General features: G+C 64.9%; 53 protein-coding genes (2 of these 53 cut by a window edge). 22 read left to right on the top strand and 31 right to left on the bottom strand.

The window, feature by feature from the left end; translation table 11 throughout:
• Positions 1-833: the 5' portion of a replicative DNA helicase gene (locus BJF92_RS08955; protein WP_075634417.1), read on the bottom strand. 667 nt of this gene lie to the left of the window's left edge; only the first 833 of its 1,500 coding nucleotides appear in the window; it begins with the start codon at positions 831-833; its stop codon lies beyond the left edge, outside the window.
• 595 nt (positions 834-1,428) lie between these two features.
• Between BJF92_RS08955 and BJF92_RS08950 the strand changes: the two genes are divergently transcribed.
• The 3 genes from BJF92_RS08950 (at position 1,429) to BJF92_RS08940 (ending at position 4,845) form a co-directional block, all read left to right on the top strand.
• Positions 1,429-1,935: a MarR family winged helix-turn-helix transcriptional regulator gene (locus BJF92_RS08950; RefSeq protein WP_075634416.1), complete on the top strand. Its 507-nt coding sequence runs from the start codon at positions 1,429-1,431 to the stop codon at positions 1,933-1,935.
• Positions 1,932-3,635 carry an MFS transporter gene (locus BJF92_RS08945; protein WP_075634415.1) on the top strand — a complete coding sequence of 568 codons (1,704 nt, stop codon included), beginning with the start codon at positions 1,932-1,934 and terminating at the stop codon, positions 3,633-3,635. Before BJF92_RS08950 ends, BJF92_RS08945 begins: the two co-directional genes overlap by 4 nt.
• 94 nt (positions 3,636-3,729) lie before the next feature.
• The gene (locus BJF92_RS08940; RefSeq protein ID WP_075634414.1) at positions 3,730-4,845 is read left to right on the top strand and encodes an HlyD family secretion protein; all 1,116 of its coding nucleotides are present in this window, start codon (positions 3,730-3,732) and stop codon (positions 4,843-4,845) included.
• 46 nt (positions 4,846-4,891) lie between these two features.
• On the opposite strand, the gene rplI is transcribed toward BJF92_RS08940, so the two are convergent.
• From rplI to BJF92_RS08915, 5 genes are all read right to left on the bottom strand, one after another.
• Positions 4,892-5,467, bottom strand: a complete 576-nt coding sequence (gene rplI, locus BJF92_RS08935; protein WP_075634413.1) for a 50S ribosomal protein L9 — start codon at positions 5,465-5,467, stop codon at positions 4,892-4,894.
• Positions 5,468-5,483: 16 nt separating this feature from the next.
• Entirely contained in the window at positions 5,484-6,452 is a 969-nt protein-coding gene (locus BJF92_RS08930; RefSeq protein ID WP_075634412.1) for a DUF2232 domain-containing protein, read from the bottom strand.
• Positions 6,453-6,613: 161 nt separating this feature from the next.
• Positions 6,614-6,862, bottom strand: coding sequence for a 30S ribosomal protein S18 (gene rpsR, locus BJF92_RS08925; protein ID WP_075634411.1), 249 nt, complete (start codon positions 6,860-6,862; stop codon positions 6,614-6,616).
• A gap of 15 nt (positions 6,863-6,877) precedes the next feature.
• The gene (rpsF, locus tag BJF92_RS08920) at positions 6,878-7,327 is read right to left on the bottom strand and encodes a 30S ribosomal protein S6 (protein WP_075634410.1); all 450 of its coding nucleotides are present in this window, start codon (positions 7,325-7,327) and stop codon (positions 6,878-6,880) included.
• Positions 7,328-7,738: 411 nt separating this feature from the next.
• Complete coding sequence (locus BJF92_RS08915; protein ID WP_075634409.1) at positions 7,739-8,782, bottom strand: aldo/keto reductase; 1,044 nt, start codon at positions 8,780-8,782, stop codon at positions 7,739-7,741.
• Between the two features lie 270 nt (positions 8,783-9,052).
• Here BJF92_RS08915 and fabD point away from each other — a divergent pair, with 270 nt between their 5' ends.
• The 4 genes from fabD (at position 9,053) to fabF (ending at position 12,831) form a co-directional block, all read left to right on the top strand.
• The gene (gene fabD / locus BJF92_RS08910; RefSeq protein WP_075634408.1) at positions 9,053-9,997 is read left to right on the top strand and encodes an ACP S-malonyltransferase; all 945 of its coding nucleotides are present in this window, start codon (positions 9,053-9,055) and stop codon (positions 9,995-9,997) included.
• 12 nt (positions 9,998-10,009) lie between these two features.
• Positions 10,010-10,747, top strand: coding sequence for a 3-oxoacyl-[acyl-carrier-protein] reductase (gene fabG, locus BJF92_RS08905; protein ID WP_075634407.1), 738 nt, complete (start codon positions 10,010-10,012; stop codon positions 10,745-10,747).
• Positions 10,748-11,057: 310 nt separating this feature from the next.
• Positions 11,058-11,294, top strand: a complete 237-nt coding sequence (locus BJF92_RS08900; RefSeq protein WP_075628971.1) for an acyl carrier protein — start codon at positions 11,058-11,060, stop codon at positions 11,292-11,294.
• 274 nt (positions 11,295-11,568) lie between these two features.
• Complete coding sequence (gene fabF, locus BJF92_RS08895) at positions 11,569-12,831, top strand: beta-ketoacyl-ACP synthase II (RefSeq protein WP_075634406.1); 1,263 nt, start codon at positions 11,569-11,571, stop codon at positions 12,829-12,831.
• A 199-nt stretch (positions 12,832-13,030) separates the two neighbouring features.
• Here fabF and BJF92_RS25110 read toward each other — a convergent pair whose 3' ends face one another.
• The gene (locus BJF92_RS25110; protein ID WP_143523980.1) at positions 13,031-13,243 is read right to left on the bottom strand and encodes a hypothetical protein; all 213 of its coding nucleotides are present in this window, start codon (positions 13,241-13,243) and stop codon (positions 13,031-13,033) included.
• 129 nt (positions 13,244-13,372) lie between these two features.
• Between BJF92_RS25110 and mltG the strand changes: the two genes are divergently transcribed.
• The 3 genes from mltG to gmk all read left to right on the top strand — a co-directional run bounded on the left by mltG (position 13,373) and on the right by gmk (position 16,453).
• Entirely contained in the window at positions 13,373-14,551 is a 1,179-nt protein-coding gene (mltG, locus tag BJF92_RS08890; RefSeq protein WP_075634405.1) for an endolytic transglycosylase MltG, read from the top strand.
• 337 nt (positions 14,552-14,888) lie between these two features.
• Positions 14,889-15,776, top strand: a complete 888-nt coding sequence (locus BJF92_RS08885) for a YicC/YloC family endoribonuclease (protein ID WP_075634404.1) — start codon at positions 14,889-14,891, stop codon at positions 15,774-15,776.
• Between the two features lie 2 nt (positions 15,777-15,778).
• A complete protein-coding gene (gmk, locus tag BJF92_RS08880) occupies positions 15,779-16,453 on the top strand; it encodes a guanylate kinase (RefSeq protein ID WP_075634403.1) in 675 nt (224 codons plus the stop codon).
• Between the two features lie 5 nt (positions 16,454-16,458).
• Here the strand turns inward: gmk and BJF92_RS08875 are convergent, their stop codons facing one another.
• The 8 genes from BJF92_RS08875 to BJF92_RS08840 form a co-directional block, all read right to left on the bottom strand.
• On the bottom strand, positions 16,459-17,355 hold the full coding sequence (locus tag BJF92_RS08875; RefSeq protein WP_143523979.1) for a hypothetical protein: 897 nt from the start codon (positions 17,353-17,355) through the stop codon (positions 16,459-16,461).
• A gap of 160 nt (positions 17,356-17,515) precedes the next feature.
• Complete coding sequence (gene rsmA, locus BJF92_RS08870; protein WP_075634401.1) at positions 17,516-18,349, bottom strand: 16S rRNA (adenine(1518)-N(6)/adenine(1519)-N(6))-dimethyltransferase RsmA; 834 nt, start codon at positions 18,347-18,349, stop codon at positions 17,516-17,518.
• Positions 18,349-19,392 (bottom strand): 4-hydroxythreonine-4-phosphate dehydrogenase PdxA, encoded by a 1,044-nt coding sequence (gene pdxA / locus BJF92_RS08865; protein ID WP_075634400.1) that lies wholly within the window; start codon positions 19,390-19,392, stop codon positions 18,349-18,351. Before pdxA ends, rsmA begins: the two co-directional genes overlap by 1 nt.
• A gap of 10 nt (positions 19,393-19,402) precedes the next feature.
• Positions 19,403-20,347 carry a SurA N-terminal domain-containing protein gene (locus tag BJF92_RS08860; RefSeq protein ID WP_075634399.1) on the bottom strand — a complete coding sequence of 315 codons (945 nt, stop codon included), beginning with the start codon at positions 20,345-20,347 and terminating at the stop codon, positions 19,403-19,405.
• 248 nt (positions 20,348-20,595) lie between these two features.
• Complete coding sequence (locus tag BJF92_RS08855; protein WP_075634481.1) at positions 20,596-22,890, bottom strand: LPS-assembly protein LptD; 2,295 nt, start codon at positions 22,888-22,890, stop codon at positions 20,596-20,598.
• Positions 22,891-22,919: 29 nt separating this feature from the next.
• The gene (lptG, locus tag BJF92_RS08850; RefSeq protein ID WP_075634398.1) at positions 22,920-24,002 is read right to left on the bottom strand and encodes an LPS export ABC transporter permease LptG; all 1,083 of its coding nucleotides are present in this window, start codon (positions 24,000-24,002) and stop codon (positions 22,920-22,922) included.
• Positions 23,999-25,168, bottom strand: a complete 1,170-nt coding sequence (gene lptF / locus BJF92_RS08845) for an LPS export ABC transporter permease LptF (protein ID WP_075634397.1) — start codon at positions 25,166-25,168, stop codon at positions 23,999-24,001. The genes lptG and lptF overlap by 4 nt, the downstream gene beginning before the upstream one ends.
• A 195-nt stretch (positions 25,169-25,363) precedes the next feature.
• On the bottom strand, positions 25,364-26,140 hold the full coding sequence (locus tag BJF92_RS08840) for a phosphatase PAP2 family protein (RefSeq protein WP_075634396.1): 777 nt from the start codon (positions 26,138-26,140) through the stop codon (positions 25,364-25,366).
• A gap of 508 nt (positions 26,141-26,648) precedes the next feature.
• Between BJF92_RS08840 and BJF92_RS08835 the strand changes: the two genes are divergently transcribed.
• Entirely contained in the window at positions 26,649-28,148 is a 1,500-nt protein-coding gene (locus BJF92_RS08835; RefSeq protein ID WP_075634395.1) for a leucyl aminopeptidase, read from the top strand.
• Positions 28,149-28,197: 49 nt separating this feature from the next.
• Positions 28,198-28,647, top strand: coding sequence for a DNA polymerase III subunit chi (locus tag BJF92_RS08830; protein WP_075634394.1), 450 nt, complete (start codon positions 28,198-28,200; stop codon positions 28,645-28,647).
• An 89-nt stretch (positions 28,648-28,736) separates the two neighbouring features.
• Here BJF92_RS08830 and BJF92_RS08825 read toward each other — a convergent pair whose 3' ends face one another.
• Both BJF92_RS08825 and BJF92_RS08820 read right to left on the bottom strand, forming a co-directional pair.
• Positions 28,737-29,597, bottom strand: coding sequence for a M10 family metallopeptidase C-terminal domain-containing protein (locus tag BJF92_RS08825; protein WP_075634393.1), 861 nt, complete (start codon positions 29,595-29,597; stop codon positions 28,737-28,739).
• A 188-nt stretch (positions 29,598-29,785) separates the two neighbouring features.
• Positions 29,786-30,712 carry a Gfo/Idh/MocA family protein gene (locus BJF92_RS08820; protein ID WP_075634392.1) on the bottom strand — a complete coding sequence of 309 codons (927 nt, stop codon included), beginning with the start codon at positions 30,710-30,712 and terminating at the stop codon, positions 29,786-29,788.
• A gap of 245 nt (positions 30,713-30,957) precedes the next feature.
• Between BJF92_RS08820 and BJF92_RS08815 the strand changes: the two genes are divergently transcribed.
• Positions 30,958-31,800 carry a GNAT family N-acetyltransferase gene (locus BJF92_RS08815; protein WP_075634391.1) on the top strand — a complete coding sequence of 281 codons (843 nt, stop codon included), beginning with the start codon at positions 30,958-30,960 and terminating at the stop codon, positions 31,798-31,800.
• A gap of 114 nt (positions 31,801-31,914) precedes the next feature.
• Here the strand turns inward: BJF92_RS08815 and BJF92_RS08810 are convergent, their stop codons facing one another.
• The 3 genes from BJF92_RS08810 to BJF92_RS08800 all read right to left on the bottom strand — a co-directional run bounded on the left by BJF92_RS08810 (position 31,915) and on the right by BJF92_RS08800 (position 35,769).
• On the bottom strand, positions 31,915-33,771 hold the full coding sequence (locus BJF92_RS08810; protein ID WP_075634390.1) for an ABC-F family ATP-binding cassette domain-containing protein: 1,857 nt from the start codon (positions 33,769-33,771) through the stop codon (positions 31,915-31,917).
• Between the two features lie 206 nt (positions 33,772-33,977).
• Complete coding sequence (locus tag BJF92_RS08805; RefSeq protein WP_075634389.1) at positions 33,978-35,069, bottom strand: GGDEF domain-containing protein; 1,092 nt, start codon at positions 35,067-35,069, stop codon at positions 33,978-33,980.
• Between the two features lie 178 nt (positions 35,070-35,247).
• The gene (locus tag BJF92_RS08800; protein WP_075634480.1) at positions 35,248-35,769 is read right to left on the bottom strand and encodes a DinB family protein; all 522 of its coding nucleotides are present in this window, start codon (positions 35,767-35,769) and stop codon (positions 35,248-35,250) included.
• A gap of 150 nt (positions 35,770-35,919) precedes the next feature.
• Here BJF92_RS08800 and BJF92_RS08795 point away from each other — a divergent pair, with 150 nt between their 5' ends.
• Both BJF92_RS08795 and ndk read left to right on the top strand, forming a co-directional pair.
• Entirely contained in the window at positions 35,920-36,603 is a 684-nt protein-coding gene (locus tag BJF92_RS08795; protein WP_075634388.1) for a glutathione S-transferase family protein, read from the top strand.
• A 132-nt stretch (positions 36,604-36,735) separates the two neighbouring features.
• Positions 36,736-37,158, top strand: a complete 423-nt coding sequence (gene ndk, locus BJF92_RS08790) for a nucleoside-diphosphate kinase (protein WP_075634387.1) — start codon at positions 36,736-36,738, stop codon at positions 37,156-37,158.
• A 443-nt stretch (positions 37,159-37,601) separates the two neighbouring features.
• On the opposite strand, the gene BJF92_RS08785 is transcribed toward ndk, so the two are convergent.
• From BJF92_RS08785 to uvrC, 4 genes are all read right to left on the bottom strand, one after another.
• Positions 37,602-38,108 carry a molybdenum cofactor biosynthesis protein MoaE gene (locus BJF92_RS08785; RefSeq protein WP_075634386.1) on the bottom strand — a complete coding sequence of 169 codons (507 nt, stop codon included), beginning with the start codon at positions 38,106-38,108 and terminating at the stop codon, positions 37,602-37,604.
• Positions 38,109-38,114: 6 nt separating this feature from the next.
• The gene (gene moaD, locus BJF92_RS08780; RefSeq protein WP_075634385.1) at positions 38,115-38,375 is read right to left on the bottom strand and encodes a molybdopterin converting factor subunit 1; all 261 of its coding nucleotides are present in this window, start codon (positions 38,373-38,375) and stop codon (positions 38,115-38,117) included.
• Complete coding sequence (gene pgsA / locus BJF92_RS08775; RefSeq protein ID WP_075634384.1) at positions 38,372-38,992, bottom strand: CDP-diacylglycerol--glycerol-3-phosphate 3-phosphatidyltransferase; 621 nt, start codon at positions 38,990-38,992, stop codon at positions 38,372-38,374. Before pgsA ends, moaD begins: the two co-directional genes overlap by 4 nt.
• A 260-nt stretch (positions 38,993-39,252) precedes the next feature.
• Positions 39,253-41,298 (bottom strand): excinuclease ABC subunit UvrC, encoded by a 2,046-nt coding sequence (gene uvrC, locus BJF92_RS08770; protein WP_075634383.1) that lies wholly within the window; start codon positions 41,296-41,298, stop codon positions 39,253-39,255.
• A gap of 448 nt (positions 41,299-41,746) precedes the next feature.
• Here uvrC and BJF92_RS08765 point away from each other — a divergent pair, with 448 nt between their 5' ends.
• Positions 41,747-42,385: an outer membrane protein gene (locus BJF92_RS08765; protein WP_075634382.1), complete on the top strand. Its 639-nt coding sequence runs from the start codon at positions 41,747-41,749 to the stop codon at positions 42,383-42,385.
• Between the two features lie 96 nt (positions 42,386-42,481).
• On the opposite strand, the gene BJF92_RS08760 is transcribed toward BJF92_RS08765, so the two are convergent.
• The 4 genes from BJF92_RS08760 to BJF92_RS08745 all read right to left on the bottom strand — a co-directional run bounded on the left by BJF92_RS08760 (position 42,482) and on the right by BJF92_RS08745 (position 45,738).
• The gene (locus BJF92_RS08760; protein WP_075634381.1) at positions 42,482-43,072 is read right to left on the bottom strand and encodes a glutathione S-transferase; all 591 of its coding nucleotides are present in this window, start codon (positions 43,070-43,072) and stop codon (positions 42,482-42,484) included.
• Positions 43,073-43,392: 320 nt separating this feature from the next.
• The gene (locus tag BJF92_RS08755) at positions 43,393-44,169 is read right to left on the bottom strand and encodes a ribonuclease T2 family protein (RefSeq protein WP_078057939.1); all 777 of its coding nucleotides are present in this window, start codon (positions 44,167-44,169) and stop codon (positions 43,393-43,395) included.
• Positions 44,169-44,624, bottom strand: coding sequence for a hypothetical protein (locus tag BJF92_RS08750; protein ID WP_075634380.1), 456 nt, complete (start codon positions 44,622-44,624; stop codon positions 44,169-44,171). Before BJF92_RS08750 ends, BJF92_RS08755 begins: the two co-directional genes overlap by 1 nt.
• A gap of 223 nt (positions 44,625-44,847) precedes the next feature.
• Complete coding sequence (locus tag BJF92_RS08745) at positions 44,848-45,738, bottom strand: 23S rRNA (adenine(2030)-N(6))-methyltransferase RlmJ (protein ID WP_075634379.1); 891 nt, start codon at positions 45,736-45,738, stop codon at positions 44,848-44,850.
• A gap of 68 nt (positions 45,739-45,806) precedes the next feature.
• Here BJF92_RS08745 and BJF92_RS08740 point away from each other — a divergent pair, with 68 nt between their 5' ends.
• The 3 genes from BJF92_RS08740 to BJF92_RS08730 all read left to right on the top strand — a co-directional run bounded on the left by BJF92_RS08740 (position 45,807) and on the right by BJF92_RS08730 (position 49,551).
• Entirely contained in the window at positions 45,807-47,942 is a 2,136-nt protein-coding gene (locus tag BJF92_RS08740; RefSeq protein WP_075634378.1) for a molybdopterin-containing oxidoreductase family protein, read from the top strand.
• Between the two features lie 72 nt (positions 47,943-48,014).
• Entirely contained in the window at positions 48,015-48,611 is a 597-nt protein-coding gene (locus BJF92_RS08735; protein WP_075634377.1) for an NUDIX domain-containing protein, read from the top strand.
• A 118-nt stretch (positions 48,612-48,729) separates the two neighbouring features.
• Positions 48,730-49,551: an alpha/beta fold hydrolase gene (locus BJF92_RS08730; RefSeq protein ID WP_075634376.1), complete on the top strand. Its 822-nt coding sequence runs from the start codon at positions 48,730-48,732 to the stop codon at positions 49,549-49,551.
• A 121-nt stretch (positions 49,552-49,672) separates the two neighbouring features.
• On the opposite strand, the gene BJF92_RS08725 is transcribed toward BJF92_RS08730, so the two are convergent.
• The 3 genes from BJF92_RS08725 to purM all read right to left on the bottom strand — a co-directional run bounded on the left by BJF92_RS08725 (position 49,673) and on the right by purM (position 52,460).
• Positions 49,673-50,539, bottom strand: a complete 867-nt coding sequence (locus tag BJF92_RS08725; protein ID WP_075634375.1) for an omptin family outer membrane protease — start codon at positions 50,537-50,539, stop codon at positions 49,673-49,675.
• Between the two features lie 233 nt (positions 50,540-50,772).
• Complete coding sequence (gene purN, locus BJF92_RS08720; RefSeq protein ID WP_075634374.1) at positions 50,773-51,393, bottom strand: phosphoribosylglycinamide formyltransferase; 621 nt, start codon at positions 51,391-51,393, stop codon at positions 50,773-50,775.
• Entirely contained in the window at positions 51,390-52,460 is a 1,071-nt protein-coding gene (gene purM, locus BJF92_RS08715) for a phosphoribosylformylglycinamidine cyclo-ligase (protein WP_075634373.1), read from the bottom strand. Before purM ends, purN begins: the two co-directional genes overlap by 4 nt.
• Positions 52,461-52,775: 315 nt before the next feature.
• On the opposite strand from purM, the gene BJF92_RS08710 reads away from it, so the two are divergent.
• The 3 genes from BJF92_RS08710 to BJF92_RS08700 form a co-directional block, all read left to right on the top strand.
• Positions 52,776-53,936 carry an AI-2E family transporter gene (locus BJF92_RS08710; RefSeq protein ID WP_078057937.1) on the top strand — a complete coding sequence of 387 codons (1,161 nt, stop codon included), beginning with the start codon at positions 52,776-52,778 and terminating at the stop codon, positions 53,934-53,936.
• 188 nt (positions 53,937-54,124) lie between these two features.
• Positions 54,125-54,799: a DnaA regulatory inactivator HdaA gene (gene hdaA / locus BJF92_RS08705; RefSeq protein WP_075634372.1), complete on the top strand. Its 675-nt coding sequence runs from the start codon at positions 54,125-54,127 to the stop codon at positions 54,797-54,799.
• A 128-nt stretch (positions 54,800-54,927) separates the two neighbouring features.
• Positions 54,928-55,404: the start of an RNA degradosome polyphosphate kinase gene (locus BJF92_RS08700; RefSeq protein WP_075634371.1), read on the top strand. Its footprint extends 1,728 nt past the window's final position; 477 of the gene's 2,205 nt are visible here — the first part of the coding sequence; the start codon lies at positions 54,928-54,930; the stop codon falls past the right edge of the window.

Below are 55,404 nucleotides of genomic sequence, written 5' to 3'. Positions count from 1 at the left end.
GTGGCGAGCTGTTCCGACGACATTTCCAGCGAGTAGAAGCCGACGACGCCGCCATTGCGCGCCTTGTAGGAGCCGTCGGGCTGCACCTCGGGCTCATAGGATGCGGCGATGTTGTAGGCGATGTTGGTGGCGAGCGAGGTCTTGCCCATGCCGGGTCGGCCGGCCAGGATGATCAAGTCCGAGCGCTGCAGGCCGCCCATCTTGCTGTCGAGCGACATGATGCCGGTGGAGATGCCGGAGAGATGGCCGTCGCGCTCGAAGGCGGCGCCGGCCATGTCGATGGCGAGCGCCACCGCATCGTTGAAGGACTGGAAGCCGCCATCGTAGCGGCCGGTCTCGGCCAGTTCGAACAGGCGCCGTTCGGCATCCTCGATCTGGCTCTGCGGCGGCATGTCCAGCGGCGCGTCATAGGCGATGTTGACCATGTCCTCGCCGATGGTGATCAGCGAGCGGCGAAGAGCGAGATCATAGATCGCCCTTCCGTAATCCTCGGCATTGATGATCGACACCGCGCCGCCTGCTAGCCGCGCCATATATTCCGAGATGGTCAGTTCGCCGACCTTCTCGTCCTTGAGGAAGGTCTTGATCGTCACGGGATTGGCGATCTTGCCCATGCGGATGATGTCGCCGGCGACCTCGAAAATCTTGCGGTGCAGCGGCTCGTAGAGATGGACCGGCTTCAGGAAGTCCGAGACGCGGTAATAGGCATCGTTGTTGACGAGGATGGCGCCGAGCAGGGCCTGTTCGGCCTCGATATTGTTGGGCGCCTCGCGGTGCATCGGCGAGGCCTGCTCCTTGGCGACCGCCTGCAGGCGGCGGGTTGCTTCGTTCACGGTCTTGATCCTCCTCGCAAGGCGGCTACATCGGCCCAGGTCCCGCGCGGGAACCATGGGAATGTCGCGACATCATCGTCTGCCGGCTCGCGCCGGCGGAAACGGCAACCCTGCGCCCCGCGACCCATCGAAGGTCGCCTGGTCGCGCGGTCCCGTTTCGGCATCGAAAAAGGGTAGCGGCGGGACGGCAGCCCGGTCAAAGCCCGAATGGGCCCTTTGCCGGTCATGACCGCTCTCCACAGGGCGATCGCGCATCCTGTGTGGGAAAGCGCGTGGGTCCCGTCCTGCCTCTTGACCTCTTCATAGCCGAATCGCCGGGGAGGTTCACGCTCTTTCTGCCGTCCTCTCTGTCACGGCTCGTCTTGCGGGCGCGGGCGAAAGCGGTTTCCCGTCCGGTGCCGTCAATTCAGGCTTTTGTCCTGGCGTTTTTCCGACAGAAGCTTCGCGCTCCCCTGTCAGATGCTCCAGCCGCCCTGCGTCGGCATCGCGGCGGCCCTGCGGACGGCGCATGAGTCGACCAGAAATCAGGGCTTGAAATCGTCAGTAAAGCTTATAAATGTTGCTCATATGATTAGTAGCCTAATGATTTTGAGTCATGACCCAGAAGATGCTCGACCGCGCGCTGTTTGACGCGCTCTCCCTCGTCAATCGCAAGCTGCGCTCGGCCTTCGATGCCCGCGCCCGCGCCCGCGGGTTGACGCTGTCGCGCGCCCGCACCCTCTTCATCCTCTTCCTGCAGGACGGCCCGTCGCAGCGGGAACTTGCCGACGCGCTCGACGTTGAAACGCCGACTGTGGTGCGGCTTCTGGACGGGCTGGAAGGACAGGGATTGATCGAGCGGCGGGCGGATGAAGCCGACCGGCGCACCAAGCGCGTCTATCTAACGGCGCATGGCCGCGCGGTGGCCGAGGAGGTGGAGGAACTGGCGCGCGAGGTCCGCGCCCAGGTGCTCCACGGCCTTGGTCCGGCCGAGCAGCGGCAGGCTCTCAACCTCATCGGCCGCATGGCGGACAATCTCGGCGCCATGGAAGCGCGTGCGACCGGGGTAGAGCCGATGAAGGCGAGGATCCTGGAAGAAGCTGCCCTGGAGGCGAGCAAATGAACGTCTTGCCTGCCCCCAATTCCTCCGAGGCGTCTGCTACGTCCTCTCCGGGCAACGCCGTGCCGGTGACTGCGTCGCAGGCAGCTGAGGTTCCGCAAGCCTGGAGCGCGTTCCTGCTGGTGCCGCCGCGCAGGGCGGCCATCTATGTCTTCGCCTCGCTCTTGATGTTCCTGACGCAGGGCCTGGGCATGAACCTGCTCACGGCCAATATCTACCAGCTGCAGGGTTCCTTTTCGGCCACCACCACGGAACTCGCCTGGCTGCAGGCCGTCTATATGGCGCCCTATGCGTCCTTTTCGGTCGCGCTGTTCAAGATCCGCTCGCAGTTCGGCCTGCGCCGCTTCGCCGAGCTCGGCATTCTCTGTTTCGTGGTGGCCTCGGCCGCCAATCTCTTCGTCTCGGACTATCATTCGGCGCTGGTGGTGCGCTTCATCTCCGGCTGTGCCGCAGCACCCCTGTCGACCATCGGCATTCTCTTCATGCTCGAGCCCTTCGCGCCGCAGCGCAAGCTGACGCTGGGCCTCAGCCTTGCTTTGATGAACACGCTGCTGTCGGCCCCGCTCGCCCGGGTGATCTCGCCGCATCTGATGGATCTCGGCGGGTTCCATGCGCTCTACACGCTGGAAATGGGCCTGGCGCTGATCGCGCTGCCGTTCATCTATCTCCTGCCGATGACGCCGCCGCCGCGCGTGAAGGTCATCCAGCCGCTGGATGTGCTGAGCTATTTCATCCTGGCGACCGGGCTGGGCTGCCTCGCCGTCGTGCTGGCGCTCGGCCGCTTCTACTGGTGGCTGGAAGCCCCCTGGCTCGGGGTGACGCTCGCCGTCTCTATCGGCTGTCTGACCCTGTTCGGCGTGATCGAACTCAACCGCGCCTCGCCCTTTCTCGATCTGCGCTGGGTGTTCAGCCGGCAGAACATGATGCTGGCCGCCGTGCTGATCGTGTTCCGCACGGTCTCCTCCGAGCAGAGCACGACGGCCTCCGGCCTCCTACAGCAGATCGGCCTGCTCAACGATCAGACCATGACGCTCTATGCGCTGGTCATGGTGGGGTCCGTCATCGGCGGCCTTGCCTGCGCCGCGCTGATGACCACGCGCCATGCCGATATCGCCCATCTGATCGCGCTCGTCCTGATCGGCGCCGGCGCCTTTCTCGATAGTCAGTCGACCGCGCTGACACGGCCGGAGCAGATGTATCTGAGCCAGGCGCTGATCTCGGCCGGGGCGGCCATGTTCCTGCCGCCGGCCATGTCGCGCGGCATGACGGCCGCCTTTGCCCGCGGTGCACCCTTCCTGGTCAACTTCATCATCATCTTCCTGTTCACCCAGAGCATCGGCAGCCTGATGGCCTCGGCCGCGCTCGGCTCCTTCGTCACCATCCGCGAGAAGTTTCACTCCAACCACCTGGTGGAACATCTCGTCCTGTCCAATCCGCTGGTGGCCAACCGCGTCTCCCAGCTCTCGGCGACCTATGGCAAGGTGATCGGCGATCCCGCGATCCTGAAGGCCGAAGGGCTGCAGCTCCTCGGCCAGCAGGCGACGCGCGAGGCTTATGTGCTGGCCTATAACGACACCTTCTTCGTGATCTTCGTCGTCTGCCTGGTCTCGCTGGTGGTGCTCATCGCCCATATGGCGTTCCGCGCGCTGAAGGCGCGGCGCGCGCCACCATCCGCGCTGGCTGCGGCGCCGTCCTCCGCCTGACGGCCTCGGCCATCCGCTTTCACTGCCTTCATGTCATGCCGAACCCTCGCCCGGCTCCGCCGCCCGTGCCCCCTGCAACCTTCAAGTCTGTGTCATGTCCAAGCTGTTTCGTTCGCCTGTCACCCTTCTGACCCTCGTCGCCGGCATCGCCGGCATTCTGCTGGTGCTCTATGCCTGGCGCCTGCCTCCCTTCGTCACCTCGGTGGAGACCACCGACAACGCCTATGTGCGTGGCTATGTCACCATGATGAGCCCGCAGGTCAGCGGCTATGTCGTGGAGGTGCCGGTGCATGACTACCAGCTCGTGCGCAAGGGCGAGGTGCTCGCCCGCATCGACGACCGGATCTACCGGCAGAAGCTGGCACAGGCGCAGGCGACGCTGCAGGGGCAGGAGGCGGCGCTGGCCAATTCGCGCCAGCAGGAAGCCTCCGCCCGCGCCAGCATCACCTCGGCCGAGGCGCAGGTCTCCGGCGCGCAGGCGGCCGAGCGGCGTGCGGAACTCGCTTCGCAGCGGGCCGAGCAGCTCAATGCCCGCTCGATTGCCGCCACCAGCGAGGTGGAGCAGGCCGAGGCGACGCTGCAGCAGGCCCGCGCCGCCACTGCGCAGGCCGGCGCCGCCGTCGAGGTCGCCAGGCAGAATCTTGCCACCATCATCGTCAATCGCGGCTCGCTGGAAGCAGCGGTGGAGGGCGCCAAGGCCAGCGTGGAGCTTGCCCGCATCGATCTCGACAATACCCGTGTCACCGCGCCCGGCGATGGCCGCGTCAGCGAGGTCGGCGTGCGCCTCGGCCAATATGTCACGACAGGCACGCAGTTGATGGCCGTCGTGCCGCGCGATCTCTGGGTGATCGCCAATTTCAAGGAGACCCAGCTCGACGGCATGCGCATCGGCCAGCCCGTCACCTTCAGCGTCGATGCGCTGAAGGGCCGGGTCCTGTCAGGCCATATCGAGCGATTCTCGCCGGCAGCCGGCTCGGAATTCGCCGTGATCCGGCCTGACAATGCCACGGGCAATTTCACCAAGGTGGCCCAGCGCGTCGGCGTGCGCATCGCCATCGAGCCCGGCCAGGCGCAGGCCGACCGGTTGGCGCCCGGCCTCTCCGTCGTCGTGCGCGTGGACAAGGCCGCCACCCCCGACCCGGCTTTCGCCGAGGCCAACGAAAACGGCCCGGCCATCGTTTCCGATGGGGCCGGGCCGGTCAGGCGCTGATAAAGGATCGGGGCGGTAGCAATAAAGCCATTCCGCCCCATCCTGATTATTCCTCGTCGCCGTCGAATTCGGCTTCGGGGTTGAAGAAGTCTTCCGGACGCAGCGCGTCTTCGTCCACGCCGTAGATGGCGTCGGCCGAGGTGAGGCTTTCGCCCTGGGCCTGGCGCTCGGCTTCGTCGGCGGAGCGGGCGACGTTGATCGTTACCTTGACTTCGACTTCCGAATGCAGATGCACGACGACTTCGTGCAGGCCGATCGACTTGATCGGCTGGTTCAGGTCGACCTGGTTGCGGCCGATGGTGAAGCCTTCGGCACCGACGATCTCGGCGATGTCACGGGCAGCGACCGAACCGTAGAGCTGGCCGGTTTCGCCGGCCGAGCGAACGATGATGAAGCTCTTGCCATCAAGCTGTTCGGCAACGGCCTGGGCTTCGCTCTTGCGCTCCAGGTTGCGGGCTTCCAGCGTGGCGCGCTCGGCTTCGAAGCGGGCCTTGTTGGCGGCGTTGGCGCGCAGGGCCTTGCCGGTGGGCAGGAGGAAGTTGCGGGCAAAGCCGTCGCGAACCTTGACGGTTTCGCCCATCTGGCCAAGCTTGGCCACGCGTTCCAGCAGAATGACTTGCATGGGTCTATCCTTTCGATCAGTCGGTTTCTTTGGAAGGGGAGCCGGCGGGCGAAAGCGCGATGGCGCGCCGTGTATCGACCAGGCCGGAAACGAGGAAGAAGATCAGCGGCACCGTGAACAGCAGCACCGAGAGATAGGCGAAGAACAGCGCCGGCAGCCGCCAGGACTTGCCGCACGTGCGGAAATGGAAGGCGGCGAAGCCCGACAGCACGAAGCCCGCGCCGAAGGTGCCGCAGAGCAGGGCGCCGATGATCGCCGCCATGCCGCCGAGGAAGGTCATGGCCAGACCGGCCAGGAAGATGAAGATCGCATAGCGGTTCATGCGCAGCGCCGAGGGCATGTCCTCACGCGGGCGCAGGTTGCGGCCCGAGGTCTGGACGACGCGGCTGGCGAAATAATAGGCGGCAAACAGCATCAACACCCAGATCGCGCCCTGCACCAGCGGCAGCACCAGCGCGAACAGCGCCTTCATCTGCGCCAGCGCGTCGGGCTCCGGGGCATAGAGCGGATCGCTCTCCTTCAGCGTGTCGATCAGCATGTCGATCATGCGGTCGGACGCCGCGCCGTCATAGCCGATCACCATGCCGACGACGATCATGCCCAGCGTGACGAGAATGGCGAGCTGGGTGAGAATATCAGACAACGGATACCAGGCGAGCGCGCCGGCGGGACCGCCGATCTCCTCGGCCGGGCGGCCGAGATTGGCGAGATGGCTGAGCCAGGCGGCCGGCACCAGCGTCACGGCCAGGATGAGCAGCGAGAAGAGCGGCGAGACGGCGATGGCGCCGATTGCGGCAGCGGTCAGCACGGACAGAATGGCTGCGGCATTGCCCCAGCCAAGACCGGCGATCAGCACGGGCAGGGCGGACGCGGCATAGAGCACGATCGCGAATGCCGACGGCGAACTGGCGCCCAGCGACAGAAACGCTGCGGTCACGCCGGCCAGAAGGCCGACCAGAACGGATGTCCGGTTGAGGTTCGTCACGGGGTCGCTGTCCTGCGTCTTGCAGTTAGGGGATCGCTATCCCCAACATGGGATTTCAGGCCGAGTGGACTTGCCGGCGGCCTTGAGGGTTCCGATCCGCGCCCAACGCGGAAGGGGAGGATCCGGGCAGCGCCAAAGCGCCGCCCGGACCGGATCATGCTTTACGAAACGACGTAGGGCAGCAGGCCGAGGAAGCGGGCGCGCTTGATCGCCTGGGCGAGTTCGCGCTGCTTCTTCTGGGAAACGGCCGTGATGCGGGACGGAACGATCTTGCCGCGCTCGGAAATGTAGCGCTGCAGGAGGCGGATGTCCTTGTAGTCGATCCGCGGCGCATTGGCGCCCGAGAAGGGGCAGGTCTTGCGACGGCGGTGGAACGGACGGCGTGCCGGAGCGGAGGAAACGTCAGCCATAATCACTAAACTCCTTTATGCGCGGTCTTCGCGCGGACGGCGCGGACGGTCTTCGCGGTCACCATCGCGGTTGTCACGACGAGGACGGTCGCCGAAGCTGCGCTCCGGACGGTCGCCATCGCGGCGCGGACGGTCGTCACGGTCGCGCTTCTGCATCATGGCAGAGGCGCCTTCCTCGTGCTTCTCGACGGCGATCGTCATGTAGCGCAGGACGTCTTCGCTGATGCGCATCTGGCGCTCGACTTCATGAACGGCCGGCGCCGGAGCGTCGATGTCCATGAGCACGTAATGCGCCTTGCGGTTCTTCTTGATGCGGTAGGTCAGGGACTTGAGGCCCCAGTTCTCGACCCGGCCGACCTTGCCGCCATTGGCTTCGATCACACCCTTGTACTGCTCGACGAGGGCATCGACCTGCTGTGCGGAAATGTCCTGGCGGGCCAGGAACACGTGTTCATAAAGAGCCATTGAGGCTTGCCTTTCTTGCTTTGATCACACCCGGTTTCGGCGGCTAAGCCTCAACGACTGTTCTTAAGGGCTGCGTGAGCCGGCAAGAAAGAAGTTGGTATCGAGACGGTCGAGAGCGGAGACACGGGAGGCTCGGACCTTCTGGTCCCTGTCGACGGTGTCGGGGAAAGATCCCGGCGCCCATCGGCCCTCCGTTCAGCCACCAGCCAGAAGACCGGGTGTTTCGAACAGCGCGGCTTATACGCGCCTTTTGAGAAAAAGCAAGACCTCGCGGGCTTTCTGTTCCGCGAGGTCTGTCATTCATCCGTGCCGGGCTCTTCGATTTCCGGCGCTGATGCCTGCTTCTCTGCCTCACACTCTGTTCAAGAATTGCCATTTGCAGGCTGCCAACGGCGATTATTGGACAGACTGTTAGATCGGCATCGGATAGTCGCGGTGAATGGCGGCGATCCCGGCCAGCACATCGTCCGAGAGTGTGATGTCGGCGGCATCGATCGCCTTGGACAGATGCTCCATCGTCGTCGCGCCGATGATGGCCGAGGTCATGAAGGGGCGCGTCAGGCAGAAGGCGATGGCGAGCGTGGCCGGATCGATGCCATGCTTGCGGGCAAGTTCGACATAGGAGCGCACCGCCGGCTCCTGGCGCGGAGTGTAGCGCCCGCCGAGATCGCCATTGATCGACAGGCGGCTGCCCTCGGGCACGGCGCCATCGAGATATTTGCCCGTGAGCAGGCCGGCCGCGAGCGGCGAATAGGCCAAGAGGCCGACATCTTCATGGCGCGACAGCTCGGCGAAGTCGAGGTCGAAGGGGCGATAGAGCAGGTTGTACTCATTCTGCACCGTGGCGATGCGCGGCAGGTCGTGGCGCTCGGCCAGGGTCAGCATGGTCTGCGTGCCCCAGACCGTGTCATTGGACAGGCCGACGGCGCGAATGCGGCCGGCCTTCACATGGGCGTCGAGCGCCTCCAGATTTTCCAGCATCTCGTCGCGGGCCCGCGCGGCGCCGGGATCGGCGAAGGGGTCGTAGGTCCAGGCGCGGCGGAAATGATAATGCATGCGATTGGGCCAGTGCAGCTGGTAGAGATCGACATAGTCTGTCTTCAGCCGCTTCAGGCTTTCTTCCAGCGCGGCATTGATCGAGGCCGGGCTGATCGGCGCATTGTCGCGGATATAGTCGCGGCCCGGGCCTGCCACCTTCGTGGCCAGGATGATGTCCTCGCGCCGGCGTGTGGACAGCCAGTCGCCGATGATGCTTTCCGTGTCGCCATAGGTTTCCGGGCCGGGCGGCGTGGTGGGGTAGAGTTCGGCCGTGTCGAAGAAGTTGACGCCGCGCTCCAGCGCGTAATCCATCTGGCGGAAGGCTTCCTGCGGCGTGTTCTGCGTGCCCCAGGTCATGGTGCCGAGGCAGATTTCGGAGACGACCAGATCGGTGCGGCCAAGTCGGTGGGTTTTCATGAGGCGGGATTCCGGTTTTGGGACGGGCGGGCAGTGACCCTGGGAGAGGCGGGCCGAATTCAGGCCGCCAGAATTTAGGCCGGTTTGTGCGCAGCACAAGACGGCTTTCCGATATTCGCCGACAAGCGCATTCCTCATGCAGGGCGCGGGCAGAAGATCAGGCGGTCAACAGCGCGCCCGCATGCCGCTCCGGCGCGTGCCCGAGACGCTCTCCCCTTGACTCTCGGGCCGCGCATGTGAATTGACAGGAAAAACCAGGGAGACACGCCAATGGCACTTGCATTCACCTTTCCCGGCCAGGGCAGCCAGTCTGTCGGCATGGGTCGCGAGCTGGCGGAGGCCTTTCCCGAGGCGCGCGCCGTGTTCGAGGAAGTGGACGACGCGCTGGGGGAAAAGCTCTCCGACATCATCTGGAACGGCCCGGAAGATCAGCTGACGCTGACCGCCAATGCCCAGCCGGCACTGATGGCCGTGTCCATGGCCATCATCCGCGTGCTCGCCGCGCAGGGCTTCGATCTCTCCGACCGCGTTGCCTATGTCGCCGGCCATTCGCTCGGTGAATATTCGGCGCTGTGTGCCGCCGGCACCTTCTCGCTGGCCGATACCGCCCGCCTGTTGCGCATTCGCGGCAATGCCATGCAGGCCGCCGTGCCGGTCGGCACCGGCGCCATGGCTGCCGTGATCGGCCTTGAGGATGCGGCGCTTGCCGAGATCTGCGCCGAGGCGTCGGCCGAGGGCCCCTGCCAGATCGCCAATGACAATGGCGGCGGGCAGATCGTCATCTCCGGCGCCAAGCCGGCCATCGAGAAGGCTGCAGCGCTTGCCTCCGAGCGCGGCGCCAAGCGCGCCCTCCTGCTGCCCGTCTCCGCGCCCTTCCACTCCGCGCTGATGGCGCCGGCCGCTGACGCCATGCGCGCCGCGCTGGCCGAGGTCGAGCGCCATGATCCGGTGGTGCCGCTGATCGCCAATGTCCGCGCCGCGCCCGTGACGAGCGCCGACGCGATCGTCGACCTCCTGGTCGAGCAGGTGACCGGCCAGGTGCGCTGGCGCGAGAGTGTCGCCTGGCTCGCCGCCAACGGCGTGACCGAGCTTTATGAAGTCGGCGCCGGCAAGGTGCTGACCGGTCTGGCCAAGCGCATCGACAAGACGCTTGCGCCTAAGACCCTTTCCTCGCCCGCCGAGATCGAGGCGGCGCTCAACAGCCTGACTGCGTGAAGGAACAAGACCATGTTTGACCTGACCGGCCGCAAGGCCCTCGTCACCGGCGCGACCGGCGGCCTCGGCGAAGAGATTGCCCGCGCCTATCACCAGCTCGGCGCCACTGTCGGCCTGCATGGCACGCGCCAGGAAAAGCTCGAGGCGCTGGCCGCCGAGCTCGGCGAACGCGTCCATATTTTTCCGGCCGACCTGTCGAACCGCGATGCGGTCAAGGCGCTGGGCGAAAAGGCCGAGAGCGAGCTCGGCGGCGTGGATATCCTCGTCAACAATGCCGGCATCACCAAGGACGGACTGTTTGTGCGCATGAGCGATGCGGACTGGGATGCGGTCCTCGAGGTCAATCTCACCGCCGTCTTCCGGCTGACGCGCGAGCTGACCCATCCGATGATGCGCCGCCGCCATGGCCGCATCATCAACATCACCTCGGTCGTCGGCGTCACGGGCAATCCCGGCCAGGCCAATTATTGCGCCTCCAAGGCCGGCATGATCGGCTTTTCCAAGTCGCTCGCCCAGGAAATCGCCACGCGCAACGTCACCGTCAACTGCATCGCCCCCGGCTTCATCGAGAGCGCCATGACCGGCAAGCTCAACGACAAGCAGAAGGAAGCGATCCTGGGCGCCATCCCGATGAAGCGCATGGGCAAGGGCGGCGATATCGCCGCCGCCGCCGTCTATCTCGCCTCTGACGAGGCCGGCTATGTCACTGGCCAGACGCTGCATGTGAATGGCGGCATGGCGATGATCTGATAGACGCCGCCATGCCCTGCCGCATGCAGGGCATGGCGCGTCTCTGAGAAACTGCGCAAATTCAATGTTGAGCAAGCTCCAAACGTTGATTTTCCGGCTTTGCGCCGCAGTTAAACCGTGTTAAGCGGGCCGTGGTTGCCTTGGGTAGCCGAAGGAAGATGTGAAGTTTACGCCGCTTCGGCAGTTGCGTTTTTGCCGCTCTTCCGCGTGGAACGATTGTCTTGGGGACCATCCCGGTCCTTTGGGCGTTAACAGACTTGCGGTGATCTCCGATCGCCGACGAGAGAAACAAAGGTCGAGGAAATCCGACATGAGCGATATTGCAGAACGCGTGAAGAAAATTGTTGTTGATCATCTTGGCGTCGATGCTGAAAAGGTCACCGAAGGTGCCAGCTTCATCGATGATCTCGGCGCGGACTCGCTCGACACGGTCGAACTCGTCATGGCTTTTGAAGAAGAGTTCGGCGTTGAAATCCCCGATGATGCCGCTGACTCGATCCTGACCGTCGGCGACGCCGTCAAGTTCATCGAGAAGGCCCAGGCCTAACAGGCCGCCTTCCTTTGTCTCCTGATCGATGAAGGCGGGGACAGTGCGCTCCGCCTTCTCCTCTGCAGGGCTCCCGCCATTCCGTGCTACGGCAGGGGATGGAAGGCCGCTTCAAGCCGAACCTGTTCTGGTGCGCGCGCAAGTGTCGCTGTTCTCAGGGCCAAGCTTTGCGGGGATCGTCCTGCAGGCGAACGGCCAGCGGTCCGGCCCTCTCGCTTGAGCACCGGCTTTTCGGCTTCCGATCTTGATATGTTATGAAGGTGGATCGCGAAGAATGAGACGCGTCGTCATCACCGGGACCGGTATGGTGTCTCCCCTGGGTTGCGGCACCGAGGTGTCCTGGTCCCGCTTGCTGGCTGGCGGCAATGCCGCACGCAAGGTGACGGAATTCGAAGTCGAGGATCTTCCGGCCAAGATTGCCTGCCGCATTCCCTTCGGCGACGGCTCGGACGGCTCGTTCAATGCCGACGACTGGATGGAGCCGAAAGAACAGCGCAAGGTTGATCCCTTCATTCTCTACGGTGTGGCCGCCGCCGACATGGCGCTGGCCGATGCCGGCTGGCATCCCAAGACCGACGAGGACCAGATCGCCACCGGCGTTCTGATCGGTTCGGGCATTGGCGGCCTCGAAGGCATTGTCGATGCCGGTTACACGCTGCGCGACAAGGGTCCGCGCCGCATCTCTCCCTTTTTCATTCCCGGCCGCCTGATCAATCTCGTCTCGGGCCATGTGTCGATCCGCAACAAGCTGCGCGGTCCGAACCACTCCGTGGTCACCGCCTGCTCGACCGGCGCCCATGCCATCGGCGACGCGGCGCGGCTGATCATGCTCGGCGATGCCGATGTCATGGTGGCCGGCGGCGCCGAATCGCCGATCTGCCGTATCTCGCTCGCCGGCTTTGCTGCCTGCAAGGCCTTGTCGACGCAGCACAACGATGATCCGCAGAAGGCCTCGCGCCCCTATGACCGCGACCGCGACGGCTTCGTCATGGGCGAGGGCTCCGGCATCGTCGTGCTGGAGGAGCTCGAGCATGCCAAGGCGCGCGGCGCCAAGATCTATGCCGAAGTGGTCGGCTATGGTCTGTCGGGTGATGCCTTCCACATTACCGCGCCTTCCGAGGACGGGGATGGCGCCTATCGCTGCATGGCGATGGCGCTGAAACGAGCAGGCCTTGCGCCGTCCGACATCGATTACATCAATGCGCACGGCACCTCGACTATGGCCGACACGATCGAGCTTGGCGCGGTGGAGCGTCTGGTCGGCGATGCCGCCTCGAAGATCTCCATGTCCTCGACCAAGTCCGCCATCGGCCATCTTCTGGGCGCGGCTGGCGCCGTCGAGGCGATCTTCTCCGTCCTGGCGATTCGCGACAATGTTGCCCCGCCGACGCTCAATCTCGACAATCCCGATGTCGAGACGGCGATCGACCTGATTCCGCATCAGGCCCGCAAGCGCGAAGTCAATGTCGCTTTGTCGAATTCCTTCGGCTTTGGCGGCACCAATGCCTCGCTGGTCCTGCGCCGTTACGAAGGCTGACACCGCCACATCGAAAGAGGATCGGGCCGCCACGCTTGCTGTCGCGGCCCTTTTTGTTTTTGGCGTGGGGAGCATCGGTCCGGAAGCGGGAACCGATTTTCGGAAAAATCCGACGCGAAAACAGAGATTTGGAGCATGAGACTGGGGATGATTTTCGCTCCGATTCTCAGGCATTTTCTGCCGGCAGCGGGTTTCGTCATCAACGATTTGTAAAACACTGTTGCAAATGGGCATCGAAATGTGAATGCTCCCGCCGGCATCCTGCTTTTGCCGCATTGCTCGGATCAAGCTCGGCCAGGGGTGGTGACGCTTGCTGGCAACGGGCTGTCTTTTGCCCGGCGCGGCTGAAGCCGATGCCGGCCCGCAGGGCAGGGTGAAAAGCTAAAGCCGAAGCGCCCTTGTGCGCGTTCATGGCGCCGAATGCGCCTCTGTGAGGCGGCCGGCGGCTGCTTGCCGGCCACACCGCCGTCGTCCCGGACAGTTGGAGTTCGCATCGGGGCGCGGCTCAAGGAAGGATGCGAACTCCAGGGTCAGGATATCAGTGAGCGACGTGAACGAGACCAGCGCCGCCCCGGCAAGCCGGGAGACCGGGACGAGCCAGGGGCCGATCGTGCCGAAATCGCCGACCGAGGCCTTGCGCCCGGAAAAGGTGCCGCAGCCGCCCCGCCGCTCGAAGAACGCCAAGAGCCAGCTGGTCATCTTCCTCAACTTCCTGATGACCGTCATCGTTTTCGTCACGATCGCGGCGGCTGGCGCGCTTTATTATGCGATGTCGAGCTATGAGGCGCGCGGTCCGCTGCAGGCCAACACCAATTTCATCGTGCCCAACGGCGCCAGCATCGTGCAGATCGCCAACAGTCTCGAGCGCAACAGCATCGTCTCCGACGCCCGCGTCTTCCGCTTCATGTCCGAGGCCTATCTCGACAAGGAAACGCTGAAGGCCGGCGAATATGAGATCAAGGCGGGCGCCTCGATGCAGGAGGTGATGGAGCTTCTGAAGTCGGGCAAGTCGATCCTCTACTCGACCTCGCTGCCCGAAGGGCTGACCGTGCGGCAGATGTTCGACCGTCTGTCGGCCGATCCTGTGCTCGAAGGCGACCTGCCGCGCGAATTGCCGCCGGAAGGCTCGCTGCGGCCCGACACCTACAAGTTCTCCCGCGGCACCAAGCGCGCAGAGATCATCGCCCAGGCGCGCGCCGCGCAGGCGACGCTGGTCGAGCAGATCTGGGCCAAGCGCGACCCGAGCCTGCCGATCAAGTCGCGCGAGGATTTCGTCGTGCTCGCCTCGATCGTCGAAAAGGAAACCGGCATTGCCGACGAGCGCTCGCGCGTCGCCTCCGTCTTCCTCAACCGGCTGGAAAAGGGCATGCGGCTGCAGTCGGATCCCACGATCATCTATGGCATTTTCGGCGGCGCCGGAAAGCCGGCCGACCGGCCGATCCTCAAATCCGACCTGGACAAGAACACGCCTTACAACACCTATCTGATCAAGGGCCTGCCGCCGACGCCGATCGCCAATCCCGGCCGTGCGGCGCTTGAAGCCGTCGCCAATCCCTCGCGCACGAAGGACCTCTATTTCGTGGCCGACGGATCGGGCGGCCATGTCTTCGCCGCCACGCTGGACGAGCACAATGCCAATGTCCGGCGCTGGCGCAAGCTGGAGGCCCAGCGCAACCTGCCGGCCGATGCCAAGCCGGAAGGCACCGTTCCCGCGCAGTGAGCGGCGCCTGCGACATAGGCGGGGAGGGGCGCCAGTGCTCCCTCCCGGCCTCGCTCCCTCGCGGCGCGTCGGCGGCCGTCATCAGCTGAAGGCCGCTTGTGGTGTGCATCCCTCTCCGCTTCCTCTTTCGGCGAACGCCGCTGTGGAGTAAGAGCATGCCGGAAAGCCAGGCTGGCCATGCGCTGAGCGGACGGACAGGGGCGCGGCCTTTTGCACTCCCCATGTTCCGGCGGCGGATGCGACGCCCCCTTGCTAACCCCCGGGGCGCGGTCCTTGCCGCCCGATCTCTGCCGCGCCGAAGACCGACGCAGCCCGCCTGACAGCATGAGGAGACGACATGGCGCTACAATCCATGACAGGCTTTGCCCGCAGCGAAGGCACCAGCGGCCGCTTTCGCTGGGCCTGGGAAATGCGCTCGGTCAATGGCAAGGGGCTGGATCTGCGCCTGCGGCTGCCCGGCGGCGCCGAGCACCTGGAAGGTGACATCCGCCGCATGGCGGGCGAGGTGCTCTCGCGCGGCAATCTGCAGATCGGTCTGACGCTCGCTGCGCTGGAGCCGGGCGTCGAGCCTGTGATCAACCGCGAGGCGCTCGCGGCGATCGAGCGGCTGCGCGCCGAGCTCGGCGATCTCATCGATCCCGCACCCCTGCGGCTCGACACGATTCTCGGTCTGCGCGGTGTCGTCGAGTTTCGCGAGCGGCAGGACAGCGAAGAAGAGCGCGCGACGCGCGATCTCGCCGTGCTTGACGGCTTCGCCCATGCGCTGGGCGCGCTGACGGCCATGCGCGAAAGCGAGGGCGCCGCACTTCTGGCGGTGCTCTCCAGCCAGCTCGACCGCATCGGCACGCTCGTCGAAACGATCGAGGTCGACCCCTCCCGCTCCGTCGCCGGCATCTCCGCCCGGCTGATGCAGCAGCTTGCCCTTCTGAGCGACCATGCCGCTACGCTGGACGGCGATCGTCTGCATGCCGAAGTGGCGCTACTGGCGGCCAAGGCCGACATTCGCGAGGAGCTCGACCGTCTCACGGCCCATGTGGCGGCCGCGCGCGGGCTTCTTGCGGCCGGTGGCCCGGTCGGGCGCAAGCTGGACTTCCTTTGCCAGGAATTTAACCGGGAAGCGAATACCATCTGCTCGAAATCCTCCTCGGCCGCCGTCACCGCCGCCGGCGTGGAACTGAAGGTCGTCATCGACCAGTTCCGCGAGCAAGTTCAGAATCTGGAGTAGCCATGAGCCCTGCCGCCCCTTCCTCGACGCCCAAGGTCCAGATCCCGCGCCGCGGGCTGATGCTGGTGATTTCCTCGCCCTCCGGCGCCGGCAAGTCGACCATCGCGCGCAATCTCCTGGAGGATGATCCCGAGATGAGCATCTCGGTGAGCGTCACCACGCGCCAGCGCCGCCCGAGCGAGATCGAGGGCCGGCACTATTTCTTCAAGACGATCCGCGAGTTCGAGGGGCTGCGCCAGACCGACGCGCTGCTCGAATGGGCCGAGGTCCACGGCAATTTCTACGGCACCCCGCGCGAGCCGGTGGAACAGGCGATGGCCGAGGGACGCGACATGCTGTTCGACATCGACTGGCAGGGCGCCCAGCAGCTGCAGCAGAAGATGCCCGACGACATCGTCTCGATCTTCATCCTGCCGCCGACCATGGCGGAGCTGCAGTCACGCCTGCACCGGCGCGCCGAGGATACGGCCGAGGTGATCGCCACGCGGCTGGCCAATTCCCGCGCCGAGATCCAGCACTGGAAGGAATACGACTATATCGTCGTCAACGAGGATCTCGACCGCGCCTTCGCATCGGTCAAGGCGATCGTCGCCGCCGAGCGCATCCGCCGCATCCGCCGTCCCGGCCTCGTTCCCTTCGTGCAGGGGCTTTTGGACGAGGTTCCTGTCCTGGCCTGAGGGTGTCAGCGGTTCGTGCAGGCCTTCAGGCGCTCCGTTCCGCCCCAGGCAGCCAGCGCCGCCTCTCCGGCGATCCTGATGCGCTCGGCGGTATAGGGTGGCTTCATCGCGGCTTTTGGAAGAATGACGACCCCTGCATTGCGAACGGCATAACCATAGGTGTCCCGGCGGGACTTGGGGTCGTCGCTCCGCTTGAGGAGCGCTTTCGCCACGGCAATCGATCCTTCCGACAAACCCAGGCGGGGGCCTCTGTCGCCCACGATCGCATAGACCACCGTATCGTTCGTCGGATTGTAAAGAGCCGCGAGATCACCGACGCCCACGCCACGCTTCGTGAAGTTTTCAGCGCCGGGATAGATGATGAAGGGTACGGTGAGGGCATCCAGCCAGTGCGCGGGATCACAACGGTCCTTGCTCGGATCTGCTGCAAGCGCTGTCGTCGAAACGAAATAGCCGGCATGCGGGCCCGAGGAAATGGTGCAAGGCACGCCGCTGGCCTTCGTTGCAACTGCATAAAATTCGATCTTCGGTTTGCCGGGCTCAGTCCAGTGATCTTTGGCCTGGTTGAAGGCCGCAATAAGCTGGGAGCATTTCCGCCAGTCCAAAACTGTCCCGTCCGGCAGCTTTGCATTCGCACCATTGCAGATCGTGTTGATCGCCAACCCCTTGCCGCCCGCGGGATCATCCGGGTGATAAGACGTTGGCGCTCCGTCCGTGTTGACCGCCATCGGTGCCTTGAAGGCGATCGCAGTCTGGTCGCCATAGACCGGCGTCACATCGTCCCTTGTCTTATGATTGAAAGCCAGCGGAAGACTGCAATCCGCAGCAAATCCAGCGGTGGCAAGAAAATAAGCGCATGCAAAGCTCAATCGTTTTGCCAATGCCCGCATGATGATCTCCATCCGGGAAGGAAATGCGAAATCAGAATGCGTTAATCGGGACAGATTTGCAACTATAAGAAGTTTCAGATCGCTGGAATTTTCAATATTGCGATGAGCGGCAAGGCGTCATGGTGACAGCGCGCGCGAAATAACAGCCGGTACGCTGGTTTTTTCCAGATATTTACAAGGCGTTGGCCAGCGCGACGAATTCCTCGACCGACAGCGTCTCGGCGCGGCGCTGCGGGTCGATGCCGACTTTTGCGAGCAGGGTCTCGCCGCCGAGCGGCTTCAAGCTCTGGCGCAGCATCTTGCGGCGCTGGCCGAAGGCGGCGGCGGTCACGCGTTCGAGCGTTTCGGCGCGCGCCGCCATCGGCTCGGCAATCGGCGTCAGATGCACGACGCTTGATGTGACTTTCGGCGGTGGGCTGAAGGCCTGAGGCGGAACGTCGAAGGCCATGCGCGCCTCCGTCCGCCAGCCGCAGAGCACGCCCAGCCGGCCGTAATGATCGTCATCGGCCTCGGCCACGATCCGCAGGCCCACTTCCCGCTGGAACATCAGCGTCAGCGACTGCCAGAAGGGCGGCCAGGTGCGCGGCAGCAGCCAGTTGATCAGCAATTGCGTGCCGACATTGTAGGGCAGGTTGGCGATGATGCGCACGGGTCCATCGACCGTGGCCGTCAGGGCCTCGAAATCCGTCTTCAGCGCATCGCCCTCGATCACCTCGAGCCGGCCGGGATAGTGGTCGGCAATCTCGGCCAGCGCGGGCAGGCAGCGGGCGTCGCGCTCCACTGCGATCACCTTGGCGGCGCCGAGCGACAGGATCGCGCGGGTGAGGCCACCGGGGCCGGGGCCGACCTCGAACACGGTCACGCCCGCGAGCGGCCCGGCGGCGCGGGCGATCTTCTGTGTCAGGTTGAGGTCGAGCAGGAAGTTCTGGCCCAGCGCCTTCTTCGCGTCGAGCCCGTGGCGCGCGATCACGTCGCGCAGCGGCGGCAGTCCGTCGATGGCGGCCATCAGCGTTGCGCCCCGGACGGCGCTCGTCCCGCGGCATTGTCGGCCAGCTTGCGCGCGATCATCAGCGCCGCCATCAGGCTGTCCGGCCGCGCCGTGCCGGTTCCCGCCAGCGAGAAGGCCGTGCCGTGATCGGGCGAGGTGCGGATGAAAGGCAGGCCGAGCGTGGCATTGACACTGTCGTCGAAGCCCAGCGCCTTGGCCGGGATCAGCGCCTGATCGTGATACATGCAGATCGCCACGTCATAGGCCTCGCGCGCGCGGTCGTGGAACATCGTATCGGCCGGCAGCGGCCCCGAAATCGCCATGCCCTCTGCCAGGAGCTTTTCGATGACGGGGCGGATGATGGCATCGTCTTCCCGGCCGATCGTGCCATTCTCGCCGGCATGGGGGTTGAGCCCGGCAATGGCCAGGCGCGGGGCGGGCAGGGCGAAGCGGGTGACGAGGTCGCGCGCGGTAACACGGATGGTGCGCTCCAAAAGCTCCGGCGTCAGCGCGGCGGGCACGTCGGCAAGCGGAATGTGGATCGTCACCGGCACGGCCTTAAGCTTCGGCCCCGCCAGGAGCATCACCGGCAGGAGCGGCGCGCCCACGGCCTTCTCGCCGAGATCGGCCAGAAACTCCGTATGGCCGGGAAAGCCGAAGCCGGCGGCATAGAGCACGGATTTGGCGATCGGGTTGGTGACGACGGCGGCCGTCTCGCCCGCAAGCGTCAGCGCGACGGCCCGGCGGATCGCCTCGATCACCGGCTCGGCATTGGCGGAATCCGGATGGCCGGGCACCACAGGCTGCGGGCAGGGCAGCGGCAGCACCGGCAGGGCCTCGGCGAAGAGCGCGGCCGCCTCTCCCGGCCCAGCCGCGCGCACCGGCACGTCCAGCCGCAGCAAGGCCGCACGCTCAGCCAGAGCCTGTGGGTCGCCAAGGAACAGGAAGGCGGGAAGACCCAGAGAAGCGCGGCGCGTCCACAGTGCCAGCGTCAGGTCTAGACCGACGCCGGCGGGATCGCCCATGGTGAGGGCGAGCGGTGCCCCGGTCCTGACGGTCATGATCTGCCTGTTACTTGTTGACGATCTGCGCCTTCTTGCGCAGCTCTTCCACGAAGCGGACGCTGTTGGGGTCCTCGTCGCCCTTCTTCTTGGACTCGAGATCCTCGGCGCGGAACACGATCTCCGCCGCCGCATCGTCCGACACTTCGCGCTTCTTGCACACGGCGAGATATTCGACGCCCTTGTCGGTTACGAGCGTTGTCGTCACCTGGCCCTGTTCGGTCTTCTCGATCAGCGGCTTCCATTCCGCCGGCAGTTCCTGCGAGACCATGCGGCCGAGATCGCGCACGGAGACATCGAGCATGGTGGCGGCAAAGACCTTGGCCTGCTCGCAGCCCGGATATTTCGGGCGGGAGGCGTTCGCCTCGGCCTGGCGCTTGGAAAGGATCGCATTGCGCCGGGCTGCCGGCACGACGAAGATGATCTGCTGCAGATAATATTCGGTGGTCACCGGCTTCTTGCCGCCGTTTTCCTGCATGCGCTTGACGAGTTCCTCGTTCGACAGGCGCTTGCCGCCGCCATAGCGCGCATTGACCACGCGCGGCCAGCTCATGCTGACGGCGACATATTGCTTGAAATGGTCGAGGCCGACGCCGGCCTTGTCGAGGATCATGCTGAGCTGCGGCACGGTGAGCTTGTTGCCCGCGGCAAAGCGCTTGACGGCGCCATCCACATCATCGGTGGAGACGGACATGCCGACGCGCAGGATCTCCTGGCGCTTCAGCACTTCGTCGATGAGCTGCTGGCGGGCCGCGGCCTCGCCGCCCTGCGCCTTCTGCAGCCGCATGAAGGCGACCCGCTTGGCCACGTCGCCCGTGGTGATCGGCACGCCATTGACGACAACGGCAATGCCCGTGCCGCCAGCCGCCTGGGCCACGGGCACCGATGAAACCATCACCGCCGCCGCCAGGATGAGTGCCGAGCCGATGCGCATGACCCTGTTCATCGCGACCATGCCTACTCCTTGGATTTTTCCATGCCGGGCCATGCCCATGCTGCCTTTGCCGGCGCGCGCCTGCGATGGCGCTGCCTCTCCAGTCCCGGCTTTGCATAAACCATACGGCCGAATGATGACAAGGCCGCGCTTGAGCATCCACGCAAAACGGGCGCATCTGCGCCCGTAATGATGCTGCTTTCGTCCGAAAGGGCCGTTCTCTCGCTCGACAGGCGACGGCAGGACGATGGTCGAACCCTGCCCGCCGGTCAGTTCAGATCGGTAAAGGAGGTGTTGCCGACATTGATGTCGCCAAGCGTGCGGAAGGAGAGACGCGCGCCGATCGACCAGTCATTGGCGAGTTCCTTATCCGGATCGCGCACGTTCTTGTAGACGATGGAGAAGATCGTGTCCTGATCGTCATAGGTGATGCCGAAGCTGTCGCGGGTAATCACCTTGAAGTTGAGGTCATAGGTGACCGAGCCGAAGACCGACCAATAATCCTGAAACTTGTAGGAGGCCGCCGTCTTGATCTCGTCTTGATCGTAATTCGTGCCGTAAAGCGGCTGCGCCTGGATGCTGGTATAGGTCAGCGCCGTCTGCCAGCGAATGCCTTCGTAGCCGGCCGACAGGTCGGTGCGCTTCAGCGAGAAATCGTCCTTGTCGAAGCGGCCGGAGAGGCTGCCGGTAAAGCCCAGCGGGGCATCCACGCCGAACATGGCGACATAGTCGGAGCGCTTGGTTTCCAGGCCGGAATTGGCGCCGGCATTGACCAGGTCGTCCGTGGCGAAGGAATTCAGGCCGCCGAGCTGGTAGGACTGGCCGGCAATGGCTCTCAGGCCATAACCATTGCCGAGCGTGCCGGTGTAGCGAAAGCCGATATTGGCACGGGTGCCGCCTTCGATGCGGTCATAGCCGGAGAACTTGTCCCGGTCGAACAGGTTGCTGGCGTCGAAGACGAAGCTCTGGGCATCCTCGTTCGGCAGCCCGCCGGCATATTGCTCGTCCGGACGCACGAAGATCTGGGCGATCGGTTCGAGAATATGGCTGCTGTGCGGGGTGGTGAACAGCATGGGATAGCGGGCTTCGAGCCCTGCGGTGACCATGCCGCGCGTTACCGCATCCTCATTGGTGAAATCGCCGGAATAGCCGACCGGCCGATCGACATTGAGGCCGATGGCATCGCCGCGCGCCGCCAGAAGCGGGGTCAGAACCAGGCCGCCGGGCACAACCACCTGCCGCTTCCATTCCAGCTCGCCCGTCAGACGCTGGTCGCTGCCCTCAAGCCCGCGGAAGCGCGTGTCGCCGGCCACCGTATAGGCGTCCAGCCGGCTGCGCTTGACATTGGTCAGGTTGAGATTGGCCGTCAGCTCGCCGCCCATCACAGGATTGGGCGCCGTAGCGGAATAGTCGAGAACCTGCGGAATGGCCTGCTGGCGCTCGGCGGCGCTGCCGGGATCCGCATCCTGAATATTGAAGTAGAAGGCGCGCAGGTCGAAATAATTGCGCTCGCCCAGGCCGCTCAGATAGGCCTGGTTCGTCAGCGTGGTGCCGTCGAAGGTCGACAGATCGTAGGTCTTGGCGAAGTTGTTGTCGCTCTGCACCAGAACGTCCCAGCCGAAGGACCAGCGGGGATTGATCTGGAAATCGGCCTTGGAGGCGATCATGCCGCGCTCGGTCTTCAAGGCGTCTTCCGTGCCGGCGCTGAAGGCGCTGCGGTCGAGCTGGCTGATGCCGGCAAAGCGCAGGACGTGCTGGCCCATCTCGAAACGCTGGCGGTATTCTCCTTCCAGCAGAACGCCCTGCTGCGTCAGGCCGGTGGCCGTGACGGTGGCGTCCATATCCGGCGCGATCGCCCAGTAATAGGGAACCGACACACCGAAGCCGAGCTTCTGGGTGTAGCGGAAGCGCGGGGCCAGAAAGCCGCTCTGGCGCTTGACCGTCTGGTCGGGAACCTCGATCGCCGGCAGATAGACCAGCGGCTGGCCGAACATCTCAAAATGCGCATGCTCGAGACGGATCGTGTGAGTCGTCCCGTTCTGGATGATGCGCTCGGCCTTGATGTTCCACAGCGAGCGGTGATTCGGATTGGTCGCGCAGGGCGTGCAAGCGGTGTAGACGGCCTGGTTCAGGATGAACTCATTGCCGTTGCGCCGCTCGCCATTGACGGCGGCAAGCTTCGTCAGATCGGTCGTTTCCAGCCGCATCTGCTCGACAAAGCCGTCGGAAAACGTGTTGGTCAGGTCCATGTGATCGGCATAGACCTTGTTGCCCGAAGGCTCGATCAGCTCGATATCGCCCGTGGCGATGATGCGGCCTGACGTCTCGTTATACTCGACCTGACGGGCCACCATCTGGTAGCCGCCATAATTGATCTGCACGGCGCCGCGCACGATAACGCGGCTGGAGTCCCTGTTGTAGACCAGCTCATTGGCCTGCAGCAGCATCTTGGCGTCTTCGGGAACGGTCGCCGCGAGGCTCGCCGCATCGCTTCCGGCCTGCTGGGCAAGCGCGGGAACAGCCGTCACCAGACAGGTGCTGGACAGGAGAAGAATGGTCCACAGACGTTGAACTTTACGGGTGGCGCCCGGCACTAGCCATCCTCCTGATGCAGTAGAATCGTCGAACCCAGAGCCATCGCGACGACGACGGGCAGCCAGGCTGCGACGAAGGGAGGAACGATGCCGCTGCTCCCGAATGCTTTGACGAGCACGGTGACGACATAAAGCACGAAGCCTGCCGCTATGCCACCGAGAATCACCGACCGGCTTTGGTTAAACCGGCTAAATTTCAACGATACGCTCGCCGCGATCAGCGTCATGGCGACCAGCAGGAGCGGCAGCGCCATCATGGCATGGAGCTGGGTTAACATTCCATTGACGGGAAAGCCGAAGGATTTGGCGATCTCGATCTTCCGCGGCAGCTCGAAAAACGGAATGCTGTCCGGCTTCGCCAGGGTTTCACGCACGAATTCCGGTTTCAGGTCGGTTTCCAGCCGTGCGGCGGCCATGCGCTTCGGCAAGACGCCATTGCGCGTTTCCAGAACGTCGTTCAGCAACCAGTAACCATTTTCAAGTGTTGCCGTGCGCGCGTCCTGGCGGAAGGCGATTCGACCCTGTGGATCGAAATGGATCACCGTGACGATGGAGAGCTGCCGGCCTTCGTCCTGCACCGCGCGCGCGCCGATGATGACGTCTTCATTGTTGTGGATCTGGCGCAGCCAGGGGATCGAGCGCGCATTGCGCGAGGAGGAGGAGCCCCATTCGGCCTCCATCTGCTCGGCCTTGGCGGCGCCCCAGGCGGCCAGCGGATTGAGCGTCCCGACGCTGGCCAGCCCGAAGAGCAGCGAGCCGACGACGAAGGGGCGCAGGAACTGCCATACCGAAACGCCGGCCGCGCGGGTCACCACCAGCTCGTAGCGCCGGTTGAGCGCGATCAGCGCCGTCATCCCGGCAAAGAGCGCGATGAAGGGCACGGTCTGCTGCAGGATCGTCGGCAGGCGCAGCGCTGTCATCAACAGGGCGCCGCGCACCGTATACCCCGGCAGATTGGCCATGCGGTTCGACAGTTCGCTGAAATCGATGATGAAGACGAGCGAGATGATGCCCAGAAGAAACCAGGCGATGGTGGCGATGTAGCGCCGGAAGAAATAGCGCTGGAGGGTCTTGGGCATCATGCGCCGGGCTCCTGCGGCGTGCGGCTCACCCGGCCGCGCAGGCGGGCCATCAGGCCGGCGGACTTGTCCTGCCAGGTGCGCGGCATGGTCAGCCGCTTGTTGCTCATCAGCTGCCGGATGCACAGCGCCGCCGTCAAAAGCGGAATGATGTACATCAGCGGCACGAAATACAGCGTGTCCTCCGCGCCGTTCGCGCTGTAGAAGGTCATCCAGCGGAAGAGGAGCGCCAGCATCAGCACCGTGGCGGTCGGATGCAGGCGGGCCTCGCGATGCGAGCGGGCGTCGCTGGCCACGACCAGCGAGATCAGCGCGAAGATGATGGGAAAGCTCCACTCCGTCAGCCGCCGGTTCAGCTCTGCGGTGAAGGTCAGCGGCTTGCGCTGAAATTGCTCATCCTCGGGATCGGGATGCAGCAGGTAGAAGAGGTCGCGGTCCTGGGCGCGCAGCGTGGCATTGCCGGCCTTGCGCGTCATTTCCGTCAGGTCGAAGGCATAGGAATCGAACTTGATGATCGAGACGCCGCCATCCGGCAGCTTGCGATGCACCTCGCCATCCTTCATCACCAGGGCCGAGCTCTTCTCGTCCACCGCGCCTTCGCGGGCATAATAGATGAATTCGACATTGGGATCGCGCGAATCGGCCACGAAGATGCCCGTCAGCACCCCTCCGCCCCGCCTTCCGCCGATCTGGATGTAGAGATTGTCGCCCACCCGGCGGAACGAGTTTTCCTGCACGATCGAGCCGAGCAGGTCCGCATTCGCGCTGGCGATCATCTCGCGCACCTTGTGGCGCGAGATCGGCTCGATGACGTTGTCGACGAAGAAGGACACGGCGCAGAGTGCTGCAGCCAGCATCAGCACCGGCCGCATGACGATGCCACGGCTGCCGCCGCCGGCCTCGATCACCGTCAGTTCCGAATCATTGTTCATGGTCGCCAGCGTCTGGGTGACGCCGATGGCGAGCGCGAAAGGCAGGACGAGCGGGATCACCGTCGGCAGGATCAGCGTCGCCAATTGCAGGAAGGCGCCGATCGACTGGCCGGTATCCGTCACAAGATTGATTCGCTGCAGCGCCTGCGTCGTCCAGATGATCCCGAGCACCGGCAGGAGCGCGGTGAGAAACATCTGGAAGACGCGCCGCAGGATATAGCGTTCGAGAATCGACATTCCGGCCTTAAACTATATCTGCCCGCATCATGCACGCAGGCCCGTCGCCGAACCCCTGTCCGATGCGCCGGGCAATGCTCCCAATGATGAGAAGGACACTCCGCCCCGGCCTCACGGCGTCATCACATTGCAACGCTCTACCCCGGATCGGGCGTGCGCTGCAACGAAGCCAGGTCACTCGCTCCCCAATTTTCCTTATTGGTGGCTTTTTGGTGACGGATGGACGGCTGCCGGGAGAGGCAGGCTGCGCATGGCCAGGCGCAGCAGGGCGAAGACCACGAGGGTTAGCAGGAAGCCCAGCAGGGCATCGGACGGGAAGTGCCGGCCGAAGGCGACGCGCATCCCGCTGGTCAGGACAGCGATGGCGATGACCGGCCGGGTAAGCCTGCGCCGCAGCGGCTCCGGAAGCAGAACGAGCGCGCAGACGAGCCAGGCGGCGCCGGAGGCTTCGCCCGACAGGAAGGAGCAATTGTCCGTGCAGGCCCCGCCAAAGCTTCCGGCCGGCATGAAGCTCATATTGCCGCCGAACAGTTCGGTCTGCATCGGCCGCGGCCGGCCGGAATAGGCCTTGAGAATGCCGTTGACGATCAGCCCCGGCCCGATTGCCATGGTGGCCAGCACGGTGATGGTATCGCGCAGATCGGCGATCGCCAGACGTCCGGGCCGCGCCAGAGCCCAGACCAGCCGCGCGACGACCGCCGCGGTGAGGATAAAGGGCAGATAGAACAGGATCTTGCGCAGGCTCTGCAGGAGACCGATATCCCCGAGCGGAAAACTGCCGCAGACAAGGCCCGCTTGGCTTCCCGCAGGACAAGCGCCATGGCTGAAGAACAGACCCTGGATCCACAGATCGATGCCAGGCTCCGCATGAAACAGCTCCAGCACAGCGACCCACAGGCAGAGAAGCGCCAGCGCCAAGACCAGGTCGCGATCCAGCCGGCGCACGAGGCTTGTCTCTGGGGAAATCGGCATCGGGGGGTGCGGATGGGACATGGGTCCGGTAAGGTTCCAGGCAGGCAAGGGGTTGGTCCGTTTCGCCGTGGCGGCACGCGCTGGCAAGTGGGCCCGGGGCGTGACATTTTGACGGTGACTTTAAGGATCAGACCCTATGTGATTCTGATCGAATTTTTGTGAAATGGCCGTCGTCTTGCGGAGATTTTTCGTAAGTCCGACGGCAGCTCGACAGCTTGCCGATGACGGTGGCAGCACTGGTGCGGCCCATGCCCGTGGGCGCCCTCGTGTCGCCCGGGCGCCTTGCGCAGCCGGAGCGGGGATGAAAAGCCCGATGCCGTCATTGCGGCGCGGGATTGTCGAGAGATTTTGAGGCGGCGATATCGCGCTCTTTCGCAAAGCGCGTGTCGCGCAAAACCGGTCATCGGTCTTGCGATCACGATAGGCGGCAAAACAAGGACTTGAAGCGCGGAAAGCGAATCGGAACGATCGCGACGCGCCTCATGCAGCAGAAGGACAAGGAAGACAAATGGCCCAGACGTTCCAATTCAGCTTTGCCGACAAGGCCGAGATCGGCGGCGGCACCGTGGTGTGCCTGATGGCGGCGGGCGGTGCGGCGGCGGCGTCCGCGACGGTCGATCCGGCCGGTGTCCTGGCGCGGGCCGGCGAGGCCATGAAGTTCAAGGCGCGCGCGCTCTCGGTCCTCGACATCGTCGCGCCGCAGGGCCTGGCCGCCGACCGGCTGATCGTGTTCGGAATGGGCGAGGCAGAGAAACTGACCGCGCATGACTGGCTGAAGGCCGGCGGCGCCGCCGCGGCCAAGCTCAAGCGGGCCGAGACCGTCACCGTCTTCCTCGATGCGCCGGGCCTTGCCGTCAGCGCCGAGGCGGCGGCAGATTTCGCGCTGGGCATGCAGATGAATGCCTATCGCTTCGACCGCTACAAGACGAAGAAGAAGGAGGATGACGAGGCGGGCGAGCCGACGGCGCCGACGGCCGTCACCATCGTCACCGCGCAGGCCACGGCGGCGGCTGAGGCTGCGACGGTGGCAAAGTCGGTCGCCGAGGGCGTGTTCCTGGCGCGCGATCTCGTCAACCTGCCGCCCAACGTGCTCGGCCCTGTTGAGTTCGCCGCCCGCGCTAAGGAGCTGGTCTCGCTCGGCGTGGATGTGGAGATCCTGACGGAAGCGGAGATGGCTCCGCTCGGCATGGGCGCGCTGCTTGGCGTCGCCCAGGGCTCGGCCCGTCCGCCCCGCCTCGTGATCCTGCGCTGGAATGGCGGCTCCGAGGGCGAGGCCCCGGTGGCCTTCATCGGCAAGGGCGTGGTGTTCGATTCGGGCGGCATCTCGATCAAGCCCGGCGCGGGCATGGAAGACATGAAGGGCGATATGGGCGGCGCGGCCGCCGTAACCGGCCTGATGCATGTGCTCGCCGCCCGCAAGGCGCGCGTCAACGCCATCGGCATTCTCGGCCTCGTGGAAAACATGCCCGACGGCAATGCCCAGCGTCCCGGCGATATCGTCACCTCGATGTCCGGTCAGACGATCGAGATCATCAACACCGATGCCGAGGGCCGGCTCGTGCTGTGCGATGCGCTCTGGTACTGCAACGAGCGCTTCAAGCCGAAGCTGATGATCAACCTGGCGACGCTGACCGGCGCCGTGATGGTCGCGCTCGGCCATCATCATGCCGGCCTGTTCTCCAATGACGATGCCCTGGCCGATCAGCTGCTCGATGCCGGGCGCGCCTCGCAGGAAAAGCTGTGGCGCCTGCCGTTAGCTCCCGAATATGACAAGATGATCGACAGCAAGTTCGCCGATATGAAGAACACCGGCGGGCGCTTCGGCGGGTCGATCACGGCGGCACAGTTCCTCAAGCGTTTCGTCAAGGACACGCCCTGGGCCCATCTCGACATCGCCGGGACAGCCATGGGCTCGCCGACCGACGAGATCAACCAGTCCTGGGGCTCGGGCTTCGGCGTGCGGCTGCTCGATGCCTTCGTGCGCGCCTCCTGCGAGACCAAGGCCTGAGTCGGCTCTGCCGGCTTGAAGCGATGAAGGAAGGGCGGCGCGTTTTCCCGTGACAGAGATCCTGTTCTACCATCTGACGGAATCGAAACTGGAGGATGCGCTGCCGCCGCTTCTGGAGAAAAGCCTGGAGCGCGGCTGGAAGGTCGTGCTCCAGCTCGCGGAGCCGCAGGAGTGCGAGCGCCTTGATGAGCACCTGTGGACCTACCGCGCCGAGAGCTTTCTGCCGCATGGGCTGGAAGACGGGCCGATGCCCGCGGATCAGCCAATTCTGCTGACATCAGGCGCGGGCAATGGCAATGGCGCCGACGTTCGCTTCGTGGCCGGCGGCGCCGAGCCGCCCCCGCTGGAGGGCTATCAGCGCGTCGTCATCATGTTCGATGGCTATGATGCGGGTCAGCTCGAGCGCGCCCGGGGGCAGTGGAAGCGCCTGAAGGAGGAGGGGCACGCGCTGACCTATTGGCAGCAGAACGCCGATGGCCGCTGGGTGAAGAAGGCGTGAGCCGTCAGTCCGGGAAGCGGCTATAGGCAGCCGCTTCGATTTTCAGCCTTGGCCTGGTGGCCCCGACGGAGCATTCCTGCTGTCAGCCGTTACAGGATGAAGTCGTAGCCGTGCAGCTTCAGCGGATCGTCCAGGCGGATGGTCATGTCGGCTTTGCGGTCGCCGTTCACATCGGCATAGATGAAGGTGTCGCCATCGCGGGTGATGGCGCGCAGCTCGCCGGCGTGGCCGGTGAAGCTCTTGCTGCCGATCCAGGTGAAATCCTGACTGCCGGCCTTGCGACTGTTCGCATCGATCAGGCTGAGATCGATATGATCGACCCGGACCTGGAAATCCGTAATGCGGTCGGGCGCGGTGGTGGTCGATTCCAGCCGTGACTTGTAGAGGAACGTATCGGCGCCGCGCCCGCCGGACAGCATGTCCGACCCCAACCCGCCCGAAAGAATGTCGTCTCCCTGCTTGCCGAAGAGCTTGTCGTGTCCGCCGAAGCCGAAGAGTCGGTCCGCGCCGGCATCGCCTGCCACCGTCTCGCTCTTGTCGGTTCCCTTGACGGTCTCGACGACATCGCGCAGATCGAAATTGAAGTAGCTGCTCGAGGTCTCGTTGCCGGCCGCATCGCGCGCGACGATTTCCACCTCGTAATAGAGCCAGCCCTCGCGGGAATGACCATCGGTTTCGTAGTCGAAGACCTTCTTGGTCACCAGTTGGTCGCCGGAAATCGAAAAGCCGTTCTGGATTTCTGAGGTGCTTTCGCCCATGCCGGAATAATAGGCGAGAACACGCGCCTGGTACCGAATTTCATAGGTCAGTCCAAGCCCGCTCGTTCCACCTGGGATCGGCGTGCCATCCCCCGGCTTGATCGGCGTCAGGGTGGCGAGAACGGTGCCAGCAGGTGTTTCTTCCAAAAATGGATGTGTGTCCGTCAGCCCGACGATATATCCCTGCGCCATTCCAAGCCCTCCCGCGCCCTGCGCTTTGCTGTGGGAGAGCCTTCCGGCTCCGATGGCTTCTGTCGGCATGAAACGACAAGCAGCCATGACCGACTGCCTGTGTCGGTCATGGCTGATCCTTTCAGCCGCAGAGCCAGCCGTCCGGCCTCCTCATCAGGGGCCGGCGCACTCCCTTCAGCAGGCTACAGTCAATCGAGGAAGGAGTCAGTAATTTTTCTCTTACCCAGCATGAACGAGTCGGCCACCAGCCGCAGCGGAGCCAGGTCCACGTCGGATTGGCCCGCGCGCACCAGGCTGGCGAAGCGGGCATAGAGCGAGGGATATTCCGCTTCGGGACCATGGTCCTCCTCGCGGCCGTCAATGGCAAGCTTCGATCCGCCATGGGACAAAAGCATGTGGCCGGCATCGGTTTCGGCGGTGATGTTCCAGCTCTGCGGCCCGGTCTGGCGCCAGTCGAATTCGCCCAGCGCCTCGACGCCGTCGGCATTGGAGAAATGGATCTCGGCGCCGATTGGCGCGTCGCGATTCTCCGGAAATTCCAGCGTGGCCTGGGTGACGAACAGCGGCTTGGGCATGATGTGGGTGACGATCGACAGCGCATTGATGCCAGGGTCGAACACACCGAGCCCGCCGGCTTCCCAGATCCAGGCCTGTCCCGGATGCCAGTGGCGCACGTCTTCCTTCCACTCGATCTTGAGGCTGCGGATGCGGGTGGAGGCGAGGAAGCGCTTGGCCGCTTCCACCGCCGGTGCATAGCGCGAATGCCAGCTGGCGAAGAGGGACACGCCCTTCTGCTCGGCCAGGGCCTTAAGATCCTCGACCTCGCTCAGGGTCGCGCCCGGCGGCTTTTCCAGAAACACATGCTTGCCGGCCGAAAGCGCGGCAACGGCGGCGGAATAGCGCACCTGCGGCGGCATGCAGAGCGAGACCGCCTGCAGCGCGGGCACAGCCTCCAGCATCGCCTCGATCGACGGAAAATTGTCGATGCCGTCCACCTTGCCGTGCCGGCTCGCGGCGCAAATCAGCTGGAAATCCGGGTTCTTGGCAATCGCCGGCAGGTGCTGGTCGCGCACGATCTTGCCGACGCCAACCACGGCGAGGGTAATGGGATCCATCGAGCTCCTCCAAAAGTATGATGAATGACGCTGTTGTGGCCTGAAACGCTGCGGCGGGCAAGCGGTGGGCAGCGTGATTTTTTGGGTCATTTCTTGGGATGCGGGCGACGGCACGCGGGCGAAGACGCATCGCCTTTGGCCCGCGCCTCTCTTTGCCCGGCCTGGCTGGCGCGTTACATCTCTGTGTGAAGAGCCTGCCACAGCCGGCGCGCCTGCCGCCCGCCGTTTTGAACAAGGAAGACCCCATGGCGCCGATCCTGCGCAATGCCCGACGCGACGAACTTGACACGATCATCGACTGGGCGGCGCGGGAGGGATGGAATCCGGGCCTTGCCGATGCGCCGGCCTTCTGGGCGGCGGATCCGCAGGGCTTCTTCGTGGCGGAGGAGGCGGGCGTGATGGCGGCGGCGCTGTCGGTGGTGCGCTTCGGCGAGGCCTATGCCTTTCTCGGCTTCTACATGGCCCATCCCGATTTTCGCGGGCAGGGCATCGGCTATGCGCTGTGGAATTACGCGCTGGCCACCGTCGGCGGGCGCACGGTCGGCCTCGATGGCGTCGTTGCCCAGCAGGACAATTACCGCCGCTCCGGCTTCGCCTACGCCCATGCCAATATCCGCTATGGCGGCGAGGTTTCGCTTGCCGAGCCCTCGGCCAAGGAACTGACGGAGGTGGCGCCGGTGCTGATGTCGGCCATCATCGATTACGATCAGCGCATCTGCGGCGCCCGGCGGGAAACCTTCCTCAAGGAATGGCTGAAGCCGTCGGACCAGCGGCTGAGCTTCGCCTATCTCAGGGGCACGGCCGTGGCCGGCTATGGCACCATCCGCGCCTGCCGCGAAGGCCACAAGATCGGCCCGCTCTTTGCCGATTCCGACACGGTGGCCGATCTCCTCTTCCGCAAGCTGGTGGCCTCGGCCGGCGGCGGGCTGGTCTTTCTCGATTGCCCCGAGCCCAATCCGGCCGCGCGCGACCTGTGCACGCGCTACAATCTCGTCAGCGTCTTCGAGACCGCGCGCATGTATCGCGGCCCGGCGCCGGACATGATGCTGCCCAGGGTCTACGGGATCACGACGTTTGAACTGGGGTAGAACATCGGACCGAAAAGTGGGAACCGGTTCTCGGAAAAATCTGATGCAAAAACAATAATCTAGAGCATCGCACTGAGGACTGTTTTCAGTCTGATGCTCAAAGGCCGGGATGGCCTATTCCAGCCCTTCCAGCTCCATCGACAAGGTCAGCCACTCCTCCTCGGCCGAGGCGAGCTTCTGGGCGGCGTTCACGCGGGCCTTGGCGAGGTCGCCGGCCCGGTTCGGGTCGCGGGCGTAGGTCTGGGGGTCGGCAAGCTCGGTGTCGATGCCCTTGATCAGCGTCTCGATCTTGCCGATCAGCACCTGCAGCTCGTCGGCGCGCTTCTTCATCACCACGGGATTGCCGCGTTTCTCGCGCGGTTTCTCCTCCTCGCGCGCCGCCTCCGCCTTGCTCTTCCTTGGCTTCGGCGCAGCGACGATCAGGCTGCGGTAATCCTCGAGATCGCCGTCATAGCTTGTCACCGTGCCGTCGCGCACCAGCCAGAGCCGGTCGGCCGTGGCCTCGATCAGATAGCGGTCGTGCGAGATCAGGATCACGGCGCCGGAATATTCGTTCAGCGCCTGGATCAGCGCATTGCGGCTGTCGATGTCCAGATGGTTGGTCGGCTCGTCGAGGATCAGCAGGTTCGGCGCGTCGAAGGCGGCGAGCCCCATCAACAGCCGCGCTTTCTCGCCGCCGGACAGATCCTTGGCCGGCGTTTCCATCTTCGCGGTGGCGAGACCCATCTGTGCCACGCGGGCGCGCACCTTGGCCTCCGGCGCGCCGATCATCCGCCGGCGGACATGCTCGACCGCATTGTCCTGGGGAACGAGATCGTCGAGCTGGTGCTGGGCGAAGAAGCCGATCTTCAGTCCCGGCGCGGTCTTCACCGAACCGGCCATGGCCTCCAGCCGCCCGGAAATGAACTTGGCGAAGGTCGACTTGCCGTTGCCGTTCGAGCCCAGCAGCGCGATGCGGTCATCGGTGTCGATGCGCAGGTTGAGGCGCGAGAGGATCGGCTTGCCCGGCTCGTAGCCGACGGCGCCGCTTTCGACCGCGATGATCGGCGAGGCGGCTTCCTTTTCCGGATCCGGGAAGGAGAAGCCCTGCACATGATCCTCGATCACGGCGGCCACGGTTCCCATGCGTTCCAGCGCCTTCACCCGGCTCTGCGCCTGGCGTGCCTTGGTCGCCTTGGCCTTGAACCGGTCGATGAAGCTCTGCAGATGCTTGCGCTGCGCCTCGTTCTTGGCGCGCGCCTTGTTCTGCAGCTCGATCGCCTCGGCGCGCTGGCGCTCGAACTGGTCGTAGGAGCCGCGATAGAAGGTCAGCTTCTGGTGTTCCAGATGGATGATCGAATTGACGGCCGTGTTCAGCAGGTCGCGGTCGTGGCTGATGACGATGACGGTGTGCGGATAGCGGCGGATATAGTCTTCCAGCCAGAGCGTGCCTTCCAGGTCGAGATAGTTGGTCGGCTCGTCGAGAAGCAGGAGGTCGGGTTCGGAGAAGAGAACGGCGGCGAGTGCCACGCGCATCCGCCAGCCGCCCGAGAAGGAGGAGGTCGGGCGCAGCTGCGCCTCATGGTCGAAGCCGAGGCCGGACAGGATGCTGGCGGCGCGCGCCTCGGCCGAATGGGCGCCGATATCGGCCAGCCGTGTCTGGATCTCGGCGATGCGGTTGGGATCGGTGGCGCTGCGCGCCTCCGTCATCAGCGCCTCGCGCTCCTTGTCGGCCTTGAGCACGATCTCGATCAGCGGCTCTTCGGTCCCCGGCGCTTCCTGCGCCACCTGGCCGATACGGGCATTGCGGGGGATGGAGACGAAGCCGGTCTCGCTGTCCATCTGGCCGGTGATGATGCGAAACAGCGTGGACTTGCCAGCGCCGTTGCGGCCGACGAGGCCGGCCTTGGTGCCGTCGGGCAGGGCGAGATGGGCGCCATCGATCAGAAGGCGGCCGGCGATACGGGCGGAGAGATTGCTGATCGTGATCATGTCGGCCTTTTGGCCGAATCGCGCGGCCAAGACAAGACCGGGACCAAGACAACAAGGCAGCCAAGACAAGGCTTATACCAAGCGCCGCGACCAGCATGCCAGGATCGCCGGCGCTTGGGTTGTGGGTGGCGATCCGAATGCCGCCGCCACTGGACAAAGGCTTAGGGTCAGGACCCTAGGCCCGGCCGCCTTGGCCCCCTGAAGCCTCAGGCGGTGGTGCGCACGATATGCGGCGCATAGGTCCGGATCAGGCTGGCGCTGAGCGCGGGCGTGCAGGCCATGATGCCGCCGGGCGTATCGACGCGGACATTGCGCAGCGCCACTTCCGCCTGGGCGAGGAGATGGGTGGCGTGCTGCGCATGGGCGCTGACCGCCAGCCCGCCCGTCACCGTCAGGAAGGCGGCACCGGGTTGCTCGGGCAGAACCTGCATCGCCTCGATCCGCTCCTTGATCCGGGCGGCGATCGACAGCGCATTGGCCTCCGTCACGTTGAAGACGACCAGGGCGAAAATGTCGGTGGCGTTGCGGGCGATGAAGTCGTCGCGCTTGATCGTGTCGCGCAGACAGCCGCCGATCTGGCGCAGCACCTTTTCGGCCGCCGGACGGCCCGCCTTGAGTGCGATGGTGCGCAGGCCGCCGACGGAAAGCAGCACCAGCGCGGCGGACCGGCGTTGCGCCTCGTGCTCGAACAGCGAGGCGAGCTTGACGCTCAGCGCCATGCGGTTCGGCAGGCCGGTCAGGCTGTCGCGCAGCGCCATGCGGCGGGCTTCCGAGATGCCGGTGTTGAAGGCATCGAGCGCCTGGGCGGTCTCGTTGAGCGCCGTGGCGACCCGCTCCTCCTTCTCGCGCAGCTGCGCGACCATGCGGCGCAGCGCGCGGGTCTCGTCGGCGAATTCCGACATGCCGGCGATCGGGTCGCGGTCCAGCCGGTCGAGAAAGCGGTGGAGCTGCTGGCCGAGCTGGTCGCGCACGGTCAGGCTGTCATTGAGCGGCTGCTCGAGCGCTTCGATGGTCTGCGCCGCCTGAGCGCGGGTGGCGTCCATGACCAGCGAGAGATGGCCGGCGAGCTTGTGGCGCATGCCGATCTCGTCCAGATGCGCCTGCGACGGTTGATGGCCGAGCGCGAGGATCTCCTGCGCCAGATCCGGGTGCTCCCCGGACATGGCTTCGAAGATCAGCTCGTAATTGCGCGGGAACGGCGTGATTTTCAGCTGTGCCAGGATCTGGCCAACCTTGACGACTGCGGAGTGCGGCGCGCTCCTGTTCACCTCTTCCGTATCGAATGCGCTGGCGGTCATCGGTTTCTGGCCCCACTTATGCGATGTCCTCAATCAAGCGGATCTTAATGCGCCAAGCTTGGCTCAAGGTTGCCGCATCGCAGCGCAGCATGACGGCGGTTGTGCCGCCGCCGGGGCCTCATCAAAAAAACACGTCGCCGCGACGAGACGAAAGCATGGGCCGCGCGGCGCTCGGCCCTTACCCCTCGCCGACCAGCGACGCCTGTTCCGGAAGGCTGAGGAAATAGGCGATATCCAGGACGAGGCTCGGGCGACCGAGCGCCGTCAGCGTGGCATGAGCCTGTCCGCGATGATGCGTCTGATGGTTGAACAGATGGATCAGCAGCGGCCAGATGCGCTGGGTGATCGGCTGGGGCATGGAGAGCGGCTGATAGGTGATCTCCCTGCCGAAATCCGCATCCTCAAGGGCTTCGACATAATCGATCAACCGCCGGTCCTCGATCTTGCGGGCCGCCGCGAGCGGGGCAAGGGCGTCATAGGGCAGGGCTCTCAGGCTGGTCGGCGCCGCGCCTTGTCCGGTCAGCCGGTAGAGCCAGACCCGGTCGGTGATCAGCAGATGGCTGAGCGTGCCGTGGAGCGCGCCGAAGAAGGCGCCCTTGTCGGTGTGATAGGCGTCGTCGTCGAGCGCCTGCGCGGCCTCGTAGAGCCGTTCATTGGCCCACGCATTATAGGCGGCGAGTAGGCGAAATTGCTGTTTCATGGGGATGGTCTCTCTCAAACCGTAAAGGCTGTCAGCATAGGCGAGCGGGCAATCGATGCCTCTGATGACGTCCATGATATTTCTTGATTAGACGCTTCCCGCCGCATCTGATGATGTCGCGACCGGACAGCCCTATCGGAGCACAGCTGCATGACACGCATTCTCTACGGTCTCTGCGGGCGCGATGCCGGCAGGCCTTTTTCGCCGCATGTATGGAAAACGATGATGGCGATGGCGCATAAGGGGCTGGATTATCGTCTGGAGCCCGTGCCCTTCACTGCCGTGCCCGAAATCGAAGGTGGCGCGACCAGGACGGTGCCCTACCTCGCCGATGGCGCCAAGCGCATCGTCGACAGCTTCGCCATCGCCGCCTATCTCGATCAGGCCTATCCCGATAAGCCCTCGCTGTTTGCCGGCGCCGAAGGGCCGGCACGGCTGGTCGAAAGCTGGTCGCAGACCGTGCTGCATCCGGCCATTGCGCGCATGGCGCTCCTCGACATTCATGGTCTCCTGGCCGAAAAGGACCAGGCCTATTTCCGCGAGAGCCGCGAGCGCGCCTTCGGCCGGACGCTGGAAGAGGTGGCGGCCGAGGGCGAGGGGGAGCGGACGGCCTTTGCCGGCCGGCTCGAGCCCCTGCGCCGGACGCTTGGCTACCAGCCCTTCATCGGCGGCCAGACACCGCTCTTTGCCGACTATATCGTCTTCGGCGCGCTGCAATGGCTGCGGATTGCCGGCGGCCCCGTGCCGCTTGAGGCCGGGGATCCGGTGGCCCTCTGGTTCGAGCGCTGCCTGGACCTCCATGACGGCCTGGGCCGCTCGGTGCCGGCCGCCTGATCGGCGCGCCATCCCGCCGCCGGCGCCAGAGGCGCCCGAATTGCCGCATACCTGCGCGCGCAGGCCCCCTTGTCTTGCGGCGCGAGCCTCGCTAAGGAACCTCAGCCCACGGAAACCTCAAGGGATAGGCAAATGGCGGTTGAACGCACCTTTTCGATGATCAAGCCGGACGCGACCAAGCGCAACCTGACCGGCGCGATCACCAAGATGATCGAGGACGCCGGCCTGCGCGTCGTTGCTTCCAAGCGCGTCTGGATGAGCCAGCGCGAAGCCGAAGGCTTCTACGCCGTTCACAAGGATCGCCCCTTCTTCGGCGAACTGGTTGCCGGCATGACCTCGGGCCCGACCATCGTTCAGGTTCTGGAAGGCGAAAACGCCATCCTGAAGAACCGCGAGATCATGGGCGCGACCAACCCGGCAAATGCGGACGAAGGCACGATCCGCAAGACCCATGCGCTGTCGATCGGCGAAAACTCGGTTCACGGCTCTGACGCCCCGGAAACCGCTGCCCAGGAAATCAAGTACTGGTTCGCCGACACCGAAATCGTCGGTTGATAGGGTCGCTGCGGTCGGTTCGGACGAGAACCTGACGGCATATCCCAGCATGATGCAGCCGGGGCCTCGCGCTCCGGCTGTTTTCGTTTGGTGCGCCATTCATACGGTTTCCGGTCTGATCAACCGGAAACCGTATGAAAGATCGCGGCATTCGCTATCGAAGCGTGTGGAATTTCACGCTCATCCTCCAAATGGGGGATGTGCGCAGCGGAATGCCCAGCCATGCTTTGGCGGCAGTGGGAGCAACGATGTGCATTCTGGGGCTTTAATGGCGTTCCTTGATGTCCGCGTTCCATGCTCGGCGGAAGCTTCGCGCATAGGCTGGCGCGCGCGAAGCTTCCGCTTTGCCGCTGCCGTCCTCTGCGACTGTATCCGGTAGACATTTAGCCGGTAGGGTGGCGGCCTCTGTTCTTTCCGCCCGGTGAATTGGCGCGCGATCGATCTCAGCGAAGCCAGCGGGCGCAGGCGCTGTCGTCGGCATCCTTGGCGCTCACCCAGTCGCCTCTCGCACCGTCCACGCGATGTTCCTTCTTCCAGAAGGGCGCGCCGGTCTTGAGAAAATCCATGATGAAATTCGCGCCGTCGAAGGCGGCCTTGCGATGCGCCGAGGCGGTGACGACGAGCACGATCGGCGCGCCTGGCGCTATTTTCCCATAACGATGGATTGCGGTCGCGCCCTGCAGGCCGAAGCGGGTGATCGCGTCTAGGCAGATCCGGCGGATCTCGGCTTCGGCCATGCCCGGATAATGTTCGAGCTCCAGCGCCGCGAGCGCGCCGCCCTCATCGCGGCAGAGGCCGGAAAAACTGACCAGGGCACCGATATCGCTGCGGCCATGGCTGAGGGCGGCGATTTCGGCGGCTGTGTCGAAGCTCTCGGCCTGAACCCGCACGGTCAGCGGAATGCTCGCCGCCGGAAAGGCCGGCTTGTCGCGCGCGGCATCGGCATCCATCGGGCCTCAGCCTCCCGTCATCGGCGGAAACAGCGCGATCTCGCGCGCCGCGCCCAGCGGCTCGTCATGATCGACATGTTCCTGGTCGATGGCGACGCGGATCACATTCTCATGTTCGAGGGCGCTGGCATGATCCTCGCTCAGCCCCTTGAGGTGGCGGATGAGATCGCCTGCGGTCAGCACCGTATCGGGCAGTTCGATGCGCTCCTCGCCCCGGCCGATCCGCTCCCGCACCCAGGAAAAATAGACGAGATCCACGGTTCTCATTCGTCCACCACATGTTTCAGGCCGGCGCGGAAATAGTCATAGCCGGTATAGAGCGTGATCGCGGCGGCGACCCACAGCAGGATGATGCCGATCTGGGTGGTGTTCGGCAAGAGCGCACTGTTTGCGGCATCATAAGGCAGAACCGTATCGCCCGCCGGTCCGGCCAGCAGAAAGGCGATGGCCAGCATCTGCAGCGTGGTCTTCCACTTGGCGATGCGGGTCACCGGCACGCTCACCTTCAGGGCCGCCAGATATTCCCGCAGGCCCGAGACCAGGATCTCGCGGCAGAGAATGATGATCGCGGCCCAGATCGACCAGCCGGCAATGGTGCCGTCGGCGGCCACCAGGAGCAGCACCGAGGCGACCAGCAGCTTGTCGGCGATCGGGTCCAGCATACGGCCGATATTGGAGGTCTGGTTCCAGATGCGCGCGAGATAGCCGTCGAAGAAATCGGTGATCGAGGCGACAGCGAACAGCGCAAGCGCCATCCAGCGGGCGAAATTGGGGCTGGACAGCTTCCCCTCGACGAAGAAGCACAGGACGATCAGCGGCACCGCCAGGATGCGCCCGTAGGTCAGGAGATTGGGGATCGAATAGGCAAGCTTGGTGGTGCGCATGGGAATGGGGGTATCTATCATGGCTATCGGCCCGAGAGTGGAAGGCGCGGAACTGCGGGTCAATCAGTACCTGCCATTTCGTCATCCCTATGACAGTTGCCCGGTAAATGACGGTGAAGATGCGCCCTGCCTCTGTCGCAGCCGGGCTTTCTGTCTCATCCCTGACCCTTTCCACCCGGCGGCGCAAGCCCTTTAAATTCTTGCCCGACCACCTTGCCGTGAAGCGATCGCGCCCCACGCCCGCTTCTGCCCGGCAGGGCTCAGCGCGCGCCGTCCTCATGGAAATGATCGTAGACCTGGCGGGCCACCGCCTCGGAAATGCCCTCCACCGCCATCAGGTCGTTGATGCCGGCGCGCGAGACGGCCTTGGCCGTGCCGAAATGATGGAGGAGTGCACGCTTGCGGGTCGGGCCGATGCCGGCGATCTCGTCGAGCGGGTTCTTGACCATTTCCTTCTTGCGCCGCGCCCTGTGCGAGCCGATGGCGAAGCGGTGGGCCTCGTCGCGCAGGCGCTGGATGAAATAGAGCACGGGATCGCGCGGCGGCAGGGTGAAGCCCTCGCGCGCCGGCGGGAAGAACCGCTCGCGCCCGGCATCGCGGTCCACGCCCTTGGCCACGCCGATGGCGACCACGCAATCCTCGATGTCGAGCTCCTTCAGGATGGCCCTGACCGCCGTCATCTGGCCCTGGCCGCCATCGATCAGGATCACGTCGGGCCAGGCGGGGAAGGGCGCGTCCTCGGAGGGTTCGGCCGTGCGGTCCGGCTTTCCCTCCTCCTTCAGCAGGCGGGAGAAACGCCGGGTCATCACCTCGCGCATCATGCCGAAATCGTCGCCGGGGGTGATGTCTGTCGATTTGATGTTGAACTTGCGGTACTGGCCCTTCACGAAGCCTTCCGGCCCCGCCACCACCATGCCGCCCACCGCATTGGTGCCCATGATATGAGAGTTGTCGTAGATCTCGATGCGCCGGGGCACGCGTTCCAGGCCGAAGGTCTGGGCGAAGCCGTCGAGCAGGCGCGCCTGCGAGGCGGTTTCCGCCAGCTTGCGCCCATGGGCCTCGCGGGCATTGGCCACCGCATGGTCCACCAGATCCTTCTTCTCGCCGCGCTGGGGCACCTGGATCGCGATCCTGTGGCCGGACTTTTCCGAAAGCGCCTCGCCCAGCAGCTCCTGCTCCTCCACGCCTTCGCACAGCAGCACCTGCCGCGGGCAGGGCTTGTCGTCATAGAACTGGGCGAGGAAGGCCGCCAGCACCTCGGCCGGCGTCAGCGACGGATCGGCCTTGGGGAAATAGGCCCGGTTGCCCCAGTTCTGGCCGGTCCGGAAGAAGAAGACCTGAATACAGGACACGCCGCCTTCGTGATGGATGGCGAAGACGTCCGCCTCGTCCACCCCGGCGGGATTGATGCCCTGATGGGACTGCACATGAGACAGTGCTGCCAGCCTGTCGCGATAAAGCGCGGCGCGCTCGAAGTCGAGGTCTTCTGAGGCCGCGGTCATGGCCGTGGCGATCTGCGCCTTCACCGCCTGGCTGCGACCGGAGAGGAAGGCCTTGGCCTCGTCCACCAGCCCGGCATAGTCGGCATCGGAAATCTCATGCGTGCAAGGCGCGGCGCAGCGCTTGATCTGGTGCAGCAGGCAGGGCCGCGTGCGGCTCTCGAAGACGCTGTCGGTGCAGGTGCGCAGGAGGAAGGCGCGCTGCAGCGAATTGATCGTGCGCCCCACCGCGCCGGCCGAGGCGAAGGGGCCGAAATAATCGCCCTTGCGGCTGCGCGCGCCGCGATGCTTGTAAAGTGCTGCGGCGCGGCTGTCGCCGGTCAGCAGAATATAGGGGAAGGACTTGTCGTCGCGTAAGAGCACGTTGAAGCGCGGGCGCAGCCGCTTGATCAGATTGGCCTCGAGCAGAAGCGCCTCGATCTCGGTGCGGGTGGTGACGAATTCCATATGCGCGGTTTCGCGCACCATCCGGGCGATGCGGTTGGAGTGGCCGCGCCCCTGGGCATAGTTGCTCACCCGCTTCTTCAGGCTGCGCGCCTTGCCGACATAGAGCACGTCGCCCGCTTCATTGAACATGCGGTAGACGCCAGGGCTGTTGGGCAGGCGCTTGACGAACTCGCCGATCAGCGCGGCGCCGCGCAGGCCGTTCTCCTGCGAGCCGCCCTCTATCCATTCGATCGCCGGCAACAGGCGCGCGCTGTCCTCGCCACCTTCCGCGCTACCGTCCACTTCGTCCAGAAGTTCGTCATCGTCTCGCGCGTTCTCGTCATAGAGAATGCCGCCATCGATGGGCTGTCGCCCGCTCATGCCCTGTCTCCGATCATCGGCGGACGTGCCCTGAAAGCAGCTGTCCACGCGGGGCCGCTTCGGCCCGAATCTGGTCTGAGCCGTTTATATAGGAATAAAATCGGGCAAGGGGGAGACGGGCCTCAAGCTTCCGCTCCGGCGGGCCTGCGGGCGGGCGGACCGGCGAAAGATTGCGGAAGTCTTAAGGGAAAGCGCGCAAGGCCCGCCATTTTTGCAAGAAAGTCTTCATTTTCGATGTGATTGAAATCATGGTTAAATTTTCTCCTGTTGCGAGCGGGCAACATCGATTTTGAGCCACCTCTTCGCCGTGAAATGATCACAATTCGGCTCTTGTGAATCCGCATTTGAGCAGCAATTTCACTCTCAACCGAGCGGGCTCAGTCATGTGTTCCAATCCCGGACAATCGCTCAAGGCGGTTCGGGCTATCGGGTCGAAAGGAGACTTAGTATGCGTATTCTCGTCACCACTCTCGCCGCCTCCGCCTTGTCGCTGGCATCTTTCTCTCTCGCTCAGGCCGCTGACGCGATTGACGAGGTTCCGGCTGCTCCGGCTGCCGACTTCACCGCGCCGGCCGCCAAGAACTGGTCGGGCGCCTATGTCGGCGGCGTCGGCACCTGGCATCATGGCAAGTTCAAGGGCACGGGCGACCGTACGGCGGCCGGCTTCGGCGGCGGCCTCTATGGCGGCTACAACATGCAGAGCGGCAAGATCGTCTACGGTGCGGAAGCCGACATCAACTACCAGGACACGGACGCCAAGACCTCGCAGCGCTCGATGGAGCAGGGTGTCAACGGTTCGATCCGCGGCCGCGTCGGCTATGACCTGAACCCGGTTCTGGTCTACGGCACCGCCGGTGTCGCTGCCGCCGACGTCAAGGCCCGTCAGGGCGGTGGTTCGGACAGCAACACGATGATCGGCTGGACGGCCGGTGGCGGTGCGGAAGCCATGGTCACCGACAACATCACCGCCCGCGTCGAATATCGCTACACGGACTACGGCAAGGAAACCTTCAACGTTCCGCGCGGCAACTTCTCCTCCGGCTATGACGAGCACTCCGTGCGCGTCGGCATGGGCGTGAAGTTCTGATCTGACCGGACGCGGTTGGAATGACGAAAGGCCGGCAGCGATGCCGGCCTTTTTGCGTTGTTGTTCAAGCTTTGGCCAAGGACGAGACGCGAGCGCTCACGCCTTGAACCGGTCGTAATCGGGGAAATGCTCGGCGAACTTCTTCGGCCATTTCGCCAGCTTCTTGCGGCCCTTCTCCCATTTGCCCTCGAAGCGCAGATCGAGATAGCGCAGCATGGCCGCAAGGGCGAAATGGCCGCCATGGAGCTTGGCGCTGGGCTTGGGCAGATCGGCGTTGAGCAGGTCGAGCGCGCGGGTGACCTTGTCCCATTGCCGGTCCATCCACGGCTCATGCACCTTCTCCGGCGGGTGGAAGCGCTTCTCATAGACGATGGCGAGCAGGCTGTCGCAGATGCCGTCACACAGCGATTCCAGCATCTCCGCCTTCAGCCGCTTGTCGTGCCGGCGGGGATAGAGCTTGCCGCCGGTCTCCCTGTCCATGAACTGCATGATGACGCGGCTGTCATAGATGGCTGTGCCATCTTCCAGCACCAAGGTCGGGATCTTGCCGAGCGGGTTGTTGCCGAGAAGGTCCGGCGGGTTCGCGGCCGTGTCGGTCAGCCGGTAGGTGACGGGCAGTTCGAGGTGATGGGCGGCCATCCGCACCTTGTTGGAATAGGGCGATGCCGGGGAGTAGAAAAGGTCCATCGAAAGATCCTTGGGCGGAACGGGTTCCGGAGCGGGCGGCATCAGCGCATCGAACCGAATCCCTTGAGCAGGCTTCGGCAGATCTCGATGGGCTGGCGCCGCGCCCTCTCCGGCAGTCGGAAGGTGGCAGGCAAGGAATGCGGCAGGCGAAGAATGTGGCATGAAAAGGCTGTGCGACGGGCCACGCCGCGACGGGGCACAAACCCTGGAAGCTCACGTCTTGCGCATCGGACTGACAATCATGCGCAGTCCGATGCGCTATCTCTTTGTCTGTTCACCGGATTTTTCCAAAACCGGTTGTCGCTTTTCGGTCCGATGCTCTAGCGCGGCGCGGGCATGGTCAGCGCGGGCGCGCGGCATCCCTTGCGGTCCACCTCCGCGCAATCCCGGAACGCCAAATCCTTGGTCATGCAGATGCGGACTTCTTCAAGCCGTGACTTGTCGCAGTCAACCGCGATCCCGGCTTGCGTCATGCCGGGATTGGCCCGGATCAGCGCTTCCTCGAGCGCCGCTGCGCTCGATGGGCGGCTTGTGGCCTGGGGGCCGAGGCTGTCGGGCAGATGCACCCGCTCACGCGCTGCGCGCAGCGTCTCGAAATAGGCTTTCTGGTCCAGCCCGCTGCAGCTGCCATGCTTGCGCCATTGATGGCCGATCAGCCCGAGCGCCGGCGGCATGATGTCGAACAAGGTGCGGCCGAGCGCCTCCGGCACGCGCTTGGGTTCCGCACTGTCGCAGAATTGCGGATAGCCGCGTTCGTTCTGCGGCCAGAGCCCGTGCACAACGAAACCGCGTCCGCTGCTGTCGCACTGGGCAGTCCTGGCCTGGGGGTCGTTGTCCTGGCACCAGCTTGGCGACCAGGACAGCGCCAGCACGTAGAAATCGAAGCCCTCGCCTTCGGGAAGATCGCCGCGCGGCATCGTTTCCGCACGTGGCGACGGGCCGGCTTTTCCGCCCGGGCCGGCTGCCGCGCCATTGGCGGGCGCCTGCAGGATCGGCGTGTTGCCGCGGCTGCCCTGCACCTCGCCTGACGCATCCTCGCTGCAGCCGGACAGCGCGAGCGCGGCGAGGCAGGCACCGACAAGAGAGGGGCGGCCCATCATTTCACGGCCTCGCAGTCGGCGCCATGCCGGCGGTCTGGATCAAGACCGGCAATGCAGAAATCGACGCGCGGGCGGGCGCCCCCATCGGCGGCATCCTCGTCCAGCACATACCAGATCGGCCGCGTGCTGTTGTCGCCAAGCCTTGCCTGCGCCGCGCAGAACCGCCGAGCGCCCGGTGGCGTCGCCCGAGGGGCGGTGCCGCGCGATTCGATCGCGGTGAAGCCGGTGATGCGCACGGTCTGTTCCCTGTTCATGACAAGGCTATCCTGCAGCCGGGCGATCTCCGTCAAGATGGCCGGCGCATCGCAGCGGTTCGGAATGTCCGCGCGCGCCGATGCGGCCAGCGCCAGGCCGGCCGATACCAAGCCGGTCAAGGCCAGGACGGTCGGAAAGCAGAGGCGAAGGCCCGGCAAAAGAGGGCCGGGAAATTGCCGGCATCGCGCTGTCGTCATGACACTCCCTGGGTCGCCTTGCTCGACATATCCTGTCCGCGGCCGCAAGTCCCGAAAACGGAATCGGTTGCGCCACTGATGCAGGAAACACGAACTCTTTCAGGATCCTGTGTGACTTTTATGAAATGCCGAGCAGAGGCTTGCCGAGCGGAGTGCCGACGCGGGCGACAGCTCCTCTCGCCTCGATGGCAAGGGCAGGGTGGCCACGACGAAGCGGCCAGGCTCACGCGTCGTCCTCCTCCGTCGCCTCCTGCCGGAGCCAGAAGGCGCGGGCGGACGCGAAGCGGTCCTGGCGCAGCCTGTCCTTCAGCACGGGCAGCAGCACGTCCAACTCCTGCTTCAGCGTGAAGGGCGGATTGACCAGGATCAGCCCGGAGCCCGAAAGCCCCGTGGTGTCCCGGTCGCTGCGCACGGCAAGCTCGGCGCAGAGCATCTTAGGAATGTTCAGCGCCTTCAGCGCCTCGTGGAAGGCGGCGATCGGCGCGCCCTGCTTCAGCGGATACCACAGGCAATAGGTGCCGCCGGGAAAGCGGCGATGGGCTTTCGCCAGCCCGGACACCAGCCGCTCATATTCGCCCGCCAGCTCGAAGGGCGGATCGACCAGCACCAGGCCGCGCTTCTCCTTGGGCGGCAGATGCGCGCCGAGCGCCAGCCATCCGTCGAGTTCGGTCACGCGGGTCTGGTAATCGCCGTCGAAGAGCCGGGCCAGCGTTGCGGAATCCTGAGGATGCAGCTCGAGCGCGGACAGCCGGTCCTGCGGCCGCAGCAGCATGCGGGTGAGCTTCGGCGAGCCGGGATAGAGCGTCACGCTTCCCGCTTCCATGCCTTGGTTCATGCCAGGGTTCAGCTCCCTGACGCAGTCGAGATAGGGGGCGAGCAGTGCCTCGATGTCCGGCGGCAGCGGCGTGGCCAGCAGGCGGCCAATGCCGTCGCGCCATTCGCCCGTCTTCTGCGCCTCTTCCTGCGAGAGGTCGTAAAGCCCGATGCCGGCATGGGTGTCGATCACCCGGAAGGCCTTGTCCTTGCCCTTGAGATAGGTGACGAGCCGCGCCAGCACGGCGTGCTTCAGCACGTCGGCGAAATTGCCCGCGTGGTAGATGTGACGGTAATTCATGCGCTGCCGTGATCGGATCTATGAAAACTTGACATGGTGACAAGCGCCGCCTTTGCGCCGCCTGTTGCCTGCAATATAGAAAAGCCATGAACGTTGCGACCCCCCTTCGGCCGGTCACCGGCCATACCGTCTGCCCGCATGACTGTCCCTCGGCCTGCGCGCTCGATGTCGATCTGATGGCCGATGGCCGCATCGGCCGCGTGCGCGGCGCGGCCGCCAACAGCTATACCGCCGGCGTGATCTGCGCCAAGGTCGCCCGCTATTCCGAGCGGATCTATCATCCGGGCCGCCTGCTGGTGCCGCAGCGGCGCAAGGGCGGGAAGGGCAGCGGCCAGTGGCAGGAGATCGGCTGGGACGCCGCGCTCGACGAGATCGCCGAAGCCTTCGTCAAGGCCGAGGCCCGGCACGGCTCGGAAGCGGTCTGGCCCTATTTCTATGCCGGCACCATGGGCCAGGTGCAGCGCGACTCGATCGAGCGGCTGCGCCATGCCAAGCGCTATTCCGGTTTCTTCGGTTCGATCTGCACCAATCCGGCCTGGACCGGCATGACCATGGCGACCGGTGCACTGCGCGGGCCCGATCCGCGCGAAATGGCCAAGTCCGATTGCGTGGTGATCTGGGGCACCAATCCGGTGTCCACCCAGGTCAATGTCATGACGCACGCCATCAAGGCACGCAAGGAGCGCGGCGCGAAGATCGTCGTCATCGACATCTATGACAGTCCCACAGTCAAGCAGGCCGATCTCGGCCTCGTGCTGAAGCCGGGCACCGACGGGGCGCTCGCCTGCGCGGCCATGCACATCGCCTTCCGCGACGCCTATGCCGACCGGGACTACATGGCCCGCTATGCCGATGATCCGGCCGGGCTGGAAGCGCATCTCAAAACCCGCACGCCGCAATGGGCAGCGGCGATCACCGGTCTCTCCGTCGAGGAGATCGAGCGTTTCGCCCGGCTCGTCGGCACCACCAGGCGCAGCTATTTCCGGCTCGGCTACGGTTTTACCCGCCAGCGCAATGGCGCGGTGGCCATCCATGCGGCGGCGAGCCTCGCCACGGTGCTCGGCAGCTGGCGGCACGAGGGCGGCGGCGCCTTTCATTCCAACAATGACATCTTCCGGCTGGACAAGCGCATGCTGATCGGCTCTGCCATGGCAGATCCCGAGATCCGCATGCTCGACCAGTCGCAGATCGGCCGGGTGCTGACCGGCGACGCCGAGGCCCTGCGCCACCGCGGGCCGGTGACGGCGCTGCTGATCCAGAACACCAATCCCGTCAATGTCGCGCCGGAGCAGCGGCTGGTGCGTCAGGGCTTCCTGCGCGAGGATCTCTTCGTCGCCGTGCACGAGCAGTTCATGACCGACACGGCAGTACTTGCCGATATCGTCCTGCCGGCCACCATGTTCCTGGAGCATGACGATCTCTATCGCGGCGGCGGCCACCAGCACATTCTGCTCGGGCCGAAGCTGGTGGAGCCGCCGGAGACGGTGCGCACCAATCTTTTCGTCATCGAAGAGCTGGCCAAGCGTCTGGGCGTCGCCGATCGTCCTGGCTTTGGCATGAGCGAGCGCGCGCATATCGACGCGATCCTCGCGCCTTCCGGCTCCAGCTTCGATGCGCTGAAAGAGGTGCGCTGGCTGGACGTGCAGCCCGATTTCGACACCGCGCATTTTCTCAACGGCTTCGGCCATGCCGATGGCCGCTTCCGCTTCCGCGCGGACTGGACCGGCACGCCCGCGCCGAACCGGCCGCCGGCCTCCATCGGTCTTCTCGGGCCGCACGCCGCTCTGCCCACCTTCCCGGACCATGCCGCGCTGATCGAGGCGGAGGATGGCGACCATCCCTTCCGCCTGGCCACATCGCCCGCGCGCTCTTTCCTCAATTCCACCTTTGCCGAGACCCGCTCCTCGGTGGAAAAGGAAGGGCGGCCAAGCGTGATGATCCATCCCGAGGATGCCGTTCGCCTCCATATCGGGGAAGGCGATATCGTGCGTCTCGGCAATCAGCGCGGCACGATCCGCCTGCATGCCGAGATCGGCGGCGGCGCGCGCAGGGGCGTTCTGGTGGCCGAGGGCCTCTGGCCGAACGGCGCCCATCTCGATGGCGAAGGCATCAACGTGCTGACCGGCGCCGATCCCGTCGCGCCCTATGGCGGCGCCGCCTTCCACGACAACCGCGTCTGGCTGGCGCGGGATGGCGAAAAGTGAGTCCGGTTTTCGCCCGAAAGCCCGCTCTGAATTTTTGATTAGGGTCCTGACCCTAGCCCGCGAAGAGGCCGCATGAGCAAGCTGAAGAATGCCCGGGTCGAGATCCTGAAGGACGAGACCCTCTCGAAGAACTGGTACCATCTGCGCAACATCACCTTCCGCTATGTCGGCTCGAACGGGCAGGAGAAGATCCTGAAGCGCGAGGCCTATGACCGGGGCAATGGCGCGACGATCCTGCTCTACGATCCCGCCCGGGACATGGTGGTGCTGGTGCGCCAGTTCCGCGTGCCGGCCTATGTCAACGACGATGACGGCTTCCTCTTGGAAACGCCGGCCGGCCTGCTCGATGGCGAGAACCCGGCCGAGGCCATCCGACGTGAGGTGGCGGAGGAGACCGGCTATCGCGTGCACTCCGTCCGCCCGCTGTTCAAGCTGTTCATGTCGCCGGGCTCGGTGACCGAGATCGTCCATTTCTTCGCGGCCCTGATCGAACAGCAGGACCGCGTCACCGATGGCGGCGGCCTGGCGGAGGAGGACGAGGATATCGAGCGCGTGGAACTGCCGCTGGACGAGGCCTTGGCCAAGATCGCGACAGGCGAGATCCGCGACGCCAAGACCGTCATCCTCCTGCAATGGGCGGCGATGAACCGGGAGAGCCTGAAGGCGTAGGGGCGCCGCTCCAATAACCGTGGGCGCTTTCACCAGTGTCTCTATGACATCATCTTCACGGAACAAGCGCCCGCCGTCCGACGTTTCGCAGGTCCATTCCCTAACCAAGGATCTGCTAATGACCAGGATCAAGACCCGCTCCGGGACCGAACTCTATGTGAAGGACTGGGGTGAGGGGCGTCCTGTCGTGCTGCTGCATGGCTGGCCGCTGACCTCGGACACCTGGGATGATTTCGCCTATGTCGCCGCCAATAACGGCTTCCGCGCAATTGCCTATGACCGCCGCGGCTTCGGCCGCTCGGACCAGCCCTGGACCGGTTACGATTATGACACGCTGGCCGACGATCTCGCCGATGTCATGGAGGCGAAGGGTCTCGATGATGCGGCACTGTTCGGCTTCTCGATGGGGGGCGGTGAAGTCGCGCGCTACCTGTCGCGCCATGGCGGCAAGGGCGTGTCGAAGGTGGCGCTGGTCGCCTCGGTCGTGCCTTACATGCTGCAGACCGACGACAATCCCGAGGGCACGCCGCAGTCGACCTTCGACGGCATGACCGAAGGGATGATCGAGGACCGCGCGCATTTCTTCGCGAGCTTCATGAAGACCTTCTATGGCGTCGGCATCTTTACCGGCAATGTCAGCGACGAAGTGGTCGAGTGGTCCGTCAACCAGTCGATGATGGCCGGCCTCAAGCCGACGCTCGCCTGCGCGGAAGCCTTCGCGACAACCGACTTCCGCCCGGATCTGCCGGCCTTCCGCGCGCCGACGCTGATCATCCACGGCACGGGCGACCAGACCGTGCCGATCGAGGCTGCAGGCCGCGCTGCCGCCCGCGCCATTCCGGGTTCGACGCTGATCGAATATGACGGCGCCCCGCACGGCCTGTTCGCCTCGCACAAGCAGCGCCTGACCGACGATCTCCTGGCTTTCCTGCGCAGCTAAGCCAACCCTGCACGGCGATTCCCTGATGGCTTCACATGAGGCCATCAGGCATGCAGGGCACTAGAAAGAGGCTGCGAGAGCAAGCTTGGCCCTGTCTTTCGGCTCTGTTCGTCGGGCCCGTTCAGAAGCTGCCCTTGAGCCCGAAGCTGACCGACAGGCTGCGGAAGCTCGCGCCAGCCGCCTCGCGGTCCGATCCGCTCTCCCCCGTCTTGGTATCGATCAAGCGCATGTCGCCGCGTCGGCGTGCCACGTTTTCGACGTCGCCTGCCAATGTCAGCGCGACGTGGTCGCTGATGGCATAGCTGGCGGTGAGGCCGAGCATGGCCACGGGCGCGGCATCCATGGAATCGAAGAAGCGCAGGTTCCGCATCCAGTGATCGTCGATGTCCTTGATGCCGAAGGTCAGGCCGAGGCCGGCGCGGGCGCCAAGCGACCAGCCGCCGAAACTTGCCTGGCTCTCAAGGCCGAGATAGGGCACGGGGATTTTCTGGCGGTAGCTGATGCCGCGCTCGCCCTCGGGAAAATGCCCGACCGAATTGCGAAACCCGTCTTCGCTATAGATGTAACCGCCGCCATAGGACGTCCATTTGACATCGGTATAGCGGAACCCGCCGAAGGCCGAGAGGGACAGGCCATCCCTGTCTGCCAGACGTCGCTTCGCCTCCAGCGACAGATCGACATAGTGATCGAGCTGCGTGTCCGGCGAGATCGACCGGTCGCTCCATCCGGTCATACCGCCATCGCGGGCATAGGGGTCGACCCAGTCGTAATCGACCATGTGCCCGTCGCCCTCCGCCCCGAGCCGCAGCTGCGTGCTCAGCGTCCAGTCCGCATCCACCGTGCCTTCGAGGCCCAGCGTATAGAGGAGCGCATGTCTGGTGTGCCAGTTGAGCTGGCTCAGTTTGTCGCCATTCTCATAGACATATTCGCTCGCGCGAAGATCGATGACGCCAACGCCGCCCGTGATGCTGTAGACCGGATCGGGCAAAGGACCATCCCCGGCCCGCGCGGGAGCGGAGCACAGAAGGCCAGAGCAGAGAAGGAGAGCAAGAGTGGGCAGGAAACGCACGAGGAGCGGAGCCTTCAAAGATGTCGGACACCTTGCTTAAGCATGGCGGAATGAAGGCAACAAGAGGTGCTCCGCGCCGCTGGCCGGGTTGTTGCCGCGCGTGACATTTCTGCTTCGGCTTGTGGCTGCCACGGAAAAGAGGGTGCGGCGCCTCAGGTTCCCGCCGTCATCCGCACGCGCCCCTCGGCCACATCCCGCAGAGCCTGGGCATAGACCCTGTGCTCTTCGGTGAGCACGCGGGCCGCGAGCGTCTCCGGCGTATCGCCGGGTAGGATCGGCACCCGCGCCTGAACGATGGCCGGCCCCTCGTCCATGCCCTCGGTGACGAAATGGACGGTGCAGCCGGCCTCGGCGTCGCCCGCTTCAATCGCCCTGCTATGGGTGTGCAAGCCCGGATAAAGCGGCAGCAGCGAAGGGTGGATGTTGAGGATACGGCCTTCATAGCGCTGAATGAAAGCCCCCGACAGGAGCCGCATATAGCCCGCCAGGCAGATCAGATCGGGCGAGAAGCCGGCCAGCGCTTCCAGCACGGCGGCCTCATGGGCGGCCTTGCTGTCATAATCGCGCCGTTCCAGCGCCAGCGCCGGCAGGCCGAGCGCTGCGGCCTTGGCCAGGCCGCCCGCATCCCGCTTGTCCGAGATCACGCCGACGATCTCGGCGGGAAAGCCCGGTTCGCCGGCCGCTTTGACCAGTGCCAGCATGTTGGAGCCGCCGCCTGATATCATCACGACGACGCGCTTGCGCGCGCCATCCCCTGCTGCCGTCGTCGTCATAGGGCGAGCGTGCCCTTGTAGAGCGTGCCGGCCGCGCCGTCTTCGCGCGCCACCATCCGGCCAAGCGTGAACACCGTTTCTCCTTCACCGGCAAGAACGGCCGCCACCGCGTCAGCCTTCTCGGGCGAAACCACGGCGATCATGCCGACGCCGCAATTGAAGGTGCGCAGCATTTCCGTCGCCTCGACGCCGCCGGTCTTCGCCAGCCAGGAGAAAACGGCGGGCGCCTTGACGGCGTTAAGATCGATCTCGGCGGCGAGATGCTTCGGCAGCACGCGCGGAATGTTTTCCGGAAAGCCGCCGCCGGTGATGTGGGCGAGCGCCTTGATCGCGCCGGTCTCGCGGATGGCCTTGAGCAGCGGCTTGACATAGATGCGGGTCGGCGTCAGCAGCCGCTCGGCCAGCGTGCCGTCGCCGAAGGGGCAGGGCGCATCCCAGGCGAGGCCCGACAGCGCCACGATCTTGCGCACCAGCGAGAAGCCGTTGGAATGCACGCCGGACGAGGTCAGACCGAGGATGACATCGCCGGCTTCGACATCGGCGGCCGGCAGCAGCTGGCCGCGTTCGGCCGCGCCGACGGCAAAGCCCGCCAGGTCATAATCGCCGCCCTGATACATGCCGGGCATTTCCGCGGTCTCGCCGCCGATCAGCGCGCAGCCCGCCTCGCGGCAGCCGGCGGCAATGCCGGCGACGATGGCCGCGCCCTGGTCCGGGTCCAGCTTGCCGGTGGCGAAATAGTCGAGGAAGAACAGGGGCTCGGCGCCCTGCACAACGAGATCATTGACGCACATGGCCACGAGATCGATGCCCACCTCGTCATGGTGATCGGCGTCGATGGCGATCTTCAGCTTGGTGCCGACGCCATCATTGGCGGCCACCAGAACCGGATCGGTGAAGCCCGCGGCCTTCAGGTCGAACAGCCCGCCGAAGCCGCCGATCTCGCCATCCGCGCCGGGGCGGCGGGTGGAGCGCACATGCGGCTTGATCTTCTCGACCATGAGGTTGCCCGCATCGATATCGACGCCGGCATCGCTATAGGTCAGGCCGTTCTTTCCGGCTTGGCTCATGGGTTTCTCGCTCCATATCATCGGCGCGCACCGCGCAACTCCGTTGCCAAATCGCGCTGCATGTTTCTAAAACCGTAACACGTGCCTGCGATTGGCATGGAAGCCGGCATCCTGCAAGCGTCACAGGCCTGTGAACAGGGCTTTCCCGCCAAAAAACGCCCGAATCGCGGCCAAGCCTCAAGCGCCTGTCGCCTTGCGGGATGTGGTCGTGGCGAAAGCTTCACGATGCCGGCCAACACCGCATGAGGCAGGCACCCCGCCGTCGGCGCAGCCGGCCGTCCATACCCTCGCAAACCCGCCCGAGAGGATCGATCCGTGGCATCTGAGGTCAATCAACAAAGCCGCGCCTTCAAGCGGCACGCGATCTTCTGGGGCGCGGTGCTCGCCGTCTTCATCCTGTTCCTGTTTCTGTTCCGCTCGATCCTTCTGCCCTTCTTCGCGGGCATGGCGCTGGCCTATTTCCTCGATCCCGTGGCCGACCGTCTGGAGCGGCTGGGGTTGAGCCGGATGATGGCCACCATCGTCATCCTGGTCAGCTTCCTCGTGGTCTTCGTGATGTCGCTGATCCTGATCCTGCCGATCGTCTTCACCCAGGCGGGGGATTTCATCGCCAAGATCCCAGACTATGTCACGACGCTGCAGACCATCTTCACCAGCCCGGACAGCCATTTCCTGCCGAGCTGGATCACCGCCGAGCTGCCGGATATCCGCCAGAACTCCATGCGCCTCCTGCAGCAGGCCGCCGGCTTCCTGGCCACGCTGATCCAGCAATTGTGGAATTCCGGCCTGGCGCTGCTCGATATCATCTCGCTCTTCGTGGTCACGCCGGTCGTCGCCTTCTACATGCTGCTCGACTGGGACCGGATGATCAACAAGGTCGACAGCTGGGTGCCACGCCAGCATCTTCTCACCGTGCGCAGCCTGGCCCGCGAGATCGACCTGTCGATTGCCGGCTTCGTGCGTGGCCAGGGCTCGCTCTGCCTCATTCTCGGCATTTATTATGCCGTGCTCCTGTCGCTCAGCGGGCTCAATTTCGGCCTGCTGATCGGCCTTTTTGCCGGCATGATCAGCTTCGTCCCCTATGTCGGCTCGCTGGTCGGCCTGTTTCTGGCCGTCGGCGTGGCGCTGGTGCAGTTCTGGCCGGATTATGTCTGGATCGGGGTGGTGGCCTGCATCTTCTTCAGCGGGCAGTTTCTGGAAGGCAACATCCTGCAGCCGAAGCTGGTCGGCGGCAGCGTCGGCCTGCATCCCGTCTGGCTGATGTTCGCGCTGCTTGCCTTCGGCGTGCTGTTCGGCTTCGTCGGCCTGATCGTCGCCGTACCGCTGGCGGCCGCCATCGGCGTGCTCGTACGCTTCGCCCTGTCGCGCTATCTCGACAGCGCGCTCTATCACGGGCCGCCCAAGGTGCTCGGTGCGCCGCATGGCGGGCTTCTCATCGAGCCGCATGTCACGACCAAACCGAAGCGGGGGGAGTAGGCCCGCCGCTGCCTGGCTGAAGCGCATCGGCTGCGCCCGCCTCTTCCACAGGCCGAGGGGTGCACCGGGGAAAACGGGGATTGCGGCGATTCCGGCCGAAAGCCCTGCCACCCTTTTCCGGCGCCCCATGCTATAAGACGCGCCCGGCCCGATCTTGACCGCAATTTCGGGCGAAGATTGAAACAGACATGACCCGCACAGCCGAACAGCTTCCGCTCGACCTGGCGCCCGCTCCCCAGACCGGGCGTGAAGACCTCATCGTTTCCGACGCCATCGCGCCGGCCGTGGCCCTGATCGACGCCTGGCCGCGCTGGCCGTCGCCCGTCGTCGTGCTGGTCGGTCCCGCCGGCTCGGGAAAATCGCATCTGGCATCGATCTGGGCGGAGCTGAGCGGTGCGGAGCGCCATCGTCCGATGCGCGATGCCGCCGAGGCCGGTCGGCAGCGCCCCGTGCTGTTCGAGGATGCCGATCGCGGCCCGCTCGACGAGACCGCCCTGTTCCACCTGATCAATACCGTGCGCCAGAACGGCACGGCGCTGATGATGACGGCGCGGCAGATGCCGGCCGCCTGGGCCGTCGCTCTGCCGGATCTGCGCTCGCGGCTGAAGGCCGTGACCGTGGTGGAGCTCGGCGCGCCCGATGCTTTCCTTCTGTCCCAAGTGCTGGTGAAGCTCTTCTCCGACCGGCAGCTTGCGATCGATGAGCGGCTGATCGACTATATGGTCGCGCGCATGGAACGCTCCCTGGACGCGGCCTGCCGGCTGGTGGAGGAGATCGACCGGCTGGCGCTGGCGCGGGCGAGCCGCATCACCCGCGCGCTGATCGCCGAGGTGCTGGATGGCGCGGACAAAGGCGGCGACTGACTGTCACAGAACGGTTGCCAAACTTCGCTAGTCGCGTAGACACGCAGACATTGAAATTTACCGCGAGCGTGCGGGGCATCTGCCGGCAGATCCTCAAGGTCTCGCTTCAAGAGGAGTTGATAGGGCTTATGGATACGTCTTCTGCCGCCACCCCGATCGAAAGCGCCAAGGAAAACGTCAAGCCGGCCCAAGACGGGGTCGACCTGCTGACGAGCCCGACCCGCTTCATCAACCGTGAATTCTCCTGGCTGCAGTTCAACCGGCGCGTTCTCGAGGAGACGCTGAACCCGGCCCATCCGCTCCTGGAGCGCATCCGCTTCCTGTCGATCTCGGCGGCCAATCTCGACGAGTTCTTCATGGTGCGCGTGGCCGGGCTGGAAGGCCAGGTGCGCCAGAACGTGGTGGTGCGCTCGCCCGACGGCAAGACGCCGGCGGAGCAGCTTGACGAAATCCTGCGCGAAATCAACAATCTTCAGATGGAGCAGCAGGCCTCGCTGGCTGTTCTGCAGCAATATCTGGCCAAGGAAGACATCCTGATCGTGCGTCCGGTCTCGCTCTCGCGCGAGGATCGCGCCTGGCTCGAGACGACCTTCGAGCAGACCATC

Source organism: Xaviernesmea rhizosphaerae (assembly GCF_001938945.1).
GTDB classification, from domain to species: domain Bacteria; phylum Pseudomonadota; class Alphaproteobacteria; order Rhizobiales; family Rhizobiaceae; genus Xaviernesmea; species Xaviernesmea rhizosphaerae.
This window is presented reverse-complemented; position numbering and strand designations above follow the sequence as displayed.

Excerpts from the sequence above, each read along its gene's own strand:
- BJF92_RS08950 (WP_075634416.1), top strand. The coding sequence starts at position 1,429 with ATGACCCAGAAGATGCTCGACCGCGCGCTGTTTGACGCGCTCTCCCTC.
- BJF92_RS08945 (WP_075634415.1), top strand. The coding sequence starts at position 1,932 with ATGAACGTCTTGCCTGCCCCCAATTCCTCCGAGGCGTCTGCTACGTCC.
- BJF92_RS08940 (WP_075634414.1), top strand. The coding sequence starts at position 3,730 with ATGTCCAAGCTGTTTCGTTCGCCTGTCACCCTTCTGACCCTCGTCGCC.
- rplI (WP_075634413.1), bottom strand. The coding sequence starts at position 5,467 with ATGCAAGTCATTCTGCTGGAACGCGTGGCCAAGCTTGGCCAGATGGGC.
- rpsR (WP_075634411.1), bottom strand. The coding sequence starts at position 6,862 with ATGGCTGACGTTTCCTCCGCTCCGGCACGCCGTCCGTTCCACCGCCGT.
- rpsF (WP_075634410.1), bottom strand. The coding sequence starts at position 7,327 with ATGGCTCTTTATGAACACGTGTTCCTGGCCCGCCAGGACATTTCCGCA.
- BJF92_RS08915 (WP_075634409.1), bottom strand. The coding sequence starts at position 8,782 with ATGAAAACCCACCGACTTGGCCGCACCGATCTGGTCGTCTCCGAAATC.
- fabD (WP_075634408.1), top strand. The coding sequence starts at position 9,053 with ATGGCACTTGCATTCACCTTTCCCGGCCAGGGCAGCCAGTCTGTCGGC.
- fabG (WP_075634407.1), top strand. The coding sequence starts at position 10,010 with ATGTTTGACCTGACCGGCCGCAAGGCCCTCGTCACCGGCGCGACCGGC.
- BJF92_RS08900 (WP_075628971.1), top strand. The coding sequence starts at position 11,058 with ATGAGCGATATTGCAGAACGCGTGAAGAAAATTGTTGTTGATCATCTT.
- fabF (WP_075634406.1), top strand. The coding sequence starts at position 11,569 with ATGAGACGCGTCGTCATCACCGGGACCGGTATGGTGTCTCCCCTGGGT.
- BJF92_RS25110 (WP_143523980.1), bottom strand. The coding sequence starts at position 13,243 with ATGAACGCGCACAAGGGCGCTTCGGCTTTAGCTTTTCACCCTGCCCTG.
- BJF92_RS08885 (WP_075634404.1), top strand. The coding sequence starts at position 14,889 with ATGGCGCTACAATCCATGACAGGCTTTGCCCGCAGCGAAGGCACCAGC.
- gmk (WP_075634403.1), top strand. The coding sequence starts at position 15,779 with ATGAGCCCTGCCGCCCCTTCCTCGACGCCCAAGGTCCAGATCCCGCGC.
- BJF92_RS08875 (WP_143523979.1), bottom strand. The coding sequence starts at position 17,355 with ATGGAGATCATCATGCGGGCATTGGCAAAACGATTGAGCTTTGCATGC.
- rsmA (WP_075634401.1), bottom strand. The coding sequence starts at position 18,349 with ATGGCCGCCATCGACGGACTGCCGCCGCTGCGCGACGTGATCGCGCGC.
- pdxA (WP_075634400.1), bottom strand. The coding sequence starts at position 19,392 with ATGACCGTCAGGACCGGGGCACCGCTCGCCCTCACCATGGGCGATCCC.
- BJF92_RS08860 (WP_075634399.1), bottom strand. The coding sequence starts at position 20,347 with ATGGTCGCGATGAACAGGGTCATGCGCATCGGCTCGGCACTCATCCTG.
- lptG (WP_075634398.1), bottom strand. The coding sequence starts at position 24,002 with ATGATGCCCAAGACCCTCCAGCGCTATTTCTTCCGGCGCTACATCGCC.
- lptF (WP_075634397.1), bottom strand. The coding sequence starts at position 25,168 with ATGTCGATTCTCGAACGCTATATCCTGCGGCGCGTCTTCCAGATGTTT.
- BJF92_RS08840 (WP_075634396.1), bottom strand. The coding sequence starts at position 26,140 with ATGCCGATTTCCCCAGAGACAAGCCTCGTGCGCCGGCTGGATCGCGAC.
- BJF92_RS08835 (WP_075634395.1), top strand. The coding sequence starts at position 26,649 with ATGGCCCAGACGTTCCAATTCAGCTTTGCCGACAAGGCCGAGATCGGC.
- BJF92_RS08825 (WP_075634393.1), bottom strand. The coding sequence starts at position 29,597 with ATGGCGCAGGGATATATCGTCGGGCTGACGGACACACATCCATTTTTG.
- BJF92_RS08820 (WP_075634392.1), bottom strand. The coding sequence starts at position 30,712 with ATGGATCCCATTACCCTCGCCGTGGTTGGCGTCGGCAAGATCGTGCGC.
- BJF92_RS08815 (WP_075634391.1), top strand. The coding sequence starts at position 30,958 with ATGGCGCCGATCCTGCGCAATGCCCGACGCGACGAACTTGACACGATC.
- BJF92_RS08810 (WP_075634390.1), bottom strand. The coding sequence starts at position 33,771 with ATGATCACGATCAGCAATCTCTCCGCCCGTATCGCCGGCCGCCTTCTG.
- BJF92_RS08805 (WP_075634389.1), bottom strand. The coding sequence starts at position 35,069 with ATGACCGCCAGCGCATTCGATACGGAAGAGGTGAACAGGAGCGCGCCG.
- BJF92_RS08800 (WP_075634480.1), bottom strand. The coding sequence starts at position 35,769 with ATGAAACAGCAATTTCGCCTACTCGCCGCCTATAATGCGTGGGCCAAT.
- BJF92_RS08795 (WP_075634388.1), top strand. The coding sequence starts at position 35,920 with ATGACACGCATTCTCTACGGTCTCTGCGGGCGCGATGCCGGCAGGCCT.
- ndk (WP_075634387.1), top strand. The coding sequence starts at position 36,736 with ATGGCGGTTGAACGCACCTTTTCGATGATCAAGCCGGACGCGACCAAG.
- BJF92_RS08785 (WP_075634386.1), bottom strand. The coding sequence starts at position 38,108 with ATGGATGCCGATGCCGCGCGCGACAAGCCGGCCTTTCCGGCGGCGAGC.
- moaD (WP_075634385.1), bottom strand. The coding sequence starts at position 38,375 with ATGAGAACCGTGGATCTCGTCTATTTTTCCTGGGTGCGGGAGCGGATC.
- pgsA (WP_075634384.1), bottom strand. The coding sequence starts at position 38,992 with ATGCGCACCACCAAGCTTGCCTATTCGATCCCCAATCTCCTGACCTAC.
- uvrC (WP_075634383.1), bottom strand. The coding sequence starts at position 41,298 with ATGAGCGGGCGACAGCCCATCGATGGCGGCATTCTCTATGACGAGAAC.
- BJF92_RS08765 (WP_075634382.1), top strand. The coding sequence starts at position 41,747 with ATGCGTATTCTCGTCACCACTCTCGCCGCCTCCGCCTTGTCGCTGGCA.
- BJF92_RS08760 (WP_075634381.1), bottom strand. The coding sequence starts at position 43,072 with ATGGACCTTTTCTACTCCCCGGCATCGCCCTATTCCAACAAGGTGCGG.
- BJF92_RS08755 (WP_078057939.1), bottom strand. The coding sequence starts at position 44,169 with ATGGGCCGCCCCTCTCTTGTCGGTGCCTGCCTCGCCGCGCTCGCGCTG.
- BJF92_RS08750 (WP_075634380.1), bottom strand. The coding sequence starts at position 44,624 with ATGACGACAGCGCGATGCCGGCAATTTCCCGGCCCTCTTTTGCCGGGC.
- BJF92_RS08745 (WP_075634379.1), bottom strand. The coding sequence starts at position 45,738 with ATGAATTACCGTCACATCTACCACGCGGGCAATTTCGCCGACGTGCTG.
- BJF92_RS08735 (WP_075634377.1), top strand. The coding sequence starts at position 48,015 with ATGAGCAAGCTGAAGAATGCCCGGGTCGAGATCCTGAAGGACGAGACC.
- BJF92_RS08730 (WP_075634376.1), top strand. The coding sequence starts at position 48,730 with ATGACCAGGATCAAGACCCGCTCCGGGACCGAACTCTATGTGAAGGAC.
- purN (WP_075634374.1), bottom strand. The coding sequence starts at position 51,393 with ATGACGACGACGGCAGCAGGGGATGGCGCGCGCAAGCGCGTCGTCGTG.
- purM (WP_075634373.1), bottom strand. The coding sequence starts at position 52,460 with ATGAGCCAAGCCGGAAAGAACGGCCTGACCTATAGCGATGCCGGCGTC.
- hdaA (WP_075634372.1), top strand. The coding sequence starts at position 54,125 with ATGACCCGCACAGCCGAACAGCTTCCGCTCGACCTGGCGCCCGCTCCC.